Annotated in this window: 62 protein-coding genes and 1 pseudogene (2 of these 63 cut by a window edge); 35 read left to right on the top strand and 28 right to left on the bottom strand. The window is 71.3% G+C overall.

Annotated features, from left to right (window positions below; all coding sequences use genetic code 11):
- From AB0J66_RS26135 to AB0J66_RS26120, 4 genes are all read left to right on the top strand, one after another.
- On the top strand, positions 1–208 hold the end of the coding sequence (locus AB0J66_RS26135; protein WP_364665522.1) for a polysaccharide deacetylase family protein. It extends 626 nt beyond the left edge of the window; only the last 208 of its 834 coding nucleotides appear in the window; its start codon lies beyond the left edge, outside the window; it ends in the stop codon at positions 206–208.
- Between the two features lie 64 nt (positions 209–272).
- The gene (gene allB / locus AB0J66_RS26130; protein ID WP_364665519.1) at positions 273–1586 is read left to right on the top strand and encodes an allantoinase AllB; all 1314 of its coding nucleotides are present in this window, start codon (positions 273–275) and stop codon (positions 1584–1586) included.
- Entirely contained in the window at positions 1586–2560 is a 975-nt protein-coding gene (gene alc, locus AB0J66_RS26125; protein WP_364665517.1) for an allantoicase, read from the top strand. The genes allB and alc overlap by 1 nt, the downstream gene beginning before the upstream one ends.
- A complete protein-coding gene (locus AB0J66_RS26120) occupies positions 2560–2886 on the top strand; it encodes a TfoX/Sxy family protein (protein WP_364665514.1) in 327 nt (108 codons plus the stop codon). The genes alc and AB0J66_RS26120 overlap by 1 nt, the downstream gene beginning before the upstream one ends.
- 48 nt (positions 2887–2934) lie before the next feature.
- Here the strand turns inward: AB0J66_RS26120 and AB0J66_RS26115 are convergent, their stop codons facing one another.
- Entirely contained in the window at positions 2935–4014 is a 1080-nt protein-coding gene (locus AB0J66_RS26115) for a hypothetical protein (protein WP_364665511.1), read from the bottom strand.
- Positions 4015–4031: 17 nt separating this feature from the next.
- Here AB0J66_RS26115 and AB0J66_RS26110 point away from each other — a divergent pair, with 17 nt between their 5' ends.
- From AB0J66_RS26110 to AB0J66_RS26100, 3 genes are read left to right on the top strand one after another with little or no spacing between them, the layout of a single operon-like run.
- Complete coding sequence (locus tag AB0J66_RS26110) at positions 4032–5144, top strand: aminoglycoside phosphotransferase family protein (RefSeq protein WP_364665508.1); 1113 nt, start codon at positions 4032–4034, stop codon at positions 5142–5144.
- A complete protein-coding gene (locus AB0J66_RS26105) occupies positions 5141–6187 on the top strand; it encodes a methyltransferase domain-containing protein (protein ID WP_364665506.1) in 1047 nt (348 codons plus the stop codon). Before AB0J66_RS26110 ends, AB0J66_RS26105 begins: the two co-directional genes overlap by 4 nt.
- Entirely contained in the window at positions 6184–6735 is a 552-nt protein-coding gene (locus tag AB0J66_RS26100) for a DUF6817 domain-containing protein (protein WP_364665503.1), read from the top strand. The genes AB0J66_RS26105 and AB0J66_RS26100 overlap by 4 nt, the downstream gene beginning before the upstream one ends.
- Here the strand turns inward: AB0J66_RS26100 and AB0J66_RS26095 are convergent.
- A complete protein-coding gene (locus tag AB0J66_RS26095) occupies positions 6707–8284 on the bottom strand; it encodes a phospholipase D family protein (protein WP_364665500.1) in 1578 nt (525 codons plus the stop codon). The genes AB0J66_RS26100 and AB0J66_RS26095 overlap by 29 nt on opposite strands.
- Positions 8285–8340: 56 nt before the next feature.
- Between AB0J66_RS26095 and AB0J66_RS26090 the strand changes: the two genes are divergently transcribed.
- Positions 8341–8469, top strand: a complete 129-nt coding sequence (locus AB0J66_RS26090) for a hypothetical protein (protein ID WP_364665498.1) — start codon at positions 8341–8343, stop codon at positions 8467–8469.
- Here AB0J66_RS26090 and AB0J66_RS26085 read toward each other — a convergent pair.
- From AB0J66_RS26085 to AB0J66_RS26065, 5 genes are all read right to left on the bottom strand, one after another.
- Positions 8466–9137 (bottom strand): class I SAM-dependent methyltransferase, encoded by a 672-nt coding sequence (locus tag AB0J66_RS26085; protein ID WP_364665495.1) that lies wholly within the window; start codon positions 9135–9137, stop codon positions 8466–8468. The genes AB0J66_RS26090 and AB0J66_RS26085 overlap by 4 nt on opposite strands.
- Positions 9125–10321, bottom strand: coding sequence for an aminopeptidase (locus AB0J66_RS26080; protein ID WP_364665493.1), 1197 nt, complete (start codon positions 10319–10321; stop codon positions 9125–9127). The genes AB0J66_RS26085 and AB0J66_RS26080 overlap by 13 nt, the downstream gene beginning before the upstream one ends.
- Before the next feature lie 12 nt (positions 10322–10333).
- Positions 10334–10924, bottom strand: a complete 591-nt coding sequence (locus AB0J66_RS26075; protein ID WP_364665491.1) for a methyltransferase domain-containing protein — start codon at positions 10922–10924, stop codon at positions 10334–10336.
- 43 nt (positions 10925–10967) lie between these two features.
- Positions 10968–11777: an ATP-grasp domain-containing protein gene (locus AB0J66_RS26070; RefSeq protein ID WP_364665488.1), complete on the bottom strand. Its 810-nt coding sequence runs from the start codon at positions 11775–11777 to the stop codon at positions 10968–10970.
- A 201-nt stretch (positions 11778–11978) separates the two neighbouring features.
- A complete protein-coding gene (locus tag AB0J66_RS26065) occupies positions 11979–12383 on the bottom strand; it encodes a hypothetical protein (protein WP_364665485.1) in 405 nt (134 codons plus the stop codon).
- A gap of 35 nt (positions 12384–12418) precedes the next feature.
- Here AB0J66_RS26065 and AB0J66_RS26060 point away from each other — a divergent pair, with 35 nt between their 5' ends.
- Both AB0J66_RS26060 and AB0J66_RS26055 read left to right on the top strand, forming a co-directional pair.
- Positions 12419–15025: a CHAT domain-containing protein gene (locus AB0J66_RS26060; RefSeq protein WP_364665482.1), complete on the top strand. Its 2607-nt coding sequence runs from the start codon at positions 12419–12421 to the stop codon at positions 15023–15025.
- A gap of 122 nt (positions 15026–15147) precedes the next feature.
- Positions 15148–16167, top strand: a complete 1020-nt coding sequence (locus tag AB0J66_RS26055; protein WP_364665480.1) for an aldo/keto reductase — start codon at positions 15148–15150, stop codon at positions 16165–16167.
- On the opposite strand, the gene AB0J66_RS26050 is transcribed toward AB0J66_RS26055, so the two are convergent.
- Complete coding sequence (locus tag AB0J66_RS26050) at positions 16164–17108, bottom strand: pirin family protein (protein ID WP_364665477.1); 945 nt, start codon at positions 17106–17108, stop codon at positions 16164–16166. The two genes, AB0J66_RS26055 and AB0J66_RS26050, sit on opposite strands and share 4 nt — an antisense overlap.
- 1 nt (position 17109) lies before the next feature.
- Complete coding sequence (locus AB0J66_RS26045) at positions 17110–17550, bottom strand: MarR family transcriptional regulator (protein ID WP_364665474.1); 441 nt, start codon at positions 17548–17550, stop codon at positions 17110–17112.
- 58 nt (positions 17551–17608) lie between these two features.
- On the opposite strand from AB0J66_RS26045, the gene AB0J66_RS26040 reads away from it, so the two are divergent.
- The 3 genes from AB0J66_RS26040 (at position 17609) to AB0J66_RS26030 (ending at position 19404) form a co-directional block, all read left to right on the top strand.
- Positions 17609–18085 (top strand): GNAT family N-acetyltransferase, encoded by a 477-nt coding sequence (locus tag AB0J66_RS26040; RefSeq protein WP_364665472.1) that lies wholly within the window; start codon positions 17609–17611, stop codon positions 18083–18085.
- Positions 18086–18147: 62 nt separating this feature from the next.
- A complete protein-coding gene (locus AB0J66_RS26035) occupies positions 18148–18975 on the top strand; it encodes a hypothetical protein (protein ID WP_364665470.1) in 828 nt (275 codons plus the stop codon).
- Between the two features lie 21 nt (positions 18976–18996).
- The gene (locus tag AB0J66_RS26030) at positions 18997–19404 is read left to right on the top strand and encodes a hypothetical protein (RefSeq protein WP_364665467.1); all 408 of its coding nucleotides are present in this window, start codon (positions 18997–18999) and stop codon (positions 19402–19404) included.
- Here AB0J66_RS26030 and AB0J66_RS26025 read toward each other — a convergent pair whose 3' ends face one another.
- From AB0J66_RS26025 to AB0J66_RS26005, 5 genes are all read right to left on the bottom strand, one after another.
- Positions 19405–20010, bottom strand: a complete 606-nt coding sequence (locus tag AB0J66_RS26025) for a Clp protease N-terminal domain-containing protein (RefSeq protein WP_364665464.1) — start codon at positions 20008–20010, stop codon at positions 19405–19407. It lies immediately after the preceding gene.
- A 1-nt stretch (position 20011) separates the two neighbouring features.
- Complete coding sequence (locus AB0J66_RS26020; RefSeq protein ID WP_364665462.1) at positions 20012–20248, bottom strand: helix-turn-helix domain-containing protein; 237 nt, start codon at positions 20246–20248, stop codon at positions 20012–20014.
- 102 nt (positions 20249–20350) lie between these two features.
- Positions 20351–20539 (bottom strand): DUF3072 domain-containing protein, encoded by a 189-nt coding sequence (locus tag AB0J66_RS26015; protein WP_364665459.1) that lies wholly within the window; start codon positions 20537–20539, stop codon positions 20351–20353.
- A gap of 29 nt (positions 20540–20568) precedes the next feature.
- The gene (locus AB0J66_RS26010) at positions 20569–21339 is read right to left on the bottom strand and encodes a VOC family protein (protein WP_364665456.1); all 771 of its coding nucleotides are present in this window, start codon (positions 21337–21339) and stop codon (positions 20569–20571) included.
- Positions 21340–21486: 147 nt separating this feature from the next.
- Positions 21487–23634, bottom strand: a complete 2148-nt coding sequence (locus tag AB0J66_RS26005) for a SpoIIE family protein phosphatase (RefSeq protein WP_364665453.1) — start codon at positions 23632–23634, stop codon at positions 21487–21489.
- A 190-nt stretch (positions 23635–23824) separates the two neighbouring features.
- On the opposite strand from AB0J66_RS26005, the gene AB0J66_RS26000 reads away from it, so the two are divergent.
- Together AB0J66_RS26000 and AB0J66_RS25995 are read left to right on the top strand one after the other, a co-directional pair.
- Entirely contained in the window at positions 23825–25537 is a 1713-nt protein-coding gene (locus AB0J66_RS26000) for a cellulose binding domain-containing protein (RefSeq protein ID WP_364665450.1), read from the top strand.
- A gap of 62 nt (positions 25538–25599) precedes the next feature.
- The gene (locus AB0J66_RS25995; RefSeq protein WP_364665447.1) at positions 25600–26610 is read left to right on the top strand and encodes a hypothetical protein; all 1011 of its coding nucleotides are present in this window, start codon (positions 25600–25602) and stop codon (positions 26608–26610) included.
- Positions 26611–26613: 3 nt separating this feature from the next.
- Here AB0J66_RS25995 and AB0J66_RS25990 read toward each other — a convergent pair whose 3' ends face one another.
- From AB0J66_RS25990 to AB0J66_RS25980, 3 genes are all read right to left on the bottom strand, one after another.
- A complete protein-coding gene (locus AB0J66_RS25990) occupies positions 26614–26757 on the bottom strand; it encodes a hypothetical protein (protein ID WP_364665444.1) in 144 nt (47 codons plus the stop codon).
- Between the two features lie 22 nt (positions 26758–26779).
- Positions 26780–27127 (bottom strand): LiaF domain-containing protein, encoded by a 348-nt coding sequence (locus AB0J66_RS25985; protein ID WP_364665441.1) that lies wholly within the window; start codon positions 27125–27127, stop codon positions 26780–26782.
- Positions 27128–27384: 257 nt separating this feature from the next.
- A complete protein-coding gene (locus AB0J66_RS25980) occupies positions 27385–27741 on the bottom strand; it encodes a DUF6401 family natural product biosynthesis protein (protein WP_364665438.1) in 357 nt (118 codons plus the stop codon).
- 90 nt (positions 27742–27831) lie between these two features.
- Here AB0J66_RS25980 and AB0J66_RS25975 point away from each other — a divergent pair, with 90 nt between their 5' ends.
- Positions 27832–28251 carry a hypothetical protein gene (locus AB0J66_RS25975; RefSeq protein ID WP_364665435.1) on the top strand — a complete coding sequence of 140 codons (420 nt, stop codon included), beginning with the start codon at positions 27832–27834 and terminating at the stop codon, positions 28249–28251.
- Between the two features lie 54 nt (positions 28252–28305).
- Here AB0J66_RS25975 and AB0J66_RS25970 read toward each other — a convergent pair whose 3' ends face one another.
- Positions 28306–28512 carry a hypothetical protein gene (locus AB0J66_RS25970; RefSeq protein ID WP_364665432.1) on the bottom strand — a complete coding sequence of 69 codons (207 nt, stop codon included), beginning with the start codon at positions 28510–28512 and terminating at the stop codon, positions 28306–28308.
- A 257-nt stretch (positions 28513–28769) separates the two neighbouring features.
- Here AB0J66_RS25970 and AB0J66_RS25965 point away from each other — a divergent pair, with 257 nt between their 5' ends.
- Positions 28770–29318, top strand: a complete 549-nt coding sequence (locus tag AB0J66_RS25965) for a hypothetical protein (RefSeq protein ID WP_364665429.1) — start codon at positions 28770–28772, stop codon at positions 29316–29318.
- A 39-nt stretch (positions 29319–29357) separates the two neighbouring features.
- On the opposite strand, the gene AB0J66_RS25960 is transcribed toward AB0J66_RS25965, so the two are convergent.
- The 3 genes from AB0J66_RS25960 to AB0J66_RS25950 form a co-directional block, all read right to left on the bottom strand.
- The gene (locus tag AB0J66_RS25960) at positions 29358–29537 is read right to left on the bottom strand and encodes a hypothetical protein (protein WP_364665427.1); all 180 of its coding nucleotides are present in this window, start codon (positions 29535–29537) and stop codon (positions 29358–29360) included.
- A 74-nt stretch (positions 29538–29611) separates the two neighbouring features.
- Positions 29612–30076 carry an SRPBCC family protein gene (locus tag AB0J66_RS25955; RefSeq protein WP_364665424.1) on the bottom strand — a complete coding sequence of 155 codons (465 nt, stop codon included), beginning with the start codon at positions 30074–30076 and terminating at the stop codon, positions 29612–29614.
- Positions 30077–30099: 23 nt separating this feature from the next.
- Positions 30100–31119 carry a YihY/virulence factor BrkB family protein gene (locus tag AB0J66_RS25950; RefSeq protein WP_364665421.1) on the bottom strand — a complete coding sequence of 340 codons (1020 nt, stop codon included), beginning with the start codon at positions 31117–31119 and terminating at the stop codon, positions 30100–30102.
- 62 nt (positions 31120–31181) lie between these two features.
- On the opposite strand from AB0J66_RS25950, the gene AB0J66_RS25945 reads away from it, so the two are divergent.
- Positions 31182–32753, top strand: coding sequence for an NAD(P)/FAD-dependent oxidoreductase (locus tag AB0J66_RS25945; RefSeq protein WP_364665418.1), 1572 nt, complete (start codon positions 31182–31184; stop codon positions 32751–32753).
- On the opposite strand, the gene AB0J66_RS25940 is transcribed toward AB0J66_RS25945, so the two are convergent.
- Positions 32722–33183, bottom strand: coding sequence for an SRPBCC family protein (locus tag AB0J66_RS25940; protein WP_364665415.1), 462 nt, complete (start codon positions 33181–33183; stop codon positions 32722–32724). The genes AB0J66_RS25945 and AB0J66_RS25940 overlap by 32 nt on opposite strands.
- A gap of 107 nt (positions 33184–33290) precedes the next feature.
- On the opposite strand from AB0J66_RS25940, the gene AB0J66_RS25935 reads away from it, so the two are divergent.
- The 7 genes and pseudogenes from AB0J66_RS25935 to AB0J66_RS25905 all read left to right on the top strand — a co-directional run.
- Positions 33291–34484, top strand: a complete 1194-nt coding sequence (locus AB0J66_RS25935; RefSeq protein WP_364665412.1) for a glycosyltransferase — start codon at positions 33291–33293, stop codon at positions 34482–34484.
- A gap of 100 nt (positions 34485–34584) precedes the next feature.
- Positions 34585–35484 (top strand): ABC transporter ATP-binding protein, encoded by a 900-nt coding sequence (locus AB0J66_RS25930; protein ID WP_364665409.1) that lies wholly within the window; start codon positions 34585–34587, stop codon positions 35482–35484.
- The gene (locus AB0J66_RS25925; protein ID WP_364665406.1) at positions 35481–36230 is read left to right on the top strand and encodes an ABC transporter permease; all 750 of its coding nucleotides are present in this window, start codon (positions 35481–35483) and stop codon (positions 36228–36230) included. The genes AB0J66_RS25930 and AB0J66_RS25925 overlap by 4 nt, the downstream gene beginning before the upstream one ends.
- A gap of 19 nt (positions 36231–36249) precedes the next feature.
- Positions 36250–37491: a sensor histidine kinase gene (locus AB0J66_RS25920; RefSeq protein ID WP_364665612.1), complete on the top strand. Its 1242-nt coding sequence runs from the start codon at positions 36250–36252 to the stop codon at positions 37489–37491.
- A complete protein-coding gene (locus AB0J66_RS25915; protein ID WP_364665404.1) occupies positions 37488–38105 on the top strand; it encodes a response regulator transcription factor in 618 nt (205 codons plus the stop codon). The genes AB0J66_RS25920 and AB0J66_RS25915 overlap by 4 nt, the downstream gene beginning before the upstream one ends.
- Before the next feature lie 103 nt (positions 38106–38208).
- Complete coding sequence (locus AB0J66_RS25910) at positions 38209–39156, top strand: sulfite exporter TauE/SafE family protein (RefSeq protein WP_364665401.1); 948 nt, start codon at positions 38209–38211, stop codon at positions 39154–39156.
- Positions 39153–39502, top strand: a pseudogene (locus AB0J66_RS25905) (cbb3-type cytochrome c oxidase subunit I); the annotation flags it as partial. The gene AB0J66_RS25910 and the pseudogene AB0J66_RS25905, both read left to right, overlap by 4 nt.
- On the opposite strand, the gene AB0J66_RS25900 reads toward AB0J66_RS25905, so the two are convergent.
- On the bottom strand, positions 39481–39870 hold the full coding sequence (locus AB0J66_RS25900) for a VOC family protein (RefSeq protein WP_364665398.1): 390 nt from the start codon (positions 39868–39870) through the stop codon (positions 39481–39483). The pseudogene AB0J66_RS25905 and the gene AB0J66_RS25900 sit on opposite strands and share 22 nt — an antisense overlap.
- A complete protein-coding gene (locus tag AB0J66_RS25895; protein WP_364665395.1) occupies positions 39863–40777 on the bottom strand; it encodes a helix-turn-helix domain-containing protein in 915 nt (304 codons plus the stop codon). Before AB0J66_RS25895 ends, AB0J66_RS25900 begins: the two co-directional genes overlap by 8 nt.
- 25 nt (positions 40778–40802) lie before the next feature.
- On the opposite strand from AB0J66_RS25895, the gene AB0J66_RS25890 reads away from it, so the two are divergent.
- Positions 40803–41915, top strand: a complete 1113-nt coding sequence (locus tag AB0J66_RS25890) for an FAD-dependent oxidoreductase (RefSeq protein WP_364665392.1) — start codon at positions 40803–40805, stop codon at positions 41913–41915.
- A 592-nt stretch (positions 41916–42507) separates the two neighbouring features.
- On the opposite strand, the gene AB0J66_RS25885 is transcribed toward AB0J66_RS25890, so the two are convergent.
- On the bottom strand, positions 42508–43011 hold the full coding sequence (locus tag AB0J66_RS25885) for a hypothetical protein (RefSeq protein ID WP_364665389.1): 504 nt from the start codon (positions 43009–43011) through the stop codon (positions 42508–42510).
- Positions 43012–43163: 152 nt separating this feature from the next.
- The gene (locus tag AB0J66_RS25880) at positions 43164–44717 is read right to left on the bottom strand and encodes a glycoside hydrolase family 3 protein (RefSeq protein ID WP_364665387.1); all 1554 of its coding nucleotides are present in this window, start codon (positions 44715–44717) and stop codon (positions 43164–43166) included.
- 110 nt (positions 44718–44827) lie between these two features.
- On the opposite strand from AB0J66_RS25880, the gene AB0J66_RS25875 reads away from it, so the two are divergent.
- The 3 genes from AB0J66_RS25875 to AB0J66_RS25865 are packed head-to-tail and all read left to right on the top strand — an operon-like array spanning position 44828 to position 47595.
- Positions 44828–44959, top strand: a complete 132-nt coding sequence (locus AB0J66_RS25875) for a hypothetical protein (RefSeq protein WP_364665384.1) — start codon at positions 44828–44830, stop codon at positions 44957–44959.
- 16 nt (positions 44960–44975) lie between these two features.
- Positions 44976–45917: a TIGR03557 family F420-dependent LLM class oxidoreductase gene (locus AB0J66_RS25870; protein ID WP_364665381.1), complete on the top strand. Its 942-nt coding sequence runs from the start codon at positions 44976–44978 to the stop codon at positions 45915–45917.
- 40 nt (positions 45918–45957) lie between these two features.
- Positions 45958–47595 (top strand): ATP-dependent DNA helicase RecQ, encoded by a 1638-nt coding sequence (locus tag AB0J66_RS25865; protein ID WP_364665378.1) that lies wholly within the window; start codon positions 45958–45960, stop codon positions 47593–47595.
- Between the two features lie 9 nt (positions 47596–47604).
- Here AB0J66_RS25865 and AB0J66_RS25860 read toward each other — a convergent pair whose 3' ends face one another.
- A complete protein-coding gene (locus AB0J66_RS25860) occupies positions 47605–48378 on the bottom strand; it encodes a DUF2927 domain-containing protein (RefSeq protein ID WP_364665375.1) in 774 nt (257 codons plus the stop codon).
- A 50-nt stretch (positions 48379–48428) separates the two neighbouring features.
- Positions 48429–48674, bottom strand: coding sequence for a CBS domain-containing protein (locus tag AB0J66_RS25855; RefSeq protein ID WP_364665372.1), 246 nt, complete (start codon positions 48672–48674; stop codon positions 48429–48431).
- A gap of 129 nt (positions 48675–48803) precedes the next feature.
- On the opposite strand from AB0J66_RS25855, the gene AB0J66_RS25850 reads away from it, so the two are divergent.
- The 6 genes from AB0J66_RS25850 to AB0J66_RS25825 all read left to right on the top strand — a co-directional run.
- Entirely contained in the window at positions 48804–49370 is a 567-nt protein-coding gene (locus AB0J66_RS25850) for a DoxX family membrane protein (RefSeq protein ID WP_364665369.1), read from the top strand.
- Between the two features lie 117 nt (positions 49371–49487).
- The gene (locus AB0J66_RS25845) at positions 49488–50819 is read left to right on the top strand and encodes an extracellular solute-binding protein (protein WP_364665367.1); all 1332 of its coding nucleotides are present in this window, start codon (positions 49488–49490) and stop codon (positions 50817–50819) included.
- The gene (locus AB0J66_RS25840; protein WP_364665365.1) at positions 50819–51757 is read left to right on the top strand and encodes a sugar ABC transporter permease; all 939 of its coding nucleotides are present in this window, start codon (positions 50819–50821) and stop codon (positions 51755–51757) included. The genes AB0J66_RS25845 and AB0J66_RS25840 overlap by 1 nt, the downstream gene beginning before the upstream one ends.
- Positions 51754–52617 (top strand): carbohydrate ABC transporter permease, encoded by an 864-nt coding sequence (locus AB0J66_RS25835; RefSeq protein WP_364665362.1) that lies wholly within the window; start codon positions 51754–51756, stop codon positions 52615–52617. Before AB0J66_RS25840 ends, AB0J66_RS25835 begins: the two co-directional genes overlap by 4 nt.
- Complete coding sequence (locus AB0J66_RS25830) at positions 52614–53543, top strand: Gfo/Idh/MocA family oxidoreductase (protein WP_364665359.1); 930 nt, start codon at positions 52614–52616, stop codon at positions 53541–53543. Before AB0J66_RS25835 ends, AB0J66_RS25830 begins: the two co-directional genes overlap by 4 nt.
- 12 nt (positions 53544–53555) lie before the next feature.
- On the top strand, positions 53556–53774 hold the start of the coding sequence (locus AB0J66_RS25825) for a sugar phosphate isomerase/epimerase family protein (RefSeq protein ID WP_364665356.1). It continues 609 nt past the right edge of the window; the window shows 219 of its 828 coding nt (coding positions 1–219); it begins with the start codon at positions 53556–53558; its stop codon lies beyond the right edge, outside the window.

The raw sequence follows: 53774 nt of genomic DNA, 5'->3' as shown, positions 1-53774 counted from the left end.
GAAGGACTGCGGCATGAAGGCCGCCTTCTACTGGAAGGAGACCACCGACCACGGCGTCGTCTTCTACCAGGAGGACAAGACCGTCCACCCCGGCGACATCATCCTCATGCACTTCCGCCCCCGCTTCGTCGACGACTACCTGGCCGTCCTCAACGCCATCCACAAGGCCGGCCTGACCCCCGCCTGCCTGGAGGACTACATTCCCTGAGGCGACGCCGTTACGTGGTTGTTTCCTTACTGGCGGTCGTGGGGATGGCGGTTAGGCTCTGGCCATGGTCGATCTGGTGCTGCGGTCTCGGCGGGTGGTCACTGGGGGTGGGGAGCGGCCGGCAGCGGTGGCCGTGGAGGGTGGGCGGATCGTCGGGGTGGACGAGTATGACCGGGCCTATGACGCGCGGATCGACACTGACCTGGGGGAGACGGCGCTGTTGCCGGGGCTGGTCGACACGCATGTGCATGTGAACGAGCCTGGGCGTACGGAGTGGGAGGGGTTCGCCACGGCGACGCGGGCGGCGGCGGCCGGTGGGGTGACGGCGATCGTGGACATGCCGTTGAACAGTCTGCCGCCTACGGTCAGTGTCGACGCGCTGGAGATCAAGCAGGCTGCGGCTCGGGGGCAGACGCACGTCGACGTGGGGTTCTGGGGTGGGAAGATCCCGGGCAACGACGCGGATCTGCCGGGGCTGCACGCGGCCGGGGTGTTCGGGTTCAAGGCGTTCCTGGCCGACTCCGGGGTGCCGGAGTTCCCGCCGGTGTCGGGGGCGGAGCTGACCGCGGCGCTGGCCGGGATCGATGCGCTGTTCGTGGTGCACGCCGAGGATCCGGCGCATTTGAACGCGTTCGAAGCGTCGGCGTCCTATGAGGACTTCCTGGCCTCGCGGCCGGCGGAGGCCGAGCACGCGGCGGTGGCGACGGCGATCGGGGCGGCGCGGCGGACCGGCGGGCGGGTGCACATTCTGCATCTTTCGGCGGCGGGCGCGCTGCCGCTGATCGAGGCGGCGCGGGCCGAGGGTGTACGGGTGACGGCCGAGACGTGCCCGCATTACCTGACGCTCGACGCGGCCGCGATCGCCGACGGGGCGACCGAGTTCAAGTGCTGTCCGCCGATCCGGGACGCGGCGAACGCCGACCGGCTGTGGCAGGCCCTGGCCGACGGGCTGATCACGTGTGTGGTCAGCGATCATTCGCCGTGCACGCCGGAGCTCAAGCGCCGCGACACCGGCGACTTCGCGGCGGCCTGGGGCGGTATTGCGTCGGTGCAGCTCGGACTGCCGGTGATCTGGACGGCGGCCCGGGCCCGCGGTTACACGCTGAGCGACGTCGTGGAATGGATGGCGCGGCGGCCGGCCGAACTGATCGGGCTGCGGGCGAAAGGACAGATCGCGGTGGGCGCCGACGCCGATCTGGTGGCCTTCGACGCCGAGGAATCGTTTGTGGTCGAGCCGCACCGGCTGCATCACAAGAACCCTGTGACGCCCTACGCCGGAAAGAAACTGCTGGGCGTGGTCCGCACGACCTGGCTGCGCGGGCACGCGGTCACCGGGTCGGCCCCGGCCGGCATGTTCCTGAGCCGAGAGGACGCCTGATGGACGAATTCGTGGCGCTGCCGGATCTGGCCTCGCGCGCTTTCGGCGGCGGCGTGGTCTACGCCAATGACGAATTCTTCGCGGCGGCCGACCACCTCGTCCTGCCCACGCCGCCGGTCCACGCGCCCAGGACCTTCGACCACAAAGGCCAGGTGTACGACGGGTGGGAGACCCGACGGCGTCGCCAACCCGGCTCGGACGTGGCGATCGTGCGGCTCGGTGCGCCCGGGGTCGTCCGCGGCATTGATGTGGACACGGCTTTCTTCACGGGCAACTTCCCGCCCTACGCGTCGGTCGACGGGCTGGCGATCGAGGGGTACCCGTCCGATTTCTCCGGTGCCGATTGGGTTCCGCTGGTGCCCAAGTCGCCGCTGAAGGGAGACAGCCGGAATCTGTTCGCGGTCGCCGGCGAGCGTCGTTTCACCCACGTGCGCCTGACGATTCATCCGGACGGGGGAGTGGCGCGGCTCCGGGTTCATGGCGAGCCGATTCCCGACCCGTCGCTGCTGCCGCCGGAATTCGACGTGGCCGCCATTGCTTACGGGGCAACGGTTACGGACTGCAGCAACACGTTCTACGGGCATCCGGAGAAGATGCTCATGCCGGGGCTGGCGCTGCACATGGGCGACGGTTGGGAGACCTCCCGCCGCCGCGACGACGGAAACGATTTCGTGGAGATCCGCCTCGCCGCGCCCGCGCGGATTTCGCTCGCCGACCTGGACACGACGCACTTCAAGGGCAACTCGCCGGGCTGGGCTTCGCTGTCTGGCCGATCGGAGATGCCGGAATGGCGGCCGCTGCTGCCGCGGGTGGCGCTCACCCCGGACACGCCGCATCGGTTCCGGATCGACTCGGAGGCCACGGTCACGCACGTACGGCTCGACATCTACCCCGACGGGGGAATGGCCCGCCTCCGTCTGCACGGCCGCCCCGCCGCCGGTTTTCTCGAAGAGAGATTCCGGAGGCACACCTGATGGCGTACGACGAGGTCCTGGCCCAGCGCCTCCGTGACCGCCTGGCCGGCGACCCGGCCATGACGTCGCGCAAGATGTTCGGCGGGTTCGCCTTCTTCACCAACGGCAACATGACCGTCGGCGTCAGCGGCGACGAGCTGATCGTCCGCCTCGGCCCGGACGGCATCGCGGCCGCCCTGACCCGCCCCGGCGTGCGGCCGTTCGAGGTGGGCGGCCGCACGATGAAGGGCTGGATCCTCGTCGCGGGTGATCAACTCGACGACCCCGAGCTTGACGCCTGGATCGCTGAGGCCGTCGATTACGCGGGCGCGCTGCCGCCGAAGTGAGCCGGCCTGGCTATACGGGCGTGCTGCCACCGGGGTGAGCCGGTGTGGTCATGCGGGTGTGCTTCCGCCGCCGAAGTGGGCCGGCGGGGCCACTCGCCGCTGCCAATCGGCGGCCTCGGCGTCAAGAAGGGTGCGGGTCACGGTCATCGACGGGGGCATCAGGGGGTAGGCGCGGCCGGCGTTCCAGCCCCGGGCGTACGGCGGGGGGTCGAGCACGACCACGCGGTGGTCGCCCAGCAGCGGGATGTCGGACGGGCGGCCCTCGTTCCAGATCCAGGCGCCGGCGGCGTCGACCAGGTTGAACTGGCCCTCGATGCCGCCGTCGGGCAGCATCTCGCCGGTCGTCGCCGCGGCCACCCACTCCGGCCGGGGCGGGGTCCCGGGGATACGGCCCTCGCCGATCAGCGTGGCCGCCAGCAGCGTGTGCAGCTGGCAGTTGTCGCCGATGCCGCTGATCTTCAGGTCGTACGCCCGTCCGGTCCCCCGGTGCAGCACCAGCAGCGGCTCGTCGTCCAGGACCAGCAGGAGCCCGTGCAGCCAGGGGGCGTCGCCGATCCGGTCCCCGATGGCCGCGGTCGCGGTGGCCAGGCGGTCGCGATGGGGCAGGGCCAGGCGGGCCCGCTTCTGCTGCAGCGGGAGCAGCAGGCTCGGGATCCAGTCGTTGACCGTGAACCAGGCCTGGGTGATCTCGCCGGCCTCCTCGACGCTGAGGCCGGCCGAGGGGGCGGCCCGGACCACACGATCGCGCAGGTCCCGGTATTCGGCGGCGTTGGTGGGCGCGGCCAGGCCGTCACCCAGCTCGCCGGCGATCAGGCCGAACTGGGCGGCCAGCTCCAGGCCGCCGGCCACCCGGTCGACCAGGACGTCGAGCACGGGCAGCGGGTCGGCGCCGATCTCGATCAGGGCCGCGGTCAGCGAGGCCAGCCGGCCGCCGTTGCCGAGCGCGACCTGCTCCAAGGCGGGGGAGAGGCGGACGAGGCCTTCGCTCAGCTCGTCCGGCGTGGACTGCTGCGCGCGCGTCACGACGGCGCGCAGGCTCTTGGTGGAAGCCCGCTCGTCGAGCCGGATCACGGCGTCGGCGAGATCGGTGCAGAGATCGGGCAGGGTGCGCTCACGGCGTCCGAACATCGACGCATACTACGGGTGTGACGCGAACGGTGACGCTGGTGCTGGTCGACGGGGACGGCAATCTGCTGGGGGAGCGCGGGCCGTTCGAGGCCGCGGTCCCGTGGTGGCAGACGGTCGCCGGCTTCGGCGACGACATCCAGGTGCTGCGCCTCCTGCATGGCGACCGCCCCGCCCCACCCGGCGGCCACGTCACCTATCTCGCCCAAGCCACCGACAAAACGCGAGATATCCGAAAAACCGGGCGCGACGTCAGCCTCACCCCGCATCCGAGGCGGGCCGTCTATGCCGAGATCAACGGGCCCGCGGAGTCGCTGGCCTGGGCGCAAAGTGTGCTGCCCGGCACGACCGCGAGTCAGCAGCGCACCTGGAACCTCTCCGCGATCTGGCGGCTCGACGGGCCCGGCGGCGAGCCCGTGGCCTGGCTCAAGCAGGTCCCGCGCTTCTTCGCGCACGAGCCGGACGTCATCCGCCTCCTCGGGGAGGTGGCGCCCGGCCTCGCCCCCGAGCTGATCGCGGCCGGCGACCACGGCCGTATGCTGCTGGCCCACGCGCCGGGGGAGGACCGCTACGGCGCCGGCCCCGAGCTCTGTGCCATGATCGCCGCCGCCTTCCACCCCGTACAGGCCTATTTCGCGGAGAATCCGGCCGCCCGGCCGGACCTTCCCGACGCGCGGCTCAAGCCCGAGCCCTTCCTGCGTGTCGCCGAGCCGTACCGAGAAGACATTCCGGGCCTGTCGAAGCTCCTCGACGGCCTGCCCGAGCGCATCGCCGCCATCAACGACTGCGGCCTGCCCGACACCCTCCTGCACGGCGACCTGCACCCCGGCAACGTCCGGACCGACGAGAACAACCGGCTGACCATCATGGACTGGGGCGACTGTGTCATCGGCCATCCCGGCTTCGACATTCTGCGCCTGACCAGCGACCCGGACGTCATCGAGGCCTGGTGCGACCGTTGGGGACAATCCGGCGCGAGACGGGCCATCGAGCTGATGCGTCCGCTTCTGCCGCTGCGCGAGGCTCTCCTGTGCGCCAACTTCCTCGACAACATCGAACCGTCTGAATTTCCCTATCACGCGGAAGATGTCCCGGCCGCACTCATCGCCGCCGCCTCTATCGTGGGGGAGTGAGCCGGCGGGGGTTCCTCGAGCAGATCCGGCAGGGCGGCGTGTCCCTGTCCCGGGAGCTGGCGGCCGCCTTCGCCGCCGTGCCGCGGGAGGCTTTCGTCCCCGACGGTTTCCAGCGCCGCGACGGCACCTGGGCCGAGCCGGCCGATCCGGATTTCCTCGACCTCGTCTACCTCGACGACGTGCTGGTCACCAAGGTCGACGGCCGTCGGCCGGTCAGTTCGTCCAGCCAGCCCTCGCTCATGGCCATGATGATCGAGGCTCTCGACGTGCGCCCCGGCCACCGCGTGCTGGAGATCGGCGCCGGCACCGGCTACAACGCGGCCCTGCTGGCCTCGCTCGGGGCCGAGGTCGTCAGCATCGACGTGCAGCCCGACGTCGTCGCCCGGGCCCGCGAGGCGCTGAAAGGGTTCGATGCCGTCCGGGTGGAGCACGGTGACGGCTATGCCGGAGTGCCGGGCGAGCGCTTCGACCGCGTGATCGTCACCGTCGGCGTGGCCGGCCTGTCGCCCCATTGGCGGGCCGACGTCGTCGTCGCCCCGGTCGAGCACGCCGGCACGCACCCCGTCCTGCGGGTCAGCGACAACATCGGCACGGTCGTCACCCCGTCCGGCTTCATGATCGCCGCCGGCCCGCTCACCGCCGTCCACCCGTGGCCGGCCCTGGCCGCCCCCGGCACGTTGACCGCGTTCACCGAGCACACCGCCGCCCGCTTCGACCCGCCGCTGGAGCCGCTGTCCTATCGCGACCTCTGGTATGCGGCCGGCGTCTGGGACCGCCGCACCAGCGTGGCCGCCCTGCCGCGCCGGGAGCAGAGCTCGCTGATCCTGCTCGACCCCAGCCGTACGGGCGGCGCCGCCGTTCTCCCCGACGGCAGCGTGCTGGCCGGCGGAGCCGGGGCCGGGGCGTACGCCGCCGACGCCGCCGCCCTGCTCGACCGCTGGCTGGCCGCCGGCCGTCCCCCGATGCGGGCCTGGCGCGTCGGCCTGGCGCCGGCCGGCGACCCGGAGATCCTCGTCCCGTCCACTTGGGAGTTGTCGCGATGAGCCGTGCCGATGTGGTCCGCGCCTGGCTGCGGGACCGGAACGCCGAATCGATCGAGCATGCCGGCGGCTCGCTCTACGAGCACCTGAACCGGGTCCGGGACCGGGTCGAGGCGCACGGTCTCGGTGAGGACGAGCAGTTGGCGGCGCTCACCCACGCCGCGTACGGCACCGACGGTTTCCCGGTCGTGCTGCTGGACGTCGCCGACCGGCAGCAGTTGCGCGGGCTGATCGGCCGCGAGGCCGAGGCCATGGTCTACCGGTACGGCGGGTGCGACCGCGGGCGTACATGGCGGGCCTTGCCGTCGACCTGCACGGTCTGGAGCCGCTTCACCGGGCACGCCGAGGCGCCGACCCCGGAGCAGCTGCGGGCCTTCGCCGACCTCAGCATCATCAACGAGCTGGACGTCTACGAGAGGTCGCCCGAGATCGCGGCCAAGGCCGGCGACTACTTCCGGTCGGTCTTCCCGTCCTGGGACGTCATCGCGTCGGAGTCGGTGATGGCCGACTGCCGGCGGACCCTCACCATCGATTCGCCCGGCGGTCGCTGAGTGAGCGCCCGTCCGGGTCGTATATGAGCCGGTAGGCCGGCTCCGCCCACAGCCGCTGGTACCACGGCAGCCTCGACGTCTCGTGCGTCCGGAGCTGTCCCGGCGGACGCGGGCCTTTCTGCCCCTCGTCGTGCCATTTCTTGAGACGTTCGGCGGCGGCTTCCATCTCCCGGACCACCGCGGCCGGGTCGATCAGGTCGTCGTCGGAGTCGCGGTCGAGGTGTTCGCGGGTCAGGGCGAGCCGGAGGTCGCGCGGGAAGCGGCGGGCGCCGTCACCGAGCCCGGCCGGGTCGCGCGGCTCCCGCTCGTCGGGCGTGTCGTCGAAGATGGCGTTGGAGAGCTCGCTGTCGTGGGTCCACGACCGCCGGTTGAAGTTGTCGCTGCCCACGCTGCACCAGACGTCGTCGATCACGCACACCTTGGCGTGCACGTAGATCGGCGTGCCCTCCTTGTTCTCCAGGTCGAAGACGTGCACGCGGTCGGGCGCGGCCATCCGGCACAGGTTGATCGCCTTCTCGCGGCCGACCTCGTTCGGCGGCAGGGCGAACCGGCCGTCCACGTCCGGGTGCCGCGGCACGACCGCGATCAGGTGCAGCTCGGGGTTGGCCTTGAGCGCGTCGGCGAACAGCTGCGCCACCTCGGCCGACCACAGGTACTGGTCCTCCAGGTAGATCAGCCGCTTGGCCCGCTTGATCGCCTTGGTGTAGCCGCGGGCGATCGTCTGCTCACCGTTGGGCGCGAAGCCGTACGGCGGGCGCATCGCCGGATAGGTCCGCAGCACCTGGATGTTCAGCGGCCCGCACTCGGGCGGGTCGGGCGGCTGCTCGGGCAGGCGGTCGGCCCGCAGATCGGCGCCCTTGAGCTTGTCGGTGACGGTGGAGATGGGGCCGTTCTGATCCAGCGGCACCGGATCGTTCCAGCGCTCCCGGAACGTCAGGTCGAGCGCGCCCACCACCGGCCCGCGCAGCGCGACCTGCACGTCGTGCCAGGGCGGGGTCTTGCCGTACGCCTTGGCCATCGCCACCGGCTGCGGATCGCCCAGGTGCTCGGCGTCGTCGCGGCGGCTGTGGCACAGGTCGATCCCGCCGGCGAAGGCGATGTCCTTCTCCGGCGCTCCCGGGTGCCGCAGGATGACCAGCTTCTGGTGGTGCGAGCCGCCGCGCCGGACCCGCTGGTCGAGCAGCACCTCGCCGCCGGCCGCCTCGATCTCGTCGCCGAGGTTGCGGTTCTCCTCCTCGCTGTACGCGAGCTTGTCGACGTGCGAGCGCCAGAGCAGACCCTTGACGATCACCCCGCGCTTGGCGGCCGCGCTGAACAGCTCGACGATCGTCGGCCCCTCGTCGCGCATCCGCTCGTCCGGGTCGCCCCGCCAGTCCGTGAAGAACAGGTGGTCACCCTCTTGGAGGCTTTCAACCTCCGTTACCAGGCGGTCAAAATAGGCTTTACCGTGAATTAGCGGTTCAGCCGCGTTTCCGGCGACCCAGGTGGGTATGGAGGACTCCGGGTTGTCACGCTCCTGCGCACTGAGGAACCAGTCAGGCAACGGCACGTCCAACAACCTATGCCCGCTCGCCGGAACGCGCACCCCGACTGGAGGGACCACTCATGAGCAGTGAGCCGCTGACCACCACCGTCACCCCGACCGAGACCGCCGCCGCGGCGGAGAAGGGCCTGCTCATCGCGGTCCTGATGATCGTCCTGCTGGGCGTGGGAGCGATGCTCTTCATGGCCTAGGTGATCTTTGTCGCCGTGAACGACAGCGTGGTCGGGACCGGTGATCCACCCTCGGCGAAACCCGTCAGCGTCAGCCCCGCCGCCAGCACCGCGCCGAACAGCTTGGGCAGCGGATAGTGCGCGGCGCCGACCCGATTGCGTACCCCCTCGGTCGTCCACGAATGCCGGGTCCACTGCCCGTCCAGGTAGCCCGGCTCGATGATCACCGCCGCCGGATCGGTCCGGTCGGCGAAACCCCCGCAGAACGCCGGATGCACCCCGATGTGGACGAGCCGTCCGCCGGGTTTCAGGACGCGCGCGATCTCCCGCAGGACCCCCGGGTAGTCCGGCATATCGGTATGCACCATCAGGGCCACCACGACTTCCACGGCCGCGTCGCGCACGGGCAGGCGGGTGGCGTCACCCTGAGCGACGGGCAGACGACCCTTGCCGTACGCCAGCATGCGCGCCGACAGGTCCACGCCCAGCGGCGCCCACCCCAGCCCGCGAATCTGCTCGGCGTGAATCCCCGTACCGCACCCGACCTCCAGCACCGGACCCGCACCACGGCCGAGCAGGTCGTCGAGCTGCTGCTGGACCCCGATCGGGTCCCCCGGCCGCGATCGCGGCAGAAAGTCCTTCTCGTACCAGTCGGCGATCTCGTCGTACGCGGCCGTCACAAGACCCATTGGTCGTCCCGGATGATGTCCACCGTGCCCTTCGGGCCGCGCCCGGTCACCGTGATGCCGTCGCCGCCGATCACCACGTCGGTGTGCACGCTCGACATGTTCAGGCCGGCGTCGGCCCGCTGCTGCTCCGACATGGCCAGGCCGCCGTCGATGGCGAACGGGAAGCTCTGACCCCACGCCACGTGACAGCCCGCGTTCTCGTCGAACAGCGTGTTGTGGAAGACGATCCCGGCCTGGGCGATCCGGCTGTCCCGGTCGACCAGCGACACCTCACCCAGCGAACGCGCCCCCGGATCGGAGTCGAGCTGGGCCCGTACGACCTCGGCCCCGGAATCGGCGGTGACCTCGGTGACCCGCCCGCCCGCGAACGTGACCTTCAGTCCGGTGACCAGCGCGCCGCTCAGCACCAGCGGCTTGGTCAGCCGGATGACCCCGTCCGCCCGGGTCTTGTCGGGGCTGGTGAAGACCTCCTCGGTGGGGATGTTCGGCAGGTACTCCACGCCGGCCGCGTCGACCAGGCCGCCACCCGTCCAGCGGGTGCGCGGCGGCAGCCCCACGGTCAGGTCGGTGCCCTCACCCACGTACCGCACCTCGGTCAGTTCCAGCTCGTCGAGCTGCCGCGCCCGCTCGCCGAGCGTGGCCGACCGCTCGCGCCAGGCCGTGACCGGGTCGTCCTCGTCGAGCCGCATCGCCGTGCCCACGGCCTGCCACAGCCGTTCCAGGTCGGGCTCGCCGAAGATCTGCTGCGCCCAGCCCGGGTTGGGCGCGCCCACCGCGGTCCACCGGATGCCGTCGAACAGCGCCCGCCGCATGGCCTGGCTCTCCTCCAGCGGAAAAGCGGCCGCCTTGGCCGGGTCGGCCCCGTCGAGCAGATGCGGGTCGGCGTCACCCATCAGCCGGATCGTCGCCACACCCTGCTTGCGCCACCAGTCGATGCGCTCCAGCGCCCACGGCCGGCTCGCCGTCAGCCGTTCCAGCTCCTGATGGTCGACCGCCGCCCGCCGGATCGGCCCGTCCTCCCAGTCCACCTCGACCCAGCCCGCCCCGGCCTGGTACGCCGCCGCGACCACGGCCCGGGCGATCTCCAGGTGGGCCGTGTCGCTGCGGACCACCACCCCCTGCCCCGGCTGCACGTTGACGCCCACCCGAACCACCAGATCCGCGAACCGCTCGACCAAGCTCATACCCCGACCCTTTCATGATTTCCGCGCGTGGACACGCTCGACCGTGCCGGCCTTCAGGCGCTGGGACTCCACAATGTCAAAACCGGCGTGCCGTACGAGGGGAAGCTGCCGCCGGGTGAAGTGCTCGCCGGCCAGCGGGATCGTGAGGCGTTCCAGCACCCACTGCGCGGCCCGGACCGGAGGCCAGCTGCTGCCGACGTGGTCGAGCAACAGCAGATCGCCGCCCGGCATCAGGACCCGCTTCATCTCGCCGACGGCCGCGATCGGATCGGGGATCGTGCAGAGGCCCAGCGCGCACACCACCGTGTCGAAGCTTTCGTCGTCGAAGGGCAGATCCTCGGCGTCACCCTCGACCGTCTTCATCCCCTTGCGCTGCGCGATCGCCAGCATCTCCGGGCTCAGATCCAGCCCGGTGACCGTGACGTCCTCGCCGTAGTAGGCCAGCTGACGCCCGGTGCCGGCGGCCACCTCGAGGACCCGCCCGCTCGCCCGCGCCCCGATCCACTCCCGGCCGCCGGCGAACCAGTGCCGCTCGAGGAACGCGATCTGCCCGTCGTACCGGGGCGCGGACCGGTCCCAGACCTCGCGCTGTTTGTCGGTCACCCGCCTTTCCTAGCAGGGTTCCGCCGATCGCGGTGCCCGCTGGTCAGCGGATCGCGGCCAGGAAGTCCTCGGCCGGCGTCGAGGAGGGCCGGTCGCTCACCTGACCGTCGCCGAGCTCGACGACCCGCCACTGCCCGTCCGCGCGCCGCACGATATCGAGGGTCACGAACGGCAGCCCCAACGCCGCGACGGCTTCCCGCAGGAAAGACACCTCCACGCCGTACGGCTGCTCGCCCGGACTGTCCGGATGAGCCGTGACCAGGCGGCACTCGCCGCCGACCCACCACGTCCGGGCCTCCGGCCCGGCGAACTCCTCGAACCGCCGCAGCACGAAGCCGCCGGCGAAATCGTCACCCCGCAACTCCCGGAACCGCCGCGCCACGGCCCACGCCTTGCCGGCATCGGCCAGATCCGGGATGTACGCGGCCTCGTGCCAGTAATGCTTCATCGACTTCGTGTAGTCCCGCAGAACCGCCGGCCCGCTGCCCCGCAACGCCGCCCGAGCCTCATCGAAGCCGGCCCGCCCGTCCCCGACAGTCCAGGCCGACTCGGGCGTGAAGGGCGCGAGCCCCTCGTACCAGCCGGGCAGCTCGTGGGCCCGCCGGTACTGCTCGGCGCTCGTCCGCAGACCGGCCCGCCCGGCCAGGCCGGCATAGGCCGCGCTCGTGAGCATCCATCCGCGATAGACCGCGTCCGCCGCATCACCCGGCACGCTCGCCGCGTCACCCGCGGCCAGCGCGTCGTGGTCGACCAGCGCGACCCGCAGCCCGGCCGCCCGCGCCGCCGCAGCCTCATCGGCGAAGTGCGCATCGACGCGCCGAGAACGCACGACATCCTGGGGAAACAGCAACATCATCAGACCTTGGTAGCAGGTTCCCGGACGATCGCGGTCCTACCGAAGGCGGCGAGTCCACCTCGACCCTGAGTGGCTCGGGTGGCCGGGGGCTCGGCGGCAGAGTCGCAGCGCCCCGGGTTGAGATCCACCTCAGCGCCGCGCCACTGCCAACTGACCCTGAGCCGCCAGCCTTGACGCGCCGGCGAAGACCGACCCTCCTCACGGCCCGGTACCCCCGTCGACATGGTGGAGACGCTGCATCTCATACCCGGTGAGAGCGGCCGTGGGCAGACCACGCGCCCGCTTGACGGCGATACCGGCGTCGACGAGCACGAGCGCCCCGGGGATACGCAGCGCTTCGTCGCTGTAGAGCTCCCAGACGAGAGCCGCGGCGCCGAGCGTCGCGAACCCACCGCGGTCGTCGGCGACCAGCGCCGCCAGATCGGCCAGGAAACCCTCCCGGTCGCTCTTCTCCTGCTCGATGAAGATCGCGACCCGTTCCCACATGTCGGCCGGGTCGACCCGGCTGTTGTGCGTATCGAGCCAGCGCCGGCCGAAGTTCTCCAGCCACGGAACCATGTCGGCGGGGAAACGAGACCGGGATTCCCGGCGAAACAGTCTCATGGCCGTCTCTGACGGACGGTCCGTCAGAGACCGGTATGCCGCGAACGTCATACGGTTATGTGTCACCACGGGGCGCCCGGGTGCGCGGCTGGCGGTGCCTGCACGGCAAGTGCCAGGCGAGCGCGGAGGTTCCACCGCGATTCTGGCCGTACCGCTGTCCCGAGTGCGGGCATCCGGCCGACCCCTGGTTCGCTCAGCCGTGGGAGCACGACGCGAAGATCTATCGACTTCGGTTCGAGGCGGCGCACGAGCCCGACCCTGAATTCCGGAAGTACATCGAGTTCCACATCCTCGTTTGGGAGTACCAGGACGCTGGCCTGTACGGCGACGAAGCCGAGCGACGTGACGCGTGGCGGGCCTGGCGGACGGTCGCCTCCCCCTTCATGGCGGTCGAGATGGTCGGGGCAGCTGCGGTGTTCGAGGACTTCGCAGTGGCGGTCGACTACGTGCTCGAGCGTCATCCGCTGATCGACACCCGCGACGTCGATGACGACAGCCAGCGGCGCTTCGAGGCGCGCGAGTTCCTCTCGATGTGCATCCGCCTGCTCCGACAGGACTCCTTCGTCGGTCATCCGCGCGAGGCCGAGGTGGACGCCGTGATGCGCGATGTCGCGGAGCGGGCCCCCAACGTGTTGATGGACCATCATGAGCGGGGCTTCCAGCGCATCCGGGAGGTGCGCGACCGGGTCCGCTTCCGGGCGGCGATCCGGCGCACCCGGGCGGCGCGGGTCGAGGGCCTGCCCCCGCTCGGCGATTCCGAGGCGGACGCGGCGATCGAGCGGGCCGATCTGCACGACGATTTCGGTCCACTGGACGACCTGATCGCCCGGCGCGGATCCGGTCTGCTCCGCGCCAGGCGCCACATCCTGCGCGGCGAACTGGAGGCCGCCGCCGGCGAGCTGACCGATCAACAGCCGGCGGTCCTGGCCACGCTCGGCCTGCTGGTGGCCCGGGAGGATCTGGACCGCGGTATCGAGCTGTGCCGCGTCGGCCGCCGATTCGGCCTGCGATGGTGGGGCCGCAAGACGCCGGCCGACGGCCCCCTCGCCCGGCTGCTCCTGATTCGAGCACTCAGCTCCGACAGCGACCTCGAGGACGCGCCCCGGCTGGCCCGGCGCTCCGGAGATCACCTGCTGCGCCAGGAGGTGGCCGCCGCCCGCGACGCGCTGAGCGGTCGGGACACCGGGGCTCGGCGTCATGCAGCTTGGCGCCGCGCCACGAACCGCCCGGGCGGCCCCGCCGCCCAGGCCCGTCTGGCCATGGCCTGGGCCGAGTGGGCGGCCGGTACGGACGAACCGGAGTTCGCCGCCGAGGCTTATGAAAGCCTGGTCACGCTGGCCGCTCGGGACGCCACCGCCCGCGAGGGCGCCGGCGCCCGGGACCGGGTCCTGCTCGCCGCTCAGGAGTACGCCGAGGAGGCTGGGTACTGGCTGGCCCGCGCCGGCCGCTTCCGGGAGGCCGTGCTCGCCCTTGAGACGGGACGTGCCGTCGCGTCGTCTACGGGTGAGATCGGCTACGAGGACATCACCGCGCAGACCGGCGACGGAGCCATCGTCTATCTTGCTGCAGCCCGGGCCGGTGGGTACGCCCTAGTGGTGGCGGCCACCCATGACCCGCAGTACGTCGATCTCCCCCATCTCGATCGAACCACTGTTGCGGGCCTGGCCGATCAGTTGCTGAGCCCGGCGACCGCCCTCGCTCGCCGGGCTCGCGACGCCGGCGCCACCGAGCCCGCGGCCACCGACCCGATGGTCCAGTGCCTGCGGCAACTGTGGCTCAACGGTCTGGCCGGCCTGGTCACGATGAGCGCACGGGGCCGGGTGGTCACGCTGATTCCGGTTGGCCTGCTGAACCTGCTGCCGCTGCATGCGGTCGGTCAGCCGGCCCACCCCGACGGATTCGACCAGGACTACCCGCATCTCGGCCGGTACTCGGCGATCCGCTACGCCCCGAACGTCCGTGCCCTGGCCCGTTGCCGCGCCACCGCCGAGCGGCTGCGCACCAGCGAACAAACCCTCCTGGCCGTCGACGCGCCGGGCGGCTGGGGCAGTCATCTGCAGCATGTGGGCCGGGAGACGATCGAGGTGACCAGCCGCTGGACGGGCCGGTCGTCGAAGTCGGTGCACGAGTGCACGTGGGCTGAGTTCCGCGCCGCCGCCGACCGGCACACCGTCTGGCATCTGGCCTGCCACGGCGACGCCGAGCCGGATGACATCTACGCGAGCCGGCTGTTCTTCGCCGACCGCTCGGTGACCCTGGCCGAGTTGGCCGCCGAGCTGAAACCGGAGGCACGCCGCCTCGCCGTCCTGTCCGCCTGTGACACCAACCTGGTCGGCTCGGCCTTGCCGAACGAGGTGGTCGGGCTGCCTTCGGCCCTGCTTCGGATCGGCTTCGCGGGCGTGATCGCCACCGGCTGGGCGGTCGACGATCTGGCCACCATGTACCTGATGACCGCCTTCTACCAGTTCTGGTGCGTGCACGGCGACGAGCCGGCCGTGGCTCTCAACCGGGCCCAGCAATGGCTGCGCAACGCGACCCACGCTGATCTTGCCGCCCTGCTTCCCGACGTGCCGGCGCCGCTCGGCCGGCAGCCGTACGGAGAACCCCGGTTCTGGGCGGCCTTCGCGTACACCGGGGCGTGATGTGCCGCGGTGAGGGCGCGCACATCTTCTTGCGGGACGGGGGCATGTCTTGGCGTGCCGAGGAAACTCTCGACTGCAGGGCCCGGGGAGGACCGGGGCGTTTTGGTTTGAGGAGCTGGCTGATGGAGTACCGCACGCTGGGCGGGACCGGGACGATCGTGTCGACGCTGTGTCTGGGCACGATGACGTTTGGCAATGAGAGCAGTGAAGAGGTGTCGCACGCCCAGCTTGACCGGTTCGTGGAGGTCGGGGGGAACTTCGTCGACACGGCCAACGTCTACTCGCGGGGTGGGTCGGAGGAGGTCATCGGGCGGTGGCTGGCGGCTCGGGCGGGGGTCCGGGACCAGCTTGTCATCGCGACCAAGGGGCGGTTCCCGATGGGGGACGACCCGAACACGGCGGGGCTGAGCCGGGTCAATCTGGCTCGGGCGCTGGATGCCAGCCTGCGGCGGCTGGGGGTGGAGACGATCGACCTGTATCAGGCGCACGCCTGGGATCCGCTGACGCCGATCGAGGAGTCGCTGGCGTTCTTCGACGATGCCGTACGGGCCGGGAAGATCCGGTACGTGGGGGTGAGCAACTTCCTCGGGTGGCAGTTGCAGAAGGCGGCGCTGCTGACCCAGCTGCGCGGGCTGGCCCCGATCGTCACCCTGCAGCCGCAGTACAACCTGCTGGTCCGGGAGATCGAGTTCGAGCTGGTGGACGTGTGCCGCAACGAGAACATCGGCATTCTGCCCTGGTCGCCGCTGGGCGGGGGCTGGCTCACCGGCAAGTACCAGCGGGACAGCACGCCGACCGGCGCCACCCGGCTCGGTGAGGACCCGGGGCGCGGCATGGAGGCGTACGGCCCGCGGAACTCCGACACCCGCACCTGGAACATCCTCGACGCGGTGCGCCAGGTGGCCGACGGGCGGGGGGTGTCGATGTCGCAGGTGGCGCTGGCCTGGCTGGCCGACCGGCCGGCGGTCACCTCGGTGATCCTCGGCGCCCGCACCCTCGAGCAGCTCGACGACAACCTGGGTGCCGCCGGCCTGCACCTGTCGGAGAAGGAGACGGAGCTGCTCACCGAGGCGAGCACCCCGGTCGTCGGTGAGTACCCGTACGGCCCGCAGGGGATCGCCCAGCGGGACCGCAAGATCTAGGAGTGGGGGACGCGGCCGGCCGGGACGACACCCAGCCGGCCCTTCTGGAAGTCCTCGAACGCCTGCTTGAGCTCGGCCTTGGTGTTCATGACGAACGGGCCGTACATGGCGACCGGCTCGCCGATCGGGCGGCCGCCCATGATGAACAGCTCCATCTCGTCGTGGGCGTCGACCCGGACGGCGTCGCCGGCGCCGTGGGTGGCGAGCTGGCCCGTCTGGAGGGGCCGCTGGTCGGCGCCGACGGTGCCGCGGCCGGACAGGACGTAGACCAGGGCGTTGTAGGTGCGCTGCCACGGCAGGTCGAGCCGGGCGCCGGGCTGCAGCGTGACGTGGGCCAGGTTGATCGGGGTGAAGGTGGAGCCGGGGCCGCTGTGCCCGGCCACCTCGCCCGCGATGACGCGGATCAGGCTGCCGCCGTCGGGGGTCGTCAGCAGGGCCGACTCCTTGCCCCGGATGTCCTGGTACTTCGGGTCGATCATCTTGGCGGCCGCGGGGAGGTTGACCCACAGCTGCAGCCCGTGGAACAGCCCGCCGCTCATGACCAGCTGCTCCGGCGGGGCCTCGATGTGCAGGATGCCGCGGGCGGCGGTCATCCACTGCGTGTCGCCGTTGGTGATCGTGCCGCCGCCACCGAGGGAGTCCTGGTGGTCCATGATGCCGTCGATCATGTAGGTGACGGTCTCGAAGCCGCGGTGCGGGTGCCACGGGGTGCCCTTGGGCTCGCCCGGCGCGTAGTCGACCTCACCCATCTGGTCCAGGTGGACGAACGGGTCAAGTTCCTCGAGCGGTACGCCGGCGAACGCGCGCCGGACCGGGAAGCCCTCACCCTCGTACCCCTGGGGGGCGGTGGTCAGCCGCCGGACCGGGCGGACGGTGGCGGTGGGGTCGAGTCGCGGCAGGCGGGGCAGGACGAGAACGTCGTCGACGGTGATGGCGGGCATCTCAGGCCTTTCTGACTTTGCTGAAGACGCGGGTGATGACGGCGAGCTCGTCCGGGTCGAGCCGGTCGATGAAGCTGTCCCGGACGGTGACCAGATGCATGGGGGCGGCGGCCTCGAGCGCGGCCAGGCCGTCGGCGGTGAGCACGGCCTCCTGGCCGCGGCCGTCCTCGGGACAGGGCTGCTTGCGGACCAGGCCGCGCTTGACCATGGAGCTGATCTGGTAGGTGATGCGGCTCGGGGAGAAGACGAGACGGCCGGCCAGCTCACCCATGCGCAGGCGATGCTCGGGAGCCTCGGACAGGACCACGAGGACGTGGTAATCGTTCATGCTGAGACCGGTGTCCGCGCGCAGCTCGTCCTCGAGGTGGGTGTGCAGGGCCCACGAGCTCTCGATGAAGGTGCGCCAGGCGAGCGCCTCGGCGTCGTTCAGCGGTTCGGCCATGACAAGCAGTCTATCTCTTTCAAATCTGAAACAACAACCTGCGCCTAGGATGAGCCGCGTGTCCGTACGCCAAGCCCGCCCCGGGGATGCCGTCGAGCTGGTCCGCCTCCGCGCCATGATGTTGCAGGGCCTCGAGCGCAGCGTCGCCTGGGACGACGAGTGGCGCGAGCCGGCCCGGCAGACCCTGGTCGACCGGCTCGCCGACCCGGAGTCCACCCTCACCGCCTTCGTCGTGGACAAGGAGGGCGGAGGCCTCGCCGCCTGCGCAGTGGGCACCATCGAGCAGCGCCTCGGCGGCCCGAGCGATCCAGAAGGCCGGGTGGGCTACGTCTTCAGCGTGGTCACCGAGCCCGCGGAGCGCCGCCGCGGCCACTCGCGGGCCTGCCTGACGGCCCTGCTCGACTGGTTCCGTGCGCGCGGCGTCCACCGGGTCGACCTGCGCGCCTCCAGCGAGGGCGAACCGCTCTACGAGTCGCTGGGCTTCCGCCGCACCCGCGACCCGGCCATGCGCCTGCGACTGCCCGCCACTGATTGACCAGAATGAATGGGTCGTTCGGCTGACCAGGGCGCACACGAGATCTCAGTACCGTGCGGCGCATGGGACTGTTCCGGACGGACGAGCCGCTCGACCAGGCCTTGGCCGGTGCGCTGCGCACCGGCGGGCGATCGCGCAAGATCGTGGCGAAAGGGCAGGACGGGATCCGGGCGGCGCTGACCCCCGGCGAGCCGGTGCTGGCCGTCGCAGTCGACGAGCTCACCTACGACGGGACCCTGGTCGTGGCGGGCCGCCGGCTGCTGAGCATGCGCCGGGGCGGCCGCGAGCTCGTGCTGGCGACCGACGTCACGGCTCTCTCCAGCGCCTACCTGGAGGAGAACAAGGGCTTCGCGGTGCTCGTGGCGCACCAGGCGGGCGTACGGCTGCACCTGGCCGACCGGGCCGCCGCGGCGGCGCTCGCCCAGCAGATCAACGACCTGGTCGTACGGCATCGGCCGCGGGCCGTTCCGGCCCTGCACCCGACGTTCTACGGGGACGTCCTCGAGGCGGCCGGGGTGCCGGACACCTCCGTCAACCGGGATCGGCTGGCCGAGCGTACGGCCTATGTCCTCGGCACCCAGGCCGCCGCCTTCACCGCCCAGCTCAGGGACCCACAGGCCTTCAAGGCGTTCTCGGGACGGTTCGCCCTCGCCGAGCCCGGGCGGTTGTGGCAGCGGGCCGACGACATGATCGACTGGTTGTGGGCGTGGAACCCGGGCTGCCACGAGGGCCTCGTCAAGTGGGCCGGCAAATGGCACAGCGGCCTGCTGGAGCCGGGCAGCTTCCTGACCGCGGCCGCGGGCGGCGAGATCCCGCCGTTCGGCGACCGGGCCGCGGGCGACGACTCCGAGGCCTGGCGGCTGGTCTTCGAGCGGCACCACCGGGGTTGATCTGCATTAACATCTCGGTGCATGGCGTACCGGGTCGAGTACAACGGCGAGGACATCGACTTCGCCACGCTCGACGCCGCGCTCGACCGGGCCCGGCGGATCATCGCCGATGACATCGGGCGGCTCGACGGGTGGACCGTCGAGCACGACGAGACCGTCAACGACTGGTTCGTCCAGGGCGTCCGCAACGGGCGGCGGATCGGCCCCACGGCGGTGGTCACCGGCCCGCGGGGCACCCGGGCCGTGACCGGCGCGCCCACCGTCTACGAGGAGTGGGAGCGCCGGGTCGTCTTCATCGGGCGGACACCGGCCGAGGCTTTCGCCATGGCCGCCGAGTGGCTCACCCGGCGGCCCGACGTGGAGGCGCTGGGCGACGTGGGCTGGCACCGCACGGCCGACGGGCACCAGCTGCGGCTCTACTACCGCTGACTAGGCGGCCTGGGCCTTGAGCGAGCGTGTGAGCTCGTCGCGCAGGCGGTCGAAGTCGACCCCCCGCTCCTTGAGGATCAGCATGGCCAGGCCCTCGCCCTCGCGGATCAGGCCCAGCGCGATGTGCTCGGGGGCGATGAACTTCTGGTCGAGCCGGATCGCCTCGCGCAGCGACAACTCCAGCACCTTCTTGTTGCGCTTGGTGAAGGGGACGTGGTTGCTGCCGGCGTAGAAGCGGCCGAACAGCCCTCGCTTCTTGGGCGCGGGGCGGGGAAGCTTCAGGGCGCCGGCGCCGAAGTTCTGCTCGATCGCGGCCCGTACGGCGTCCAGGTCGATCCCGATCGCCTTGAGCGCCGCCGCGTCCTCGGCGTCGGTGTCGACCGGTGACAGGGGCGGGGTGTGCTCGACCCGGCGGCGCGCCTCGTCGCGCACCGCCTCGGCGGTGACCCCCCACTCGGCCAGGGCCGAGGCGACCGGCCCGTCCGGATCGGCGATCAGGGAGATCAGCACGTGCTCGGTGCCGATGTGGCCGTGGCCGAGCTCGCGCGCCTCGACCTGGGCCCGGACGACGACCGCACGCGCCTCGGTGGTGAATCGCTCGAACATCTCAGTCCTCCCGTGGGTCCGGCGCCGGCATGGTGCGCGCGTGCTTCTTGTGGACGCCCTGGCGGGTCACCTCGAGCGCGTCGGCGATCTCCTGCCAGGACCAGCCCTTGCGGCGGGCGTTGGCCACCTGCAGATGCTCCAGGCCCTCGAGCAGGCGGCGCAGGGCCACGACGGCGCGCAGCCCGACCCGGGGATCGGCGCTGCTCGCCGCCGCGGCTAGATCGGTTGCTTCGGTCATGCTGTCAACTTACGTTGACGCTCCCCGATTGTCAACCGGGGTTGACGCGTAGGGCGAAAAGAAGGCCGGCCCCCAACGCACGAGGGCCGGCCTTCGCAAAATTCAGCGGCCGCGGCCGGTCTTCTCCTGCAACTCGTCGATCTTCTCCGACGCCTCGGCCTTGGTCAGGCCCTCCGGCACCTCTTCCTTCGCCTCGGTGGCGAGGGTGTTGAGGTACGACTCCTGGGCGCCGGTCGCCGGCTCGTCACCGGTGGTCCAGTCCGACGGATCTTTCTCGGCGTTCGTCGACATCAGGTCTCCTCCTTCGAACGCCTGTTCTCTTACCCGCCGTACGTCAACTCCATGCCGATGATGTCGTTGTAGGCGACATCGAGCTTGACCTCGCGCTGGACCGGCGCGGTGACCGCGAACGCGGCCCCGAACGGGTCGACGATCTCGGCCGAGCAGCCCAGCCCCATCTCGGCCGGCCCGTTCACCACGCGCCCGCCCAGCCCGGCCACCCGGTCGATCGCGGCCGAGGTGTCGGCCACCTGGAACGACGGCTGCCAGCGGGCCCCGTAGCGGCCGGTGATCAGGCCGGCCACCGAGTCGTGGGCCTCGGTCAGCCACTCACCGCTGCCGAACTCGTGGGTCAGGGTCCAGCCGAACACCTGCGCGTAGAACGACGTCGCCGTGGCCACGTCGTCGGTGAGCAGGTCGGCCCAGGCCATCGTGCCCGGCTCGCCGCGCTCCTGCATGCCCGCGAAGCCGGCCGCCTGCCACAGCCCGAAGACCGCGCCGGCCCCGTCCGCGACGATCGCGCTGCGGGCCCCGATGCGCTCCTCGGGCCAGGTCAATGCCTTGCCGTACGCCTGCGTGACCCGCCCGGCCGTGCCCTCGAGATCGGGGGCGGCCAGATAGGTCAGCCAGCCCTCGGGCCGGTCCGGCCGGCTCCGGGCGAGCCCGGCGACCGCCCGGCCGTCGAGCGTGAATCGATCGCCGTCGAGCTGCCAGCCGAAGAGCCCGCCGTAGAAACCGGCAGCCGCGTCCGGGTCGGACGTGGTGAGCTCCACCCAGCAGGGGGTCGACGGCGCAAAGCCTCTGATCCGCATATACCGCTCCAACGTGGACGTCCCCGATTTCAGGGTGACTCTACGGCAGTGAATACGCGCTGTCACTACCCCGGGGTTCAATGTCCGCTTTAGAACGGCTTTCCACTACGGAAGGTGACCGTCTGTACGTCACACGTAACGTGATCGTTAATCTGCTGGTGAGTCGCCGGCCGTGGGAGCGCTCCGCCCCGGAACGAGCATCTCGAACCACACCGTGGAGCCCCGCACCGACGGGTCGGTGCCCCACGAATCGCTCAACTCTTCAATCAAACCGAGGCCGCGGCCACGACTGCTCATCGTGTCGGTGTGGGCCCGGATGACCGTCCCGCGGGTGCCGGTGTCGGCCACCGAGACCAGCAGCCGCTCGGCGTTCAGGTCGATGTGCACCTGGGCCGGGGTGCCCGCGTGCAGCAGCGCGTTGGTGGTCAGTTCGCTCGTGCACAGGATGGCGGCGCCGATCACCGAATCGGGCAGGCTCCACTCACGAAGGCGGGTCGACATCCACTGCCGTACGCGGGAGGGGCCGGTCGGCTCGGCCGGCACCAGCATCGTGGCCGACCGGCTCATCGCGACCGCGTGCTCCACCGCGAGCACGGCCACATCGTCGTCAGTCGAGCCCGGCACGGCCGTGGTGGCCAGGGCGCACAGGTTGCGCGGGTCGCCGCTGGCGGCGGCCGCGGTCACCGCGACCAGCGCGTCCAGCCCGTCGTTGAGGGCCCGGCCGCGGCGCTCCACCACCCCGTCGCTGAACATCAGGATCGTGTCGCCCGGCTCCAGCCGCACCTGACCGGTCTGCCAGCGCCCGCCCAGCCCCAGCGGCGCCCCCGGCGGCACCTTGACCAGCTCGGCCGCCGGCATCCCGCCGGCCACCCCGGCCCGGCGCAGCACCGGTGGCGGGTGACCCGCGCTGGCCATGGTGATCGTGCCGTCGGCCGGGTCGAGCACCCCGTAGACGACGGTCACGAAGATCTCCTCGTTGCGCGACTCGGCGCCCAGCGAGCCGACCAGGCGATCCAGTCCGGCCAGGACACTGGGCGGAGCCGGATCGGTCAGCGCCATCGCCCGCAGCGCGGCCCGCACCTGGCCCATCACCGCCGCCGCGCGCACGTCGTGCCCGGCGACGTCGCCCAGCACCATGGCCAGCCGGCCGTCGATCAGCGTGAACGCGTCGTAGAAGTCGCCGCCGGCCGCGTTGCCGTCCACCCCGACGTCGTAGCGGGCCGCGATGCGGAACGTGTCCAACTCGGGCAGATGCTCCGGCAGCATGCTGCGCTGCAGCAACTGGGCCGTGCCGTGCTGGGCCTCGAACCGGCGGGCCCGCTCGGCGGCCTGCCCGACCAGCTGCGCGGCCGCGCTGAGCAGGGCCCGCTCGGCCGGCAGCCAGGTGTGGGCGTGGCGGTAGCCGACGGTCAGGGCGCCGGTCAGCGAGGCCGTCCGCAACGGCAGCGAGGCCAGCGAGCGGACCCGCCGCTCGTGCCGGTCGGTGGCGACCGCCCGCAACGGCTCGCCGTCGGTCACGAACGACGCCTGCCCGCTGGTCGCGGCGGCCACCAGCGGGGCCCGCGGGTCGTCCGCGGCGCGTTTCCACACCGGAGGCAGACGCTCGTCGGCCTCGTCGAGCATCTCGCCCCGGATGCGCCGCACATAGCGGAAGGCGCCACCGTCGTCGACGGCGAACACGCAGTGGTCGACGTCGAACGACGCCGACGCGTAGCCCAGCACGACCCGGGCCACGTCGTCGACGGTCAGCGCCCCGGCCAGCCGGGCGGTCAGGTCGCCCAGGCTCTGCAGCCGGCGGGTGACCTGGGTCGTCTCGGCGGCGACGGTCAGCACACCGGTGATCCGCCCGCGCCGGTCGCGGACCGCGGAGTGCCCGCGGGTGAAGAAGGCCTGCTCGGGCCGGCCGCCCGGGCCGCGCACGACGGTCAGCTGGGTCTCGGCCTCGAGGAACGACTCGCCGCTGCGGTAGACCTCGGCGATGGCGCCGCCCAGCCCGGGGGCCCGCCACAGGTCACCGAAGGCCTCGGGGGCCGGGCGGCCCAGCGCGGCGGGGTGCAGACTGCCGATCAGATCGGCATAGGCGTCGTTGTAGATCAGGAGGAAGTCGTCGCCGTGGCTGTACGCCATGGGCATGGGCGAACCGAGCATCAACTCGATGGTCGCGGCGACGGCCGGATCCCAGCCGTCGCGGGCGCCCAGGGCCGTGCGGGACCAGTCGGCGGTGGCCACCAACTCGGTCACCGAGGGCAGCGAAGGCATGACTGAGGAGCTCACCCCACCCGTGCTGCCGGCCATGGTGGAAAGCGTATCCCGACTCCGCCATTCGGACGATGCCGCACCGGCCAACCGTCCGATTCTTGACGGTACGACCAGTCCGCCCTGTCCGGAGAGTTCCCAACTAGTCCCGTGCGATATCACTGTCGGTAGCCGACTGCTGCTCCTCACCGCGTCGCCGTCCTGAGTTACCTCACTTATAGTCGCGGCCGTGACCGAGGACCGCCGCCCCCGCCATGGCGCACCGGACTACCGCGCCGACGTGCGGCAGATCCCGGGCGCCGACGCCCCTCCCGCGGATGCCGAGACGGCGCGGATGGAGGCGCCCCCCTCGTTCGACCCGTCGTGGCCGCCCCGCCGCGACGCCACCATCTGGCCCGGCGGTACGGAGGAGCGGGCGGCCCAGGCGCACGAGACGGCGTGGACCGGCGACGTGCCCCACCAGCGCCCGGCCGGCGACTGGAACGCGGCTACCGGCGGCGAGACGTGGGCCGCGCCGAACGGGTACGCCCACCCGGCCGACGGTCAGCAACAGGACGACGGCTACGACGCTTACCAGCAGGACGGCTACCCGGCCGGTCATGACGGTTATGCGCGGAATGACACCGCCTATCCCGCGGGCCCTGACGGTCCGGCTTACTCCGCGGACCCGGACGGCGGCGCCTACCCCGACGGCTACGGGCCGAACGAGGCCTACGCGCCGGACGCCGGCGCGCATGACGGTTACGGCCAGAACTATGACGGCTATGGCCGGAATGAGGCCTACCCGGCCGGGCTGGACGGCCGGGACGATCCGGCCGGGCACGACGGCTATGCCCGCAACGCGGCGTATGGGCCGGGCGGCGAGGGCTATGGCCACGACGCCGACACCTTCGCGCCGGGCGCGGACGGTTACGGGACTGACGCTTATGGGCGTGCGGCGGAGGCCGACACATTGGCTCCCGGGGCTGACGGCTATGGGCCGGGCGCGCACGAGGGCTTCGGGCCGGAGGCCGAGGCCTATCCGCGGGACGACTCGGGCTTCGAGCGGCCCGGCGCGGGTGGGCCCGACCGGGACGGGGCGGGCGTCGGGGCGTACGGCCAAGGAGCCGGCGGCGAGCCGGCCGAGAATGACCCCTGGGTCGGCCGGGCCGGCGAGACCGCGCTGTTCGCCGGGGAGTGGGCGGAGCCGGCGGGCGAGACCGGGATGATCGATCTCTCGGCGCCGCCGCGGGCCGAGCCGCGCAGCCACCGCGAGGGCAGCCGCCGCCGGGCCGGAGTCGTCGCGCTGGCCGCGGCCGGGGTGTTCCTGGCCGGGGCGGCGGGCTACATCGTGCTGCGGCCGGACTCCTCGCCGGCGCCGAACAACGCCGCGGTGGCCACCTCGGCCCCGGTGGAGTCCCCGGACCCGACGCTGGACGCGCCCGTGGCCGAGCCCACCACGACAGCGCCCTCGGCCTCGCCGGCCGGCACGAGCACGTCGCCCACGACGGCCGCGCCCACGACGGAGGCCGCCACCACGACGGCGCCGGCCGCGCCCGTGCCGGTCACCACCAAGCCGGCCGCGACCACCCCGGCCGCCCGGCCGACGACCACGGCGCCGACGAAGACGCTGGCGCCGACGCCCACGACGGCTCCGGCCGCGGCGCCGCTGACCGCGGCCTACGGCTTCAGCAACGGTGACGATGGGTACGTGGGCACCGTTACGGTGAACAACCCCGGAACGGCGGCCGCTACGGACTGGCAGGTGCGGCTCACCATCCCCAGTGGCGCCTCGATCACCGTCCTCAGTGGCGGCGTCTCCGGCTCGGCCAGCGGCACCCGGGCCACCTTCAGCGGCGGCTCGATCGGCGCCCGGAGCTCGCTGACATTCACCTTCGGCCTCCAGACCGACAGCGACGATCTCCCCAGCGGTTGCACGATCAACGGAAGCCCCTGCTCCTAACGTCGCCTCGCGCCCTCGGTCGTTGCGCCCTATGGTCGGTCGCAGGCGAACAAGGAGGCGCGATGAGCCGGGGTCTGGAAGACATGTGGCGCTCGGTGCTGCTGTTCATCCCCACCGCACTGGGCTTCATAGCCATCGTCGTGATCGGCTACGTCGCCGCCCGCCTGCTCCGCACGCTGACCGCGCGGGTCCTGGCCCGCGCCGGGCTGGACCGCTCCCGGTTCTTCCGCGACCGGATCACACCCAGCGTCCTCTGCTCGAAGATCGTCTTCTACGGGGTCCTGCTCTTCGCCCTGCAACTGGCCTTCGGCCTCTGGGGCCCCAACCCCGTCAGTGACCTGCTCACGGCGGTGATCGCCTGGCTGCCCCGCGCCTTCATCGCCGTCGTCATCATCGTGGTGGCCGTCGCCATCGGCCGCGCCGCCGCCGACCTGATCACGAGCGCGCTCGGCCCCCTGCCGTACGCCCGCCTCCTGGCCCGCGCCGTCTCGACCGTCATCATCACGCTCGGCGTGATCGCCGCCCTGGACCAGGTCCAGATCGCCACCTCGGTCACCCAGCCCCTGCTGATCGCCGTCCTGGCCACGGTGGCCGGCGTGGTGATCGTCGGGGTGGGCGGCGGCCTGATCCGCCCCATGCAGGCCCGCTGGGAGACCTGGCTCGATCGCGCCGCCACCGAGTCCACCACCATCCGCGACCAGGCCCGCGCTTACGCCGCGACCCGGCCCTCCCCGTCGGACCCGCCGGCGACGCCAGAGCCGGTACGCCCGGAGACCGCCACCCCAGCCGCGGACGAGACCCAGGTGATCCCGCCTCCTCGCTCGTCCCCGCCCGCTTCCGCCGCGCCCGCCTCCTCCGCGTCCGCTGCCTCGGCCGCGCCCGCCGCCTCCACCTCCGCCGACGAGACGGTCACCATCGTCACCTCCGGCGACGAGGACACGACCATCATCCGTCCCGGCGCGAACGACACCGTCGTCATCGGCAACTCGCCCGACGAAACCCAGGTGATCGCTCCGAGCGACGCCACGGCAACCCGCCCCCTCCCCACCGACCCGGACGACCGCCGGCCTTAGAGGTCAGGTCACCGGCATGCCCAGGGATTCCATCGGCTCGCGATGCTGGTTGATCGAGATTCGGATCTGACTCTGGGCGGAGACGAAGAACAACGGCCCGGCCGGGACCGCCGCGCAGGTCAACCGGCCGATGACGATCATCGGCATCGAGCCGTGGCCGGGGCGGCCGTCAGTCGCGTTCGATGCGGATGCCGCCGACGACGGTGTAGTCGCGGATGCGCAGTGTGATGGTGGGGGTGGCGGTGGTGCCGGAGTCCAAACGGGTGCCGCCGAGCAGGCGGAAGCCTGCCACCTCGACGGTCACGGTGGCCGGTACGCGGAGGGAGACGCCGCCGACCAGCGAGAACTTGGTGATGACGGGGTCGGCGGGAAGCTCAGCTCCGGTCAGGTCGAGGTCGAGGCCACCGATCACCGACACCACCCGCATGTCGCGAGGCAGGCGCCAGGGGCCGCGGCGCTTGACGCCGCCGAGCAGGGAAACGAACCAGGTGGCCTTCTTCTTGCTTGTTGCGTCCATGCGATCACCATAGGTAGGGCCATCGATGCTGCCCGAAGGCCTGGGGCAGTCGACCACGACGGCGTCGCCTTCCACTGGTCGACATCTGGCTCCGGGGTTCGGATCTCACCAGTCGGGCGACGGCCCAGGATCGTCATCCCCGGTGGGGGCGACCCGGGCCCGGATATGAGGAGGGCCGGTGCCGGGGGGTTCCCGGCACCGGCCCTCGAAAATGAAAGGTCGGTCTTCGGCGGTGCGTTAAGGCTGGCGGTTCAGGGTCAGTTGGGGGTGGGCAGGGTCTGGGCGAGGGTGCAGACCGCCAGGAGGCGGCAGAGGACCCAGTCGCTCTCGGACCAGTCGATCAGGGTGACCGGGGGGCGCCAGCCGTGGGTGAAGGCGGCGTCGCGGACGCCCTCGGCGTAGGCGGCCAGCAGGACCGCGGTGAGCGGGCGGACGTCGGCCGAGAGGCTGTCGCGGATGCCGGCGGCGTGCTGGTCGACGGTGGCCATCAGGCCGGGGTTGGCGGCGGCGGCCGGGAGGCCGGTGACGCCGACGGTGTCGTGCAGCTCGGTCAGGGCGGCGTGAGCGGAGCGGAGGGCAGCACGGGCGGCGGCGCCGGAGAACAAACCATTCATGAGAAGAACGTTAAGGAGGCTCGGGTAGCCGACGGTTCTCCGGACGGGTGCAGGACGGTTGAAGCTGTCCGGACGGGGAAAAAGCCTCGCGTGGCGGACAAACACCAGCGGCCGGAGGGGCTCGATGACACGACGGTCGAGGCGCTGGGGAAGCTGAGCGAGGCGCTGGAGACGACCGAGCACGCGCGTGGGCATCTGTATGCGATGCACCAGCTCACGGGGGCGGCGGACTTTCAGCTCGACGAGGCGGTGTCGCTGCTGCGGGAGGCCGGGCACGACGGGCTGGCCGATCGGGTCGAGAGGGAGCTGATCGGGCGCAACGTCATTCCGGGGCGGTGGACGTTCCAGATCGTCGAGGAGTACGACGACGGGTACTACTCCGAGTTCCGCGCGCTGGAGAAGGCGGCGCGGGATGAGCTTGCGGGCGGGCGGCGCCACATCTACGAGGCTGAGCTCAAAGAGAAGCGCCGCACCCACGGACGAGCGGGCCACGAGGCCACGGCAAGCTGAAGGCCCGCCGGATGAGAGGCGGGCCTGGGGCCTGCGGAAAAAGCGGAGCCGTTACTACTCGGCCGGCTCGGGCGTGGGACGGCGGCGCTGGGCGTCGTCGGCGAGGATGACGGTGGCCACGACCAGGGCGACGACGACGGCGAAGAGCCAGGAGGCGTCGGCGATCAGCTTGGCGGCCAGCGGGGCCTGGAACGCGGCGAGAAGGAAGCCGATCCAGGCGAGCTGACGCTGACGGTCGGTGAGAAATCCGGCAGAACGCATTCGAACAGTTTTACTCGCTTCAGGGGGATCGCCGTCACCCGTTCGGCCGATTTTGCGTTGGTCCGATCGTGCCCCGAGTGTTGCGTCAAGGTCGCTCAACCACGCTGTTTCTGCTGGTGGGAGCGCTCGTTCTAGCAGGTTGTCAGCGTCCGGTGACGCCACCGCAAGATCCCGGACGAGTGGCTGTGGGAGCGCTCCAGGGCCGAAAGCAGGCAATTCTGACCGTTGACGACGCGGCCTCCCGTGTGCAAGTGATCATGGCGAGTCTGCCGGGGATGCTCTACCGGGTGAGCACGCCGCCCGGGGCCGGTCTGGCCCCGCAAGTCAGTGTGGCCGGAACGGCGGTGCGGGCGAGACTGCGGCCGACCGGGACCGACGGTCCGCACGAGGTCCGCATCGTGCTCAACCGGGACGTCCGGTGGGGCATCCGGCTGCCCGCGGGGGCGGGGGAGCAGCAGCTCGACCTGGCCCGCGGCCGGATCACACGAGTGGAGCTGGGCGCCTCCGGGCTGATCGAGTTGCGCCTGCCCGAACCGGCCGGCACCGTCCCGGTCACGCTGGCCGGCGGCGTCGGAACGCTGTCGGTGACCATGCCGGCCCGGACGGCCCTGCGGATCGGCCTCGACCGGGGCGCGGGCTCGGCCACCACCCCCTGGACGGTGGCCGAGGCGCTTCCGGCGGGCACCTATCTCGGTCCCGCGATCTGGCCGGCGGCCCGCCACCGCTACGCGCTGCGGGCCCGCCAGGGCATCGGCTTTCTCACGGTCCGGCGCTCGGTCACCGAGTCGGGAAAACCCAGGACCTAGGCCGTACGCCGGGACGACCGCGGGCCGGAAGTCCGGTGATCAGTTCGGTCCGGTGTGGGGCGTGGTGCCGGGCCGCTGGGTGGTGGTCTCGGTGCCCTCCTCGTTGTCGGAAGGGTCGTTCTGGCCGTCGGTGTCCCAGCTGGCCATGGCCTTGTCGAGGTCGGCGAGGGGGAGTCGTTCCTCGTCGCGCCACACGCCGTCGTCGGTCGGATGCGTCATGATCGGGGGAGTACCCAGCCTGGGGACGCGAAAACGGCCGCCCGGAGGCAGCCGTTCTCGCGAGTGACGAAGGGTCAGGCGCCGGGGCGGTCCACCTCGCCCCGCCAGCCGCCCGTCTCCAGGCCGCCGCGGCTCTCGATGTACTCCTTGAAGCGCTTGAGGTCGCCCTTGACCCGGCGGTCGAGGATGCCCAGCTTGTCGCCGGCGGTCTCGACCACACCCTGCGGGTCGAAGTCCATCTGGACGGTGACCCGGGTGTGCGTGTCGTCGAGCCGGTGGAAGGTGACCACGCCGGCCTGCTTCTCGCCCTCGGTGGACTTCCAGGCGACGCGCTCGTCCGGGAGCTGCTCGGTGATCTCGGCGTCGAACTCGCGCTTGACCCCGGCGATCTCGGTCTTCCAGTGCGTGTGGGTGGCGTCGAGCTGACGGATCTCGTTCACGCCCTCCATGAACCGGGGGAACTCCTCGAACTGAGTCCACTGGTTGTAAGCGGCCCGCACCGGGACGTCGACGTCAACGAACTCGGTAACCGTGCTCACGGTGACTCCTCCTACTAGATTTGTTACCCCGCCTTGCTGTCAGAAGACGTGCCCTCCTCGACCGCGGCTAAACGCGGAGCGAGCGGAGTCTGTGGATCTTCGTCGCCGGCCTGGCGCAGGCGCTGCCGCAGCACCTCGGCGTTGACCTGCACGCCGAGCAGCAGCGCGGTGTTGGAGAGATAGATCCAGACCAGGAAGGCCACGATGGCGCCGAGACTGCCGTACGTGCGGTTGTAGGAGCCGAAGTTGGCCACGTAGAGGCCGAACCCGAACGACGCCACCGACCAGGCGGCCAGGGCCACCGCGCCGCCGACGGTGAGCCAGCGGAAGCGGGGCTGCCGGACGTTGGGGGCGATCCAGAACAGCAGCGAGAGCACGATCATCGCGATCACGACCAGGACCGGCCAGCGCCCGGCCGACCACAGCTGGCGGACTGTCGGGCCGGCGTGCAGGGCGTTGCCCACGGCGTCGACCAGCGGCCCGCTGATCACCAGGCCGGCCCCGATGGCGGCCAGCAGCACCAGGGCCACCGCGGCCAGCACGATCTGCAGGATCTCCAGTTTCCACCAGACCCGGCCCTCCTGGACGCCGTAGATCCGGTTGGAGGCGCGAGTGAACGTACCGACGTAGCCGGAGGCCGACCAGACCGCGAGCAGCAGGCCGAAGCCGAACAGCACCTTGGCCGAGGACTGCTGCACGAGCAGCGCCTGAATGACCGAGAGCAGGCTGTCGTTGTCGACCACCGAGCCGACACCGAGGTCGCGCAGGATGCCCACGGCCGCCGTGAGCACGGTCGAGCCGTCGGTGACCAGGTTGACCAGGGCGACGATGACGACCAGGGACGGGATCAGCGCCATGAAGGTCTGATAGGTCATCGCCGCGGCGAAATCGGAACAGTCGTCCTCGACGTAACCGACCAGGCTGCGCCAGCCGATCGAGCGCCAGCTCCGCCAGCTGAGCTGCCGCAGTCTAAGGGGAAGCGGCCGGGGTGTGATCTCCGCGGCGTGCTCCTCGGAGTCCCGGTCGAGCGTCGGCTCAGCCACTCTCCGGCTGCTACCCGGGGGCGATGAGTGACAAACGCCGAAGGAAGGGTAGGACGTACGCGATGGAGACTGCAGACGCGATCATCGTCGGCGCCGGCCACAACGGCCTGGTCGCCGCCAACCTGTTGGCCGACGCCGGGTGGTCGGTGGTGGTCCTCGAGGCCGCCCCGCAGCCGGGCGGGGCGGTGCGGTCCGGTTTCGTGACCGCGCCCGGATACCTCAGCGACCTTTTCAGCTCCTTCTATCCCCTGGGGTACGCCTCGCCGGTGATGGCGGGTCTGGACCTCGACCTGGAGTGGACCCGCTCGCCCGACGTGCTCACGCATCTGCTGCCCGACGGGCGGGCAGCGACGATCAACACCGATGTCGTACGGACGATGGAGTCGGTCGAGAAGTTCGCGCCGGGTGACGGCGAGCGCTGGAAGAACGCGTTCGACGACTGGAAGGGCGTCTCCGCCCCGATGCTGGAGACGATCACCACGCCGTTCCCGCCGGTGCGCGGGGGTGCCCGCCTGTTGAAGGCGCTGGGCAGCGTGGATGCTCTGCGGCTGGCCCGGCGGCTCGTGTTGTCGGTGCGGGAGCTGGGCTCCGAGCTGTTCAGCGGCGAGGGGGCGACGCTGCTGCTGGCCGGATGCGCCCTGCACACCGACCTGTCGCCCGAGGAAGCCGGCGGCGGGGTCTACGGGTGGCTGCTGGCCATGCTGGGGCAGGAGCACGGCTGGCCGGTCCCGGTCGGCGGGGCTCAGCGGATCACCGATGCGCTGGTCTCGCGACTGGAGGCCCGCGGCGGGGAAGTCCTTTACAACGCGCCGGTTGATCGGGTGCTGATCGCCCGCGGCCGGGCCATGGGCGTACGGGCCGCGGACGGCCGGAAGTTCCGGGCGCTCAAAGCGGTCGTCGCGGACGTGCCGGCGCCCGCGCTCTACCTGGACCTGGTCGGCGAGCGCTGGCTGCCGGCCCGCCTCGTCGAGGATCTGGCCCACTTCCGCTGGGACGGGGCCACGGTCAAGGTCGACTGGGCCGTACGGACGAAGATGCCCTGGAAGAACCCGGCCGCGGCCGGCTCCGGGACCGTGCACCTGGGGGCCGACCTCAACGGCCTGACCCGGTACTCGGCCCGTCTGGCGACCAACGAGGTGCCCGACAAGCCGTTCATGCTCCTGGGCCAGATGACCACCGCCGATCCCGGCCGGTCACCCGAGGGCACCGAGTCGGTCTGGGCCTACACGCACCTGCCGCACCGCGACCACTGGGAGCCGGACGAGATCGCCGCCCACGTCGAGCGCATGGAGGCGACCGTCGAGGAGTACGCCCCCGGCTTCCTGGCCAACGTCGAGGGCCGCAACGTCTACTCGCCGGCCGACATGCAGCGCGAGAACCCGTCGCTGGTCGGCGGCGCGCTCGGCGGCGGCACCGCGGCCGCCTTCCAGCAGCTGTTCCTGCGCCCCATCCCGTCCCTGGGCCGGGCCGACACCCCGGTCGACCGCCTCTTCATGGCCAGCTCGTCGGCCCACCCGGGCGGCGGCGTCCACGGCGCCCCCGGCGCCAACGCGGCGCGGGCCGCCCTGGCCCGCCACCGCGTCCGCGGCTACCGAACCCTCATCAACGGAGCGAATCGGGTGATCTACGGCTAGATCGCTCGGCGATGTCGGCCAGGCGGCGGAGGCTCTCGATGTTGCGGCGGTGCAGCACCAGGTCGTTGAGCTTGTTGCGCACCGCCAGCAGCGGGCCGCGCTCGAAGTCCTCCTCGATGGTGACCTTGGTGGCGCCGCCGGGGGCGGGATCAAGCTTGATGTCGACCACGGCCTCGCCCAGCGGCCACAGGCCGGCGTTCAGCTTGAGCCGCCGGTCCGGCTCCATGAGCAGGACCTCGGATTTGTCGTGGAGGGAGAGCGGCCACGGGCCGGCCTTATGGTGGAGGTGGCTGCCCACCTCGGGCCAGTTGTCGTCGACGTCGCGGATGTGAACGGTGCCGACCACCCAGTCGCTGTAGGTCCAGCCGTCGGCGAGGACGGCGAAGACGCGGTCGGGCGGGGCCTGGACGGTACGCTGCACGATAGCCACGCCGAGGACATACCCTTGGAGAACAGCCTGTAACGGATAGGTCAGGTTTACGGATGTTGCCGTAGGGCAAGGTTCCCGCGAACCACTGCCCGTACCGGAGGGACCACGTGCGCATCGCCATGATCTCCGAGCACGCCAGCCCCTTGGGCGATGGCGGCCAGCACACCCATGTCGCCGACCTCTCCATGGCCCTGGCCGAGATCGGTCACGAGGTCCGCGTCTACACCCGTCGCGAGTCCCCGGACGTCGCCGACGAAGTCACCACCCCGGGCGGCATCCAGGTCGTCCACATCCCGGCCGGGCCGGCCCAGCTGCTGCCGCCCGACCTGCTCCTGCCGCACATGGGCGAGTTCGCCCGCCTGCTCGAGCAGCAGTGGCGGATGGGCGACTGGCACCCCGACGTGGCCCACGCCCACTTCTGGACCAGCGGTCTGGCCGCGGTCACCGCGGCCCGCCAGTTCGGCATCCCGGTCGTGCAGTCCTTCCACGAGCTCGGCCTGCCCACGCTGGGCGGCAGCGCCGACCGGCCCTCCCGCTCCGGCTACGAGCGCGCCCTCGGGCGGGCCGTCGACCGGGTCGTCGCCCAGTCCCAGGACGAGGTCAGCGGCCTGGTCCGGATCGGCGTGCCCCGGGCCCGGCTGACCGTGGTGCCGGCCGGTGTCGACAGCATCCGGTTCAGCCCCGAGGGCCCGGCGGTCGAGCGTGACCCCGAGCGGCCCCGCATCCTCTCCGTCGGCCGGCTGGTCGAGCGCAAGGGCCTCGGCGACGTCCTGCAGGCCATGCGGTACGTGCCCGGGGCCGAGGTGGTCGTCGTCGGCGGCCCGCCGGCTGAGGAGCTCAAGGCCGACCCGGGCGCGGTCAAGCTGCGCGCACTGGCCGACAAGCTGCAGGTCGGCGACCGGTTCAAGCTCATCGGCCGGGTGCCCGCGCGGGACATGCCGCGCTGGTACCGCTCGGCCGACCTGCTGGTGGCGGCGCCCTGGCAGGAGCAGTTCGAGCCGTCCGCGCTGGAGGCCATGGCCTGCGGCGTGCCGGTCATCGGGACCACGGTGGGCGGGCTGACCGAGACCGTGGTCGACGGGCTCACCGGCGACCTCGTGCCCCCGCGGGACCCGCGCGCGCTCGGCGGCGCCCTGCGGCGCCTGGTCGGCGACAAGGTGCGGCGCTTCGCGTACGGGACGGCGGCGCTCGACCGGGCCCGCCAGGCGTACTCGTGGAAGCGGGTGGCCGCCCAGATCGGCTCGGTCTACTCGGCCGTCACCGGCCTGCGGCGCGACGACAAGACGGAAGCGATGGCGTAAGGCTCGGACCCGGCGTAGGCCTCCATCCACCAACTGGTGGATGGAGGCTTTCGCTCGCTGGTCGATTCGAGGACCGGGGTCCGATTGGGACGCTCGATGCATGACAGTCATCGAGGTCCAGAACCTGCGAAAGGCGTACGGGGACACCGTCGCGGTGCGGGACGTCTCGTTCTCGGTCGAGCGCGGCGAGATCTTCGGCATTCTCGGCCCCAACGGCGCCGGCAAGACCACCACCGTCGAGTGCATCGCCGGCCTGCGCACGGCCGACGGCGGCTCGATCAGCGTGCTCGGCCGGCCCCCCTCCTCCCGGGAGCTGCGCCGGCTGGTCGGCGTACAGCTGCAGGAAAGCCAGCTGCCCGACAAGCTCAGCGGCCGTGAGGCGCTCGAGCTCTTCAGTTCCTTCTATCCGGACCCGGCCGACTGGGCCGGGCTGGCCCACGAGCTCGACGTGCCGCTGGGTACCCGCTACGCCAAGATGTCAGGCGGGCAGAAGCAGCGCCTGTCGATCGCGCTCGCGCTGGTCGGCAACCCGGAGATCGCCATCTTGGACGAGCTCACCACCGGGCTCGATCCGCAGGCTCGTCGCGACACGTGGGGTCTGATCGAGGCCGTGCGTGAACGGGGTGTGACGATCCTGCTGGTCACCCACTTCATGGCGGAGGCCGAGCGGCTCTGCGACCGGCTCGCGGTGATCGATCGGGGGACGGTCGTCGCGCTCGACACGCCGGCCGGCCTGATCGCCGCCACCTCGCAGGAGCAGGTGATCCGCTTCCGGCCCTCGGCCGAGGTCGACCCGGCGCTGCTCGAGGCGCGCCCGGAGGTCCGCCGGGCGCGCCGGCAGGGCTCGCAGATCGAGGTCACGGGCACCGGCAACCTGCTGCACGCGGTCACCTCGGTGCTGGCCGTCAACGACATCATCGCCAACGACCTGCGCATCGAGCAGGCCAGCCTGGACGACGCGTTCGTCCGGCTGACCGGCCGGTCCGACTCGGGGGAGTGACCACCGTGAACGTGTTCGCCAAGCTGACCCTGACCGAGCTGCGGCTGTTCCTGCGGGAGCCGATGGCCGCCTTCTTCGTGATCATTTTTCCGACCCTGCTGGTGGTCATCCTCGGCAGCATCCCGGCCTTCCGGGAGCCCTCGGAGGACCTCGGCGGCGGCCGGGTCATCGACCTCTACGTCGGCATCGCCGTGGTCCTGACCCTGGCCATGGTGGCCATCCAGATCCTGCCGTCGGTGCTGGCCACCTACCGCGAGCGCGGGGTGCTGCGGCGGTACGCGACCACGCCGGTCTCGCCGCTGAAGCTGCTCGGCGCCCAGATGGTGATGAATCTGCTGGCCGCGATCGTCGCCACCGCGCTCGTGCTGGCGGTCGGCCGGATCGCGTTCGACGTGCCGCTGCCCGCGCAGTTCGGCGGCTTCGTGCTGACCTTCCTGCTCAGCGCGGTCGGGGTGCTGGCCATCGGCCTGGTCGTGGCCGCGGTGGTGCCGACCGGCAAGGCCGGCAACTCGGTCGGCACGCTGCTGTTCTTCCCGCTGATGTTCTTCGCCGGGCTGTGGACGCCGCGCGAGGTGATGCCCGGCGCACTGCAGAAGGTCGCCGACTACACGCCGCTGGGCGCGGCCGAGCGGGCCCTCAACGACACGATGACGGGACATTGGCCGGCCGCCATCTCGGTTACCGTTCTGTTCGGGTACGTGGTGGTGTTCGGGTTCCTGGCGGTCCGCTGGTTCCGCTGGTCCTGAGGAGGCTTTGGTGACGGTCATGGCTGCGGGGCGCAAATCGGATCGGCTGATCACGGTAGTTCCGTACATCGCCCTGGTCTGCACGATCGGCATGATCGCCCTGGGTGAGGCGGCCGACATTCCGCACCGGCCGTGGCCGGTCATCGGCGGCGCGCTCGCGATCACGGCGAGCTGGCTGTTCTTCTGGGTCACCCTGCACCCGGAGTGGGAGCAGAGCCGGGTCAAGATGGGCGTCTTCTTCGCCGGTCTGATCGTCCTGATCGTCGTGCTCGTCTGGTGCAGCCCGCTGTTCGGGTTCTTCGCCTGGACCGGGTACCTCTTCACGGGGTACGCCCTGCGGGGGAACTGGATGATCGCCGGTGGGGTGCTGGTCGCCATCCCCACCGGGCTCTCCCAGGCCGGCGGCTTCTACGTGCTCGACGAGAAATCGGCCTGGCCGGTCATCGCCGTCCTGCTGGCCATCAACATCGGCGTCTCCGGCCTGATGATCAAGGTGACGGCCAAGGCCGACGAGCGGGCGGCCCGGCAGGTCCGGGTGATCGACGAGCTGGCCGAGGCCAACGCCAAGCTGGCCGAGGCGCTCAAGGAGAACGAGGGCCTGCACGCCCAGCTGATGGTGCAGGCCCGCGAGGCCGGCAAGCTCGACGAGCGGCAGCGGATGGCCGGCGAGATCCACGACGTGCTGGCCCAGGGCCTGACCGGCATCGTCACCCAGCTCGAGGCGGCCACCGCGCCCCACGGCGATCTTCACCGGCACTTGGAGGCGGCCAAGCAGCTGGCCCGCGACAGCCTGACCGAGGCCCGGCGCTCGGTGCACGCGCTGCGGCCGCGCCCGCTCGACGCGGCCGGCCTGCCCGAGGCGATCGGGGAGGCCATGACCGCCTGGTCGCGGCTGAGCGGGGTCGGGGCCGAGCTGGTCACCACGGGCATGGCCCGGCCGCTGCTGCCCGAGATCGAGACGACTCTGTTGCGGACGGCGCAGGAAGCGCTGGCCAATGTCGCGCGGCACGCGTCCGCCGAACGGGTGACTTTGACGCTGTCCTACATGGAGGACGTGGTGACCCTGGACGTGCACGACGACGGCGCCGGCTTCGACCCGTCGGCCCCGCGCACCAGCGGCGAGAAGGGCGGCTACGGGCTGGTGGCGATGAAGGAGCGGCTGCGCCGCATCGCCGGCACGCTCGAGGTCGAGTCGGAGCCGGGGGCCGGCACGGCGCTGTCGGCCTGCGTGCCCGCCCTGTTCGCGGGGGCCGCCGCGTGATCCGCCTGGTCATCGTCGACGACCACCCGGTCGTCCGCGACGGGTTGCGCGGCATGTTCGCCGGCGACGACCGCTTCGCCGTGCTGGGGGAGGCCGGCAACGGCCAGGAGGCGCTGGCCGTCGCGAATTCCGTCGACCCGGACGTGGTGCTGCTCGATCTCCGCATGCCGGTGATGGACGGCGTGACCACCATCCGCGCGCTGGTCGAGCGGGGGTCGCGGGCCCGGGTGCTGGTGCTGACGACGTACGACACCGACAGCGACGTGCTCCCGGCGATCAAGGCCGGCGCTACCGGTTACCTCCTGAAGGACACCCCGCGCGAGGAGCTGTTCCGGGCCGTCGTGGCGGCCCACCGGGGCGAGTCGGTGCTGTCGCCGGCGGTGGCCGGGCGTCTCATGGGGACCCTGCGCTCGCCGGCCAAGGAGCCGCTGAGCCAGCGCGAGGTCGAGGTGCTCAAGCTGATCTCCCAGGGCCACTCCAACCGGGAGGCGGCCAAGCTGCTGCACATCAGCGAGGCCACGGTGAAGACGCATCTGCTGCACGCCTACGCGAAGCTGGGCGTACGGGACAGGGCGGCCGCCGTGGCCGCGGCCTTCGAACGCGGTCTGCTCTGACGCCGTCCCGGTCACTGGGAGAACTTGCCACGACCACGCTGCGTTTCCTATTCTCACCAAACCAACTTGGTATGTGGGATATCTAGGGAACGGTGGTCAGGACATGCGCAAGCTCTTGCTCCTCGCCCTCGTCGGCCTGGGAGCCCAGCTGGTCGACGGCAGCCTGGGCATGGCCTACGGCGTCACCTCGACCACGCTGCTCCTGGCGATCGGCACCAACCCGGCCGCCGCCTCGGCCACCGTTCACCTCGCGGAGATCGGCACCACGCTGGTCTCCGGGGTGTCGCACTGGAAGTTCGGCAACGTCGACTGGAAGGTCGTCCTCAAGATCGGCGTACCCGGCGCGATCGGGGCGTTCGCGGGGGCGACCTTCTTGTCGAACCTGTCGACCGAGACCGCGGCCCCGCTGATGTCGATCATCCTGCTGGCCCTGGGCCTCTACGTCTTCATCCGCTTCACCACGCAGGGCCTGCCCAAGGGCCACCTGGGCAAGCCGCTGCGCAAGCGGTTCCTGGCCCCGCTCGGCATCGTGGCCGGCTTCGTCGACTCCACCGGCGGGGGCGGCTGGGGCCCCGTCGGCACGCCCGCCATCCTGGCCAGCGGCCGGCTCGAGCCGCGCAAGACGATCGGCTCCATCGACACCAGCGAGTTCCTGGTGGCGGTCGCGGCCAGCCTCGGCTTCATCGTCGGCATCGGCAACGAGAACATCGACTACACCTGGGTGCTGGCCCTGCTGATCGGCGGCGTGATCGCCGCCCCCATCGCGGCCTGGCTGGTCCGGATCATCCCCCCGCGGGTGCTCGGCTCCCTGGTCGGCGGCCTGATCATCCTGACCAACAGCCGCACCCTGCTCAAGAGCGACTGGATCGACGCCGGCGACGGCGTGCGCTACAGCGTCTACGCGGTGATCTACGTGGTGTGGGCGGCCGCGATCGCCTACTCGATCGCGCAGTACCGCAAGCACCGTGCCGAGGACGAGGCCATCATCGCCGAGGCCGAGGCGCTGGTCGCCGCCGACGACCGCCCGGACGAGAAGAGCATCGCCCGATAGGCAAGGTGCACTTCTGGCTGACCTTCGTCGGCTTCCACACGACGTTCCTGGTGCGGCACTGGCTCGGCGCCGAAGGCATGCCCCGGCGCTACGCCGACTATCTGCCCGACGACGGCTTCACCACGCTCAACACCGTCTCCACGATCGGCTCGCCACGTCGTGCCCGCCGCCGCTGCGCAACTTCGACCGCATGCCGCGCATCCGGTCCGAGCGGCCGGCCTTCGACGCCAAGTTCCCCGAGCTGGCGGCCGGCGAGCAGACCGAGGCCGGGCCGCCCGAGGGTGGCGCCCGTCCGCTGACCAGCGAATCCCACGGCGGGGCGACCTACACCGAGGACCCCCGGTAGGTGCCGAACTGCCAGAGGTTGCCCTCCGGGTCGCGGGCGGCGAAATCGCGGGAGCCGTAGTCGGTGTCGTACGGCGGCTTGAGGATCTCGGCGCCCGCCTTGACCGCCCGGTCGTACAGGGCGTCGATGTCGTCGGCCACCACGTAGCAGCCGAAGGTGCCCGGCTTGAGCGTCCAGCCCTCGTTCTTGACCGTGCCGAGCATGATGCCGCCGCCCAGCGGCCAGGCCAGCTCGGCGTGGGCGACCTGGTCGTCGTCGCCGTACACGACGGTCTCGGTGAAGCCGAACGCGTCGACGAGGAAGCGGATCAGAGCACGGGCGTCGGTGGCGACCAGCGTCGGCCACACCTGAGGTCGTGGTTCAGTCATACCGCTCATCGTGCGCGGCCCGGTCGGCCATGGCTTGGACAAAACCGAACTCGCCGGCCAGCCAGCCGCTCGGCGTACACCCGGCCAGCGCGCGGAATTCGCGCACCAGATGCGACTGATCCGCATAGCCGAACCCCGCCGCCAGATCGGCCAGCCGCCGGCCGGGCCGCAAGGCCCGCCGGGCCCGATCGAACCGCGCCACCCGGGCCGCCTCCTTCGGGCGCAGCCCGACCTCGGCCCGGAACCGGTCGGTCAGGTGGCGCCCGCTCCACCCGACCTCCGCCGCCACCGTCGCCACGCTGACACTTCCGGTCAAGAGCCGGCCCCAGGCGTACGCCACCTCGGGCGCGACGCCACTCGCACTCCGCCCCGCCATGGTCAGGGCCGGCTGCCGCCTCCCGGTGCCGGGTGGGGTGAGGCCTATGCGCGCGGGCTGGTCAAGGGCTCGGCCCAGCACCTGGTCGACGGTCTGGAAGCGCTCCGGCCAGGAGGAGGCGGTGACCAGACGTTCGCGGATCTCGGCGATGCGGGCGTCGTCGAGCACGGATGACGCCGACACGTCCAAGCCGGACAATTCGCCCGCTGGGAGACCTAGCAGCGCGCGGCAACCCAGCGGCCGCAGGGCCACTTGCACGCCCGATTGCCGGCCCTGATGGCTGATCATCGCGGGGGCGAGGTGCAGGCCGCCGAGCAGCGTGTCGTAGCTGCCGGCGCGCTGCCGCGGATCCGGATGGGCCTGGACGACGAGCGGCTCGTCCATCGTGAAGATCAACGTCAGGTACGGCGACGGGAGCCCTCGATGCACGCCCGGGGCGAGACCGCGCTGCCGATAGCCCGAGTAGAACGCGACGTACGGCCGCAGCCGCGCCGAAGGGCGACCGCTCGCATACTCGTCGACGACGGACACCTCCGAAGCATGACACGATGCGATGATGCCGAACGCCACAGTGATCGGAGCGGGTGTGGGCGGCCTGGCCGCCGCCATCGCCCTGGCCCGCCGGGGCTGGACGGTGACGGTGCTCGAACGGGCCCCGGCCCTCGAGAACGTCGGCGCCGGCCTGGGCATCGCCCCCAACGGCCTGCGCGCCCTCGACGTCCTCGGCCTCGGCGACCAGGTCCGCCAGCTGGCCGCCCTCCAGGGCGCGGCCGGCCTCCAGCGCCCCGACGGCACCTGGATCTCCCGCACCGACGCCGGCGCCGCCGAGGCCCGCTTCGGGCTGCCCACGATCGTCGTCCACCGCGCCGCCCTGATCGAGTTGCTGGCCGGCGCCCTGCCGGACGGCGTTCTCCGGCTCGGTGTCCCGGTCGAGGAGGTCGATCCCGCGACGGGCCGGCTGGTCACCCCGGACGGTTCGTGGACGGCCGATCTGGTGGTGGCGGCGGACGGGCTCAACTCGGCCGTACGGCGGCAGCTGTTCCCGAGCGCCCCCGGCCCCGTCTACACCGGCGTGACCAGCTGGCGTTTCGTCGTGCCGCGCCCGCTCGGCACGCTGGAGCTGTCGGAGACGTGGGGCGACGGCGCCGTGGTGGGCGTGGTCAACCTCGGCGACGACCGCGTCTACTGCTACGCGACCGCCCCGGCCCCGTCCGGCGAGCGCTCCGACGACGAGCGGGCCGAGCTGCTGCGCTGGTTCGGCTCCTGGCACGAGCCGATCCCGTCCCTCATCGCGGCCGCCGGCGAGATCATCCGTACCGACATCCGCTGCCTGGACAAGATCCCGCCGTTCTTCCACCGCGGCCGCGTCGCCCTGCTCGGCGACGCCGCCCACGCCATGACCCCGAACCTCGGCCAGGGCGCCTGCCAGGCCCTCGAGGACGCCGTCGTCCTGGCCACCCACGCCGGCGACCTCGCGGCCTACTCGAAAGAGCGAGCGCCGCGGACCGCGGCCATCGCCGCCGCTTCACGCCGCATCGGCCGCGTCGCCGCCCTACGCGGCCCCGCCGCCGCCCTCCGCAACGCCGGCATGGCCCTGGCCGGCCGCCTCGGCCCGAATCTGGTCCTCCGCCAGATGGACCCGATCTTCAAGTGGCACCCGGAATCATGAACGGGTTCAAGAACCGCCCGGCGTCGAACAAAAGATTTTGGGTGTGGGCGAGGCCGTTCCTGTGGCCGGCTCGTTAAGAACGTTGTCTCCGTCCTTCTCGCTTCGATGCCCTCCGCGCGGGGTCACCGAGGACCTCGGTCCGGCCCGATGCCGGACGGGAAGAAGGGAGACGCACCTTGGACGTTGAGAGACGTCCGCCGAAATGGGAACGATGGCTGCCCCTCGTCACGGTGGCAGCCGAGCTCATCTCGGCGCTGGCGGCCCTGATCGCGGTTGTCAGTGGGTGTGGCGGCCCTACCTAGGCAGGGCCGCCCAAGCAAGGGCCCGTTCTGGTTCGCGCTCCGGGGCGGGCCCTTGGCATGCCCTTTGCGGTGGCTCCCGGCCGGCGTACCCGGCCAACGCCAATAGGCGCCGGTCGGCGCCCCGCAATTTGGTAAACGAAGGGCGGAGGTTCCGGCAACGGGGCGGCGGCGCGCAATCTCGCCGTCGGCCGGCGGGAGACCGGCCAGCTGAGGCAGACGCGCCGTCGCTGCCCCCGCCCCGGCCGGGCTTGGGGGTGGCTGGGGCCCGGCCGCCGTGTGCCGGCTGGTGGTCAGTCGGCCAGGGCCTTGGCGAGGTCGTCGCGGAAGGCGCGCTCGTTGTCGGTGACGGTCTCGGCGCCGATGCCGAGGACGCCGCCGGTGGTGGCGGCGCCGACGACGCTTTCGGCGATCTCGACGAGCCAGTGCTTGTAGGTCTCGGCGTCGGCCTGCTCGGCCTTGGCGGTGAGCAGGGCGTTGGCCTCGGCGGCGCGGCCCAGCACGTCCTCGGCGTAGGCGATCGGGTCGCCGGGCTCGATGACCGGCGGCTCCTCGCCGATCTCGGGGTCGCCCACCCGGGAGACGATCGCGCCGGCCACGGCGGCCACCAGCGGGCTGGCCGAGGCGCGGGCGTCGGAGATGACGCCGAGGCCGGCGGCGCTCTCCTGGCGGGTCTTGCGGGTGCTGTCCGGCGACGCGGCGCTCGCCGCGGTGAGCACCGACTGGGGGAGGCCGACCAGCAGGCCCCACTCGGGGTCGGTGAAGCCCAGCATGGAGTACAGCGGCTCGTCACTCACAGGTGAAATCCTTACGTCCGGCGGTCAGTAAGCCGTAGCTCTTATACCCCACCGGCGCCGGGCCGACGCGGATGACCGCTTTCCGGGACGCGCTTGCGGGCCCGGACGCGGCGCGCGGGGTCCCCCGTCCGGGCGCCGCGTCCGGGCCGGTCTCAGGCCGCGAGCGGCTGCGGGGTGGGGGCGGGGACGACGGTGCCGGCGATCAGCTCGGCCGCGGCCTGGCCGCAGGCGCGGGTGGCGCCGTAGGTGGCGATGTGGACGGCGCCGGCCACGGTCACGGGCAGACCCATCTCGACCACGATGGCGTCGGGGCGGGCGGCCAGCAGCTCGGTCAGCGCGGCGGCCTGCCAGGGGTGGCGGTGCACGTCACGGACGACCACGACGAGCGGGCGGTCGCCGGCCGCGGCGAGCACGGCCGCCGGGGCGATCTCGCTCTCCTCGAGGCGGACCGACTCGGTGCCGGGCAGCAGGTCGTCCAGGGGAGCGCCGATGCCCCACGGCGTTTCCTCGCCGATGGCGATGTTGCGCGGCGGAGCGAACTCCACCACGTAGGCCGGGCCGGTGATCGGCAGGGGAGTGGCGCCGTCGGCCAGGGTGACCCGGACGGCACGGCGGGCGGCGTCGAAGCCGATGCCCGAACCGGCCGACAGCACGGCCACCTCGGGGCGGGCGTCGGCGATGGCGCGGGCACCGGTCGCGGTCTGGGTGCGGGTGGCCCACGCGCCGAGCTCGCGCACCCGGGCGGCGGCCTCGCGCAGTCGTTGCTCGGGCAGCGTGCCGTCGGCCACCGCGGCCACGATGGCGTCGCGCAGCTCGGCCGCGGTGTGCTCGTCGGCGTGGTCACCGCCCACGCAGATCGCGTCGACGCCGGCCGCCAGGGCGCGCACGGTGGCCCCGGTCAGGCCGTACTTGCGGCGCACGCCCTGCATCTCGATGCCGTCGGTGACGATCAGACCCCGGAAACCCAGCTCCTCACGGAGCAGACCGGTCAGGATGCGGCGGCTGAGCGTCGCCGGCAGCTCCTGGTCGTACGCGGGCACGACCAGGTGACCCGTCATCACCACCTGGACGCCCGCCTCGATGGCGGCCCGAAAGGGCACGAGCTCACAATCGGCCAGCTGCTGCCGGTCGCGGTCGATGAGCGGCACGTCGAGGTGCGAGTCGACGCTGGTGTCGCCGTGGCCGGGGAAGTGCTTGGCGCAGGCGGCGACGCCGGCCGCCTGCAGGCCGCGGACGAACGCGGCGGAGTGGCGGGCGACCAGGTGCGGTTCGGCCCCGAAGGCCCGTACGCCGATCACCGGGTTGCCGGGGTTGCTGTTGACGTCGGCGTCGGGCGCGTAGTCGAGGGTGATGCCGGCCTGGGCCAGGTCGTCGCCGAGGTCACGGGCGACCGCCTCGGTCAGGGCGGCGTCGTCGATCGCGCCCAGGGCCAGGTTGCCCGGCCGGGAGCTGCCGAGCCGCGACTCGAAGCGGGTGACGTCGCCGGCCTCCTCGTCGATGGCGACCAGGACGTCGGGGCGCTCGGCCCGCAACTGCGCGGTCAGGGCCGCGACCTGGGCCGGTGACTCGACGTTGCGGGCGAACAGCGCGACGCCGCCGAGGCCCTCGCCGAGCCAGCGGCGGACCCAGTCGGGTGCGCTGGTGCCGACGAACCCCGGCTGGAGCACCGTCGCGGCAAGCTCCGGCAATTCGCCAAATTTCGGCATTTGTCCCCCGTGGTAGCGGTGACCTACTCGCGTGCGGTCCCAATGGTCACATCGGTTTGCGGTTTAGTCAACAAACCTTTCTATTAGCTGTGGGCCGTTAGGGTGGAGCTGTGACGTCAATCCCCTTTGCCGCGTCTGGTGTCGACTGGTCAGAGGTGCACGCCGTGCGCTTGCTCGGCCTCGCGCTGGCGGCCTTGTTCCTGCTGTGGGCGATCCGCCGCATGTTCGGCGGCAAGAAATAGGGGTATCGGGGCGGGTATGCGCATCGGTTACTTCTTGTCCTGCGAGGAATACACCCCGGCCGAGCTGATCGAGCAGGCGCGCGGCGCCGAGCAGGCCGGCTTCCAGGCCCTCTGGATCTCCGACCACTACCACCCGTGGGTGGACGCCCAGGGCCAGAGCGCCTTCGTCTGGTCGATGATCGGCGCGATCAGCCAGGCCGCGCCCAGCCTGGAGATCACCACGGCCGTGACCTGCCCGACCGTCCGTATCCACCCGGCCGTGATCGCCCAGGCCGCGGCGACCAGCGCCGTGCTGACCGGGGGCAAGTTCCGGCTCGGGGTCGGCACCGGCGAGGCCCTCAACGAGCACATCTTCGGCGACGCCTGGCCCGAGCTCGACGTACGGCTGGAGATGCTCGAGGAGTCGATCGAGATCATGCGTGGCCTGTGGAAGGGCGGCAACTACTCCCACCACGGCAAGCACTACACGGTCGAGAACGCGCGCATCTACACACTCCCGGAGAAGCCGGTGGAGATCCACATCTCGGCGTTCGGGCCCAAGGCCGTCGAGACCGCCGGGCGTCTCGGCGACGGCTACGTCAGCGTGATGCCCGACGGCGACCTCGTCTCCCAGTTCCGCCAGGCCGGCGGCGAAGGCAAGGTCGTGCAGGGTGGCTTCAAGGGCGCCTTCGCCGCCACCGAGGAGGAGGGCGCGCGCATCGCGTACGAGAAGTGGCCCAACTCGGGCGTGCCCGGCGAGCTCTCCCAGGTGCTGCCGACGCCCAAGCACTTCGAGCAGGCGTCCCAGCTCGTCACCCAGGACATGGTCAAGGAGAGCTTCATCTGCGGCAACAACCCGCAGGGCCACCTCGACATGATCGACCAGTTCCGCCAGGCCGGCTTCGACGAGGTGTACGTGGCCAACACCGGCCCGAACTACCAGGGACTTCTGGACATGTACGCCAAGGAGATCCTGTAGGCGTTTGCGCGCGGACGACCCGGGGCACAATGGCCGCTCGATGAAGATCCCCGTCTACGGACCCCGCCTGCGCAAGGCCGCCCGCAAGCACTTCGGGTGGCCGTCGTTGCGCCCCGGCCAGTTCAAGCCGATGCGCGCCGTGCTGCGCCGGCGTGACGCCCTGGTCGTCCTGCCCACCGGCGCCGGCAAGTCGGCCATCTACCAGATCCCGGCGGTCCTGCTGCCCGGCCCGACAGTGGTGATCTCGCCGCTGCTGGCCCTGCAGCAGGACCAGATCGCCGCCCTCAACGAACGCGACGACCCGGCCATCCGCGCCGTACGGGTCAGCTCGGCCGAGACCCCGGCCCAGCAGCGCGAGGCCATCGCCGAGATCGCCGCCGGCCGGGCGGAGTTCCTCTTCATCACCCCGGAGCAGCTCAGCGACCCGGAGCGGATGGCCGAGGTGCGTGCCCTCAAGCCGGGCCTGGTCGCCGTGGACGAGGCGCACTGCATCTCGTCCTGGGGTCACGACTTCCGACCCGAGTTCCTGGCCCTGGGCGAGCTGATCAAGGGGATCGGCCGCCCGCCGGTGCTGGCCCTGACCGCGACCGCCTCGCCGCCGGTCCGCGAGGACATCATCGAGCGGCTGCACCTGAAGGACCCCGAGATCCACGTCTCGGGTCTGGACCGGCGCAATCTGTTCCTCGAGGCCGCGTACTGCCCCGACGAGAACTACCGCTGGCGCAACCTGACCTCGCTGCTGGACACCGGCGCCCGGCCCGGCATCATCTACGTGCCGACCCGGCGCTCGGCCGAGGAGCTCGCGGAGAAGCTGACCGAGGCCGGCTACCCGGCCGACTTCTACCACGGCGGCATGGCCGGCGGCGCCCGCGAGCAGAAGCACGAGGACTTCACCAACGACAAGGTCGACATCATGGTGGCGACCTCGGCCTTCGGCATGGGCATCGACAAACCCAACATCCGCTGGGTCGCCCACATGGCCCTGCCCGACTCGCCCGACAGCTACTTCCAGGAGATCGGCCGGGCCGGCCGCGACGACGACCCGGCCCAGGCGCTGCTGCTGTGGCGGGCCGAGGACGAGGCCATCCAGCGCTTCTTCGTCGGCGGCGCCCCCGACGAGGCCGAGCTGCGGGAGCTGGCCGCGGCCGTACGCTCCGGGCCGTCGACCAAGGCCGAGCTGAAGGAGAAGACCGGCCTCGGCCCCCGCAAGCTCTCCGCCTACCTGGCCCTGCTGGAGGAGGTCGGCGCGGTCGTGACCGGCCGCGGCAGCCGCCTCACCGTGCCCGTCTTCGCCCCGCTCCCGGCCGCCGCCGCGGCCGAGGCCCTGAAGGTGCACGAACGCCAGCAGATCCTCGACCGCTCCCGCACCGACATGATGCGCGGCTTCGCCGAGACCCGGGCCTGCCGTACGCAGACCCTGCTCGCCTACTTCGGCGAGGACCTCGCCAAGCCCTGCGGCCACTGCGACAACTGCGCCGAGGGCTCGGCCGCCGAGATCGAGGAGGCCTCCGGCGACGAGCCGTTCCCCGTCCACAGCAAGGTCCGCCACGCCGAGTGGGGCGTCGGCATGGTGATGAGCTACGAGGAGGAGCGCATCACCGTCCTGTTCGACGAGATGGGCTACAAGACCCTCTCCGTCCCCGTCGTCCTGGAGAACGAGCTGCTGACGGCCGCGTAGACTCCCCGGTCAGCCGATCGTCACCTTGCCCTCGACGGCGTGGCGGCTGTCGCCGGGCTGGATCGCTCCGTCGTACATCAGGCGGATGATCGCCTTGTCGAGCGCCGAGTACCGCGACGGGGCGTCGCTGTACTCGCTGTAGAAGATGCTGTCCGGATGCTGGGCCGACTCCTCCGACAGGCCCATGACCTCGGTCAGCTCGCCGCGGATGAGCCGGCACCGCTCGGCCGCGGTGCTCCGGTCCGAGCGGATCAGGATGGTGGCCTTGCTGATCTGGTGCTCGCCGGCCCAGGTCGTGGTGTAGTAGGCCGCGTCGTCCTCGGCGTAGTCGTACGCCGGGACGATGGACTTGAACTTGCTGATCGGGGCGATGTAGATCTCGACGTCACCCGGGCCGTCACCCAGGCGCAGATCGTTCGACCGGGTCAGCGCGTTGAAGTCGGCGATCGTCTTGTCCAGGCAGCTCCGGCCCGCATCGGTGAAGCCGTGCACGCGCACGGCGACCAGCTCATCGGTCCACCGGTTGACGACGTTGCCCCTGTTCCCGTCCCCGGTCCCGAGCGCCACGGCGAAGAAGTAGTTGAGAGCCGCCTGGCTGATCTTCGGCTTGACCACCTTCGACGGCGACGGCCTCGGCGTCGAGGCCGGCTTGGTTGTCGCCGTCACTGACACCGAGGCCTCCGGCGCGGCCACACTGCCGTGGGCCGGCTTGTGGCAGGCGGCCAGGAAGCCGGAGGTGATCAGGAGCAGCGACAGCACGCCCTTGGAAACAGCCGAACGCATGGCGAAGCCCTTCTCTAAAAAGGCGCCAGGATCGTACGGCCCGGCTTCGGTCACCGCTGTCGAGGGCTCTCGAGGTAGACCTCGGTGACGCCGGGGACGGTGCGGGTCAGGGTGGTCACCACGGTTCGGTCGGTGTCGGTGGGGAAGGGGCCGGTGATGGTGGCGGCGCCGCCGGTGGGGGCGACGACGGGCAGGGCGGTCACGCCGTTCGTGGTCAGCAGGGTCGCCGCGTCCTCGACGGGGGCGGTGGGGGCGACGGTGAGCACGGGGGTCGTCATCACGTCCTTGGCTCTCATGGGTTCATCGTCGCGCACGGGGAGGGCCGGGACACAGGACCAAAGTCCCGGGCCGGTCGGGAGCTTGGGCCCCTGTGTGAGCAGGGGCGGGAGAGGAGTCTCAGTGGTGTAAGCGATTGAGGAGGAACGATGAACGCCACCGCTGAGAGCCGTGTCAACCACCTCGAAAACGTCGAGGCGCCGGGGGCCATGCTCACCCGTACCGCCGCCCGGGCCCTGGCCGTCCTGCGCATCTCGACCGGCCTGGTCTTTCTCTGGGCCGTCCTGGACAAGGCCTTCGGGTTCGGCTACGCCACGCCGGCCGAGCGGGCCTGGGTGAACGGCGGGTCGCCGACCAAGGGCTTCCTGTCCCATGTCGAGGTCGGGCCGTTGCAGGGTTTCTTCCGGGACATCGCCGGCGCGCCGTGGGCCGACTGGGCGTTCATGCTCGGCCTGCTCGGCATCGGGCTCGCGCTGGTCCTGGGCATCGGCCTGCGGATCGCGGCCGGCGCCACGATCGTGATGATGGCGCTGATGTGGGCGGCCGAGTGGCCGTTGGCCCGCAACGCCGGCTCGAGCAACCCGCTGATCGACTACCACGTGATCTACGCGATCGGCGCGGTCGTCGTGGCCCTCACCTACGCCGGGTACACCTGGGGCCTGGGCCGTTACTGGGCGAGCCTGCCCTTCGTCCAGAAGCATCGCTGGCTGATCTGACGACTACGCAGCAGAGAGGCAACAACTGGCAACTCTTTGCCGCCGCCGCACGCTCGACGAAACCATCGCGTAACAGTGATGCGGGTCACCCCGCACCGGCAGCGCGGAGGAGACGAGATGGGAAAGATGCGTGCGGCGATGGCGCTGGCTGGTGCGACGGTCCTGGCCGTCGCCCTGACGGCCTGCGGCGGCGGGGACGACGGGGGCGGTGGCGGCGACGGCAAGACGCTCAACGTCCTGATCGGCGCCAACACCCAGTACCCGGACGAGTTCGCGGCCTGGAAGAAGGACATCAGCGCCAAGTTCAAGGCGCAGACCGGGGCCGAGGTGAAGTTCGAGGAGTTCGCCAGCGCCAACGACGAGCTCACGAAGATCCAGACCTCGGTGGTCGCGGGTTCCGGACCGGACGTGTACGCGGTGGGCACCACCTTCACCCCGACCGCCTACTCGACCGGCGCGTTCGTGAAGCTGGGCGACGAGGAGTGGCAGAAGATCGGCGGGCGGGAGAAGTTCAACCCGGCCACGCTGGGCATCTCCGGGCCGGACGAGCAGAACCAGGTCGGCATCCCGTGGGTCAGCCGGCCGTTCGTCATGGCGTACAACACGGAGATCCTGAAGGCGGCCGGCATCGACAAGCCCGCCACCACCTGGGACGAGCTGACCCAGCAGGCCAAGCAGATGACCAAGGGCGACCAGTACGGCCTGGCCATCGCCTACAAGGACAACTTCGACCCGTGGAAGTTCGTCTGGGGCATGTCCGCCCAGGCCGGCAACCCGCTGGTCGACGGCAAGACGGCCCGGCTGCAGGACCCGACCGTGCAGAAGGCGTACCAGACGTACTTCGGCTGGCTGGCCACCGACAAGGTCGTCGACCCGGCCGCCGTGGGCTGGACCAACCCGCAGGCCGTGGCCGCGTTCGCCAAGGGCAAGACCGGCTACTTCGCGCTGACCACGACCACCGCGGCCAACTCGCTCAACCAGGGCGCGGTCAAGGGCAAGTGGAAGTTCGCGCTGCTGCCGACGGTGCCGCCCGGCGCCACCAGCCGCCCGGCGGGCGGGGTCGAGGCCGCGAGCATCCTCTCCGGCGACAACCTGCTGGTCGCCGACTACTCCAAGAACAAGGACCTGGCCTTCGAGTACGTCAAGCTCGTGACCGACCAGGAGGTCCAGCTCGACTACTACAAGAAGTTCGGCAACCTGCCCGCCAACGCCGCCGCCCTGCAGACGCTCTCCACCGACGAGACGCTCGGGCCGGTCACCGAGGCGGCCAAGAAGTCGGTGGCCACGCCGTTCACCGGCGCCTGGAGCGACATCCAGCTCGCGCTGACCAACGTGGCCGTGCAGTCGCTGCCCGACCTGGCCAAGGGCTCGATCAGCCCGGCCCAGATCGACGCCCGGGTGGCCGACGCCCAGAAGTCCGCCCAGTCCGCCCTCGATCGGGCGAAGTGATGACCACGACGATGACGCGGGAGCAGAAGGCCCCGCCGCATCAGCGCCGCAAGGGGGTGACGCAGCAGCAGCGCCCGCTGTGGCTGCTCACCCCGGGCGGAATTCTCCTGGTCCTCGTGGTGCTGATCCCGCTGGCCCTGGCGGTCTACCTGTCGCTGCTCGACCTCGACCAGTACACGCTCCGGCGGTGGATCGAGGCCCCGTTCATCGGCTTCGGCAACTACGTCGAGTCGCTCGACTCCGGCCTGCTGCACTCGATCTGGATCAGCGTGTCGTTCGCGGTGCTGTCGACGGCGGTCACCGTGCCCATCGGCATCGCCGCCGCGCTGGTCACCCAGAACGCGTACCGGGGGCGCAGCCTCGTGCGGGCCGCCTTCCTCATCCCGTACGTCCTGCCGTCCTTCGTCGTGGCCTCGGTCTGGCGCACCATGCTCCAGCCGGACGGCGTGGTCAACGCGTGGCTGGCGAAGGTCGGCGTGGACGGCGGGCTGTGGCTGAGCGGCCCGAAGTCGTACTGGACCTTGGTGTTGGTGGAGATCTGGGCCGCCTGGCCCTTCATCTACCTGATGGCGCTGGCCGCGCTGCAGTCGGTCGACCACGAGGTGCACGAGGCGTCGGCGGTCGACGGCGCCACCTGGTGGCCCAAGCTGCGCCGGGTGATCCTGCCCTATCTGCGCGGGCCGGTCCTGCTGGCCTGCCTGCTGGCCACCCTCAACCACATCAACAACTTCACGCTGCCGTTCGTGCTGTTCGGGGCGCCGGCTCCGGACGACGTCAACGTGATGCCGATGCTGGTCTACGTCACGAGCTTCCAGGGGTTGCGCTTCGGGCTCAGCGCGGCCATGGCGGTGGTCTCGCTGGTCATCATTGCCATCCCGCTGTACGTGTACTTGCGCGCCGTGCGTCTGGACGTGCACGACGAGGGAGGCCGCAAATGAGTGCCTCGGCCGAAGCGACAAGATTGCTCCCGCGGCCGCTGCTGGCCACGATGACCGTGATCCTCTGCGCGATGGTGCTCGTCCCGGTCTCGTACATCGTGCTGGCCTCACTCAACTCCGACGTCGGGGTGGCCTCGGGCGAGTTCTGGCCCAGCTCGTTCAGCTTCGAGAGCTACACGAAGATCTGGACGACGGCCGACCTGTCCACCGGCATCGTCAACAGCCTGATCGTCTGCTCGGTCACGGCCGTGGCCTCGGCCCTTCTGGGGACAACCACGGCGTACGTGCTGGTGCGCTACAGCTTCCTCGGCCGGCTCACGATCCTGCGCGGCCTGGTCGGGCTGCAGAGCATCCCGGGCACGCTGATGCTGCTGCCGGTCTTCGTGCTGTTCTCCTCGGCCGGCAACTACCTGGGGCTGACCGTGATCGGCACGCGCTGGGGGCTGTTCGTGGCGTACCTGACCTTCGCCCTGCCCTTCTCGACCTGGGTGATGGTCACCTATCTGCGCGGGCTGCCGCGGGAGCTCGAGGAGGCGGCCCGCACCGACGGGGCGTCCACGATGGTCATCCTCTGGCGGATCATCTTCCCGCTGAGCCTGCCCGCCATCGTGGTCTCCGGGATCTTCGCGTTTCTGCTCGGCTGGAACGACGTGCTGTTCGCGTCGGTGCTGACCCGGCCCGAGACGCACACGGCGGCGGTCGCCCTGTCGATCTTCGGGTCGGCTCAGGAGGGCGGGGCGCTGCCGGTCTACTCGCAGATGATGGCGGCCGCGCTGATCTGCGCGCTGCCGGTGGTGCTGTTGTACCTGGCCTTCCAGCGCTATCTGGTCGGCGGGCTGACGGCGGGCAGCGTCAAGTGAGGGTCGCGGTGATCGGCCTCGGGACGGTGTCGGTGGTGCATCTCGCGGCTATCGCGTCCGCTTCTTCCGCGGAGTTGGTGGGCGTCTCCGAGGGGCGCTATCGCGATCATCGGATACTGCTGGAGGAGCTGCGGCCGGACGTGGTGCACATCTGCACTCCACATGATCAGCATGTGCCGGTGGCGATCGACGCCCTGGAGCACGGAGCGCACGTGCTCCTCGAGAAGCCGGTGGCGCACACCGTCGCGGCGGCTGATCAGCTGGTCGCCGCGGCCAAGGACCATCCGTCGTCGACGGTGGGCGTGTGTCTGCAGAATCGCTACAACCTGGCCTCGGTGGCGGCTCGGGAGCTGCTGGCGTCCGGTTCGCTGGGGGAGATCGTGGGCGCGTCGGCGACGGTGCTCTGGCATCGCGACGACGCGTACTACCGGGCCCGACCCTGGCGCGGACAGATCGGGCGCAGCGGTGGCGGCGTCTTGATCAACCAGGCCATCCACACGCTTGATCTTTTGCAGTGGCTGCTCGGGGATGTTGCCGACGTCGCCGCCCAGACTGGACATTTCGCCCGCCGTTCGGTGGAGGACACGGTCACCGCTGTCCTCGATCACGTCGGCGGCGCGCGCAGCGTCTTTTTCGCCACGGTGACGAATGCCGTGGACGCCCCGGTGACCATCGAGATCGCGACCACCCGGGCGACGTTGATCATCCGGGGCGATCTGACCGTGCGGCATGCGGACGGGCGCGTCGAGGTGATCTCGGAGCGCCGGGCCGGCTCCGGTGGGCCTTCCTATTGGGGCGCCTCCCATGAGCTGCTCATCGCCGACTTCTACCGCTGCCTGCGTACTTCCGAGCCGTTCCCCGTCGACCTCGCCGAGGGGATGAAGTCCCTGCGCCTGGTCGACGAAATCTACCGGCAGAACATCTGAAAGGGCGACGCCATGTGGACTCTCTCCGGCTTCTCCGACGAGATCTCCCCTGACTTCACCGAGCAGTGTCAGGTCGCGAGCGGGCTCGGCCTGAAGTATCTCGAGGTGCGCAGCGCCTGGGACGTCAACATCCTCGACCTCTCGCCGGCCCAGCTGGCCACTGTGCGGGAGACCCTTTCCGCTCATGGGTTGCGGGTGTCCAGCATCGGGTCGCCGATCGGGAAGATCTTC

Source organism: Actinoplanes sp. NPDC049598 (assembly GCF_040675435.1).
In the GTDB taxonomy this organism is placed as follows: Bacteria; Actinomycetota; Actinomycetes; order Mycobacteriales; family Micromonosporaceae; genus Actinoplanes.
Note: the sequence above shows the minus strand (reverse complement) of the source record. Positions and strands in the feature narration are given on the sequence as shown.

Excerpts from the sequence above, each read along its gene's own strand:
- allB (WP_364665519.1), top strand. The coding sequence starts at position 273 with ATGGTCGATCTGGTGCTGCGGTCTCGGCGGGTGGTCACTGGGGGTGGG.
- alc (WP_364665517.1), top strand. The coding sequence starts at position 1,586 with ATGGACGAATTCGTGGCGCTGCCGGATCTGGCCTCGCGCGCTTTCGGC.
- AB0J66_RS26120 (WP_364665514.1), top strand. The coding sequence starts at position 2,560 with ATGGCGTACGACGAGGTCCTGGCCCAGCGCCTCCGTGACCGCCTGGCC.
- AB0J66_RS26115 (WP_364665511.1), bottom strand. The coding sequence starts at position 4,014 with ATGTTCGGACGCCGTGAGCGCACCCTGCCCGATCTCTGCACCGATCTC.
- AB0J66_RS26100 (WP_364665503.1), top strand. The coding sequence starts at position 6,184 with ATGAGCCGTGCCGATGTGGTCCGCGCCTGGCTGCGGGACCGGAACGCC.
- AB0J66_RS26090 (WP_364665498.1), top strand. The coding sequence starts at position 8,341 with ATGAGCAGTGAGCCGCTGACCACCACCGTCACCCCGACCGAGACCGCC.
- AB0J66_RS26085 (WP_364665495.1), bottom strand. The coding sequence starts at position 9,137 with ATGGGTCTTGTGACGGCCGCGTACGACGAGATCGCCGACTGGTACGAG.
- AB0J66_RS26080 (WP_364665493.1), bottom strand. The coding sequence starts at position 10,321 with ATGAGCTTGGTCGAGCGGTTCGCGGATCTGGTGGTTCGGGTGGGCGTC.
- AB0J66_RS26070 (WP_364665488.1), bottom strand. The coding sequence starts at position 11,777 with ATGTTGCTGTTTCCCCAGGATGTCGTGCGTTCTCGGCGCGTCGATGCG.
- AB0J66_RS26065 (WP_364665485.1), bottom strand. The coding sequence starts at position 12,383 with ATGAGACTGTTTCGCCGGGAATCCCGGTCTCGTTTCCCCGCCGACATG.
- AB0J66_RS26060 (WP_364665482.1), top strand. The coding sequence starts at position 12,419 with ATGCCGCGAACGTCATACGGTTATGTGTCACCACGGGGCGCCCGGGTG.
- AB0J66_RS26055 (WP_364665480.1), top strand. The coding sequence starts at position 15,148 with ATGGAGTACCGCACGCTGGGCGGGACCGGGACGATCGTGTCGACGCTG.
- AB0J66_RS26050 (WP_364665477.1), bottom strand. The coding sequence starts at position 17,108 with ATGCCCGCCATCACCGTCGACGACGTTCTCGTCCTGCCCCGCCTGCCG.
- AB0J66_RS26045 (WP_364665474.1), bottom strand. The coding sequence starts at position 17,550 with ATGGCCGAACCGCTGAACGACGCCGAGGCGCTCGCCTGGCGCACCTTC.
- AB0J66_RS26035 (WP_364665470.1), top strand. The coding sequence starts at position 18,148 with ATGGGACTGTTCCGGACGGACGAGCCGCTCGACCAGGCCTTGGCCGGT.
- AB0J66_RS26030 (WP_364665467.1), top strand. The coding sequence starts at position 18,997 with ATGGCGTACCGGGTCGAGTACAACGGCGAGGACATCGACTTCGCCACG.
- AB0J66_RS26025 (WP_364665464.1), bottom strand. The coding sequence starts at position 20,010 with ATGTTCGAGCGATTCACCACCGAGGCGCGTGCGGTCGTCGTCCGGGCC.
- AB0J66_RS26020 (WP_364665462.1), bottom strand. The coding sequence starts at position 20,248 with ATGACCGAAGCAACCGATCTAGCCGCGGCGGCGAGCAGCGCCGATCCC.
- AB0J66_RS26015 (WP_364665459.1), bottom strand. The coding sequence starts at position 20,539 with ATGTCGACGAACGCCGAGAAAGATCCGTCGGACTGGACCACCGGTGAC.
- AB0J66_RS26010 (WP_364665456.1), bottom strand. The coding sequence starts at position 21,339 with ATGCGGATCAGAGGCTTTGCGCCGTCGACCCCCTGCTGGGTGGAGCTC.
- AB0J66_RS26005 (WP_364665453.1), bottom strand. The coding sequence starts at position 23,634 with ATGGCCGGCAGCACGGGTGGGGTGAGCTCCTCAGTCATGCCTTCGCTG.
- AB0J66_RS25995 (WP_364665447.1), top strand. The coding sequence starts at position 25,600 with ATGAGCCGGGGTCTGGAAGACATGTGGCGCTCGGTGCTGCTGTTCATC.
- AB0J66_RS25990 (WP_364665444.1), bottom strand. The coding sequence starts at position 26,757 with ATGCCGATGATCGTCATCGGCCGGTTGACCTGCGCGGCGGTCCCGGCC.
- AB0J66_RS25985 (WP_364665441.1), bottom strand. The coding sequence starts at position 27,127 with ATGGACGCAACAAGCAAGAAGAAGGCCACCTGGTTCGTTTCCCTGCTC.
- AB0J66_RS25980 (WP_364665438.1), bottom strand. The coding sequence starts at position 27,741 with ATGAATGGTTTGTTCTCCGGCGCCGCCGCCCGTGCTGCCCTCCGCTCC.
- AB0J66_RS25970 (WP_364665432.1), bottom strand. The coding sequence starts at position 28,512 with ATGCGTTCTGCCGGATTTCTCACCGACCGTCAGCGTCAGCTCGCCTGG.
- AB0J66_RS25965 (WP_364665429.1), top strand. The coding sequence starts at position 28,770 with ATGGCGAGTCTGCCGGGGATGCTCTACCGGGTGAGCACGCCGCCCGGG.
- AB0J66_RS25960 (WP_364665427.1), bottom strand. The coding sequence starts at position 29,537 with ATGACGCATCCGACCGACGACGGCGTGTGGCGCGACGAGGAACGACTC.
- AB0J66_RS25945 (WP_364665418.1), top strand. The coding sequence starts at position 31,182 with ATGGAGACTGCAGACGCGATCATCGTCGGCGCCGGCCACAACGGCCTG.
- AB0J66_RS25930 (WP_364665409.1), top strand. The coding sequence starts at position 34,585 with ATGACAGTCATCGAGGTCCAGAACCTGCGAAAGGCGTACGGGGACACC.
- AB0J66_RS25920 (WP_364665612.1), top strand. The coding sequence starts at position 36,250 with ATGGCTGCGGGGCGCAAATCGGATCGGCTGATCACGGTAGTTCCGTAC.
- AB0J66_RS25910 (WP_364665401.1), top strand. The coding sequence starts at position 38,209 with ATGCGCAAGCTCTTGCTCCTCGCCCTCGTCGGCCTGGGAGCCCAGCTG.
- AB0J66_RS25900 (WP_364665398.1), bottom strand. The coding sequence starts at position 39,870 with ATGACTGAACCACGACCTCAGGTGTGGCCGACGCTGGTCGCCACCGAC.
- AB0J66_RS25890 (WP_364665392.1), top strand. The coding sequence starts at position 40,803 with ATGCCGAACGCCACAGTGATCGGAGCGGGTGTGGGCGGCCTGGCCGCC.
- AB0J66_RS25880 (WP_364665387.1), bottom strand. The coding sequence starts at position 44,717 with ATGCCGAAATTTGGCGAATTGCCGGAGCTTGCCGCGACGGTGCTCCAG.
- AB0J66_RS25870 (WP_364665381.1), top strand. The coding sequence starts at position 44,976 with ATGCGCATCGGTTACTTCTTGTCCTGCGAGGAATACACCCCGGCCGAG.
- AB0J66_RS25865 (WP_364665378.1), top strand. The coding sequence starts at position 45,958 with ATGAAGATCCCCGTCTACGGACCCCGCCTGCGCAAGGCCGCCCGCAAG.
- AB0J66_RS25860 (WP_364665375.1), bottom strand. The coding sequence starts at position 48,378 with ATGCGTTCGGCTGTTTCCAAGGGCGTGCTGTCGCTGCTCCTGATCACC.
- AB0J66_RS25855 (WP_364665372.1), bottom strand. The coding sequence starts at position 48,674 with ATGAGAGCCAAGGACGTGATGACGACCCCCGTGCTCACCGTCGCCCCC.
- AB0J66_RS25850 (WP_364665369.1), top strand. The coding sequence starts at position 48,804 with ATGAACGCCACCGCTGAGAGCCGTGTCAACCACCTCGAAAACGTCGAG.
- AB0J66_RS25845 (WP_364665367.1), top strand. The coding sequence starts at position 49,488 with ATGGGAAAGATGCGTGCGGCGATGGCGCTGGCTGGTGCGACGGTCCTG.
- AB0J66_RS25840 (WP_364665365.1), top strand. The coding sequence starts at position 50,819 with ATGACCACGACGATGACGCGGGAGCAGAAGGCCCCGCCGCATCAGCGC.
- AB0J66_RS25835 (WP_364665362.1), top strand. The coding sequence starts at position 51,754 with ATGAGTGCCTCGGCCGAAGCGACAAGATTGCTCCCGCGGCCGCTGCTG.